The 57,671-nt window shown below is 36.3% G+C and carries 54 protein-coding genes, 1 tRNA gene and 1 pseudogene (1 of these 56 running past the window's edge); 28 read left to right on the forward strand and 28 right to left on the reverse strand.

Annotated elements, in window-relative coordinates:
* The 3 genes and pseudogenes from EGI26_RS05965 to EGI26_RS05975 all read right to left on the reverse strand — a co-directional run.
* Positions 1-671, reverse strand: a pseudogene (locus EGI26_RS05965) (hypothetical protein); the annotation flags it as partial.
* A gap of 140 nt (positions 672-811) precedes the next feature.
* Positions 812-2,275 carry a S41 family peptidase gene (locus EGI26_RS05970; RefSeq protein WP_255077017.1) on the reverse strand — a complete coding sequence of 488 codons (1,464 nt, stop codon included), beginning with the start codon at positions 2,273-2,275 and terminating at the stop codon, positions 812-814.
* Positions 2,276-2,399: 124 nt separating this feature from the next.
* Entirely contained in the window at positions 2,400-3,617 is a 1,218-nt protein-coding gene (locus tag EGI26_RS05975) for a DUF2130 domain-containing protein (protein ID WP_255077018.1), read from the reverse strand.
* 253 nt (positions 3,618-3,870) lie between these two features.
* On the opposite strand from EGI26_RS05975, the gene EGI26_RS05980 reads away from it, so the two are divergent.
* Positions 3,871-4,182, forward strand: coding sequence for a nucleotidyltransferase family protein (locus EGI26_RS05980; protein WP_255077019.1), 312 nt, complete (start codon positions 3,871-3,873; stop codon positions 4,180-4,182).
* A complete protein-coding gene (locus EGI26_RS05985) occupies positions 4,163-4,510 on the forward strand; it encodes a DUF86 domain-containing protein (RefSeq protein ID WP_255077022.1) in 348 nt (115 codons plus the stop codon). The genes EGI26_RS05980 and EGI26_RS05985 overlap by 20 nt, the downstream gene beginning before the upstream one ends.
* Before the next feature lie 46 nt (positions 4,511-4,556).
* Here EGI26_RS05985 and EGI26_RS05990 read toward each other — a convergent pair whose 3' ends face one another.
* The 4 genes from EGI26_RS05990 to EGI26_RS06005 all read right to left on the reverse strand — a co-directional run bounded on the left by EGI26_RS05990 (position 4,557) and on the right by EGI26_RS06005 (position 8,780).
* Complete coding sequence (locus EGI26_RS05990; RefSeq protein ID WP_255077023.1) at positions 4,557-4,757, reverse strand: hypothetical protein; 201 nt, start codon at positions 4,755-4,757, stop codon at positions 4,557-4,559.
* 299 nt (positions 4,758-5,056) lie between these two features.
* Positions 5,057-6,931, reverse strand: coding sequence for a DUF4139 domain-containing protein (locus tag EGI26_RS05995; protein ID WP_255077024.1), 1,875 nt, complete (start codon positions 6,929-6,931; stop codon positions 5,057-5,059).
* 112 nt (positions 6,932-7,043) lie between these two features.
* Positions 7,044-7,892 (reverse strand): fumarylacetoacetate hydrolase family protein, encoded by an 849-nt coding sequence (locus EGI26_RS06000; RefSeq protein WP_255077025.1) that lies wholly within the window; start codon positions 7,890-7,892, stop codon positions 7,044-7,046.
* A 114-nt stretch (positions 7,893-8,006) separates the two neighbouring features.
* Positions 8,007-8,780 (reverse strand): SDR family NAD(P)-dependent oxidoreductase, encoded by a 774-nt coding sequence (locus EGI26_RS06005; protein WP_255077026.1) that lies wholly within the window; start codon positions 8,778-8,780, stop codon positions 8,007-8,009.
* Between the two features lie 141 nt (positions 8,781-8,921).
* Here EGI26_RS06005 and EGI26_RS06010 point away from each other — a divergent pair.
* The 6 genes from EGI26_RS06010 to EGI26_RS06035 all read left to right on the forward strand — a co-directional run bounded on the left by EGI26_RS06010 (position 8,922) and on the right by EGI26_RS06035 (position 14,609).
* Positions 8,922-8,995 (forward strand) — tRNA-His (locus EGI26_RS06010).
* Positions 8,996-9,402: 407 nt separating this feature from the next.
* Complete coding sequence (locus tag EGI26_RS06015) at positions 9,403-10,350, forward strand: alpha-E domain-containing protein (protein WP_255077029.1); 948 nt, start codon at positions 9,403-9,405, stop codon at positions 10,348-10,350.
* A 63-nt stretch (positions 10,351-10,413) separates the two neighbouring features.
* Positions 10,414-11,136 (forward strand): peptidase, encoded by a 723-nt coding sequence (locus tag EGI26_RS06020; protein WP_255077031.1) that lies wholly within the window; start codon positions 10,414-10,416, stop codon positions 11,134-11,136.
* Between the two features lies 1 nt (position 11,137).
* Entirely contained in the window at positions 11,138-11,986 is an 849-nt protein-coding gene (locus tag EGI26_RS06025; protein WP_255077038.1) for a transglutaminase family protein, read from the forward strand.
* Between the two features lie 158 nt (positions 11,987-12,144).
* The gene (gene glmM, locus EGI26_RS06030; RefSeq protein ID WP_255077042.1) at positions 12,145-13,542 is read left to right on the forward strand and encodes a phosphoglucosamine mutase; all 1,398 of its coding nucleotides are present in this window, start codon (positions 12,145-12,147) and stop codon (positions 13,540-13,542) included.
* Positions 13,543-13,634: 92 nt separating this feature from the next.
* Positions 13,635-14,609 (forward strand): glycosyltransferase, encoded by a 975-nt coding sequence (locus tag EGI26_RS06035; RefSeq protein WP_255077043.1) that lies wholly within the window; start codon positions 13,635-13,637, stop codon positions 14,607-14,609.
* A gap of 48 nt (positions 14,610-14,657) precedes the next feature.
* Here the strand turns inward: EGI26_RS06035 and lgt are convergent, their stop codons facing one another.
* Positions 14,658-15,473: a prolipoprotein diacylglyceryl transferase gene (gene lgt, locus EGI26_RS06040; protein WP_255077046.1), complete on the reverse strand. Its 816-nt coding sequence runs from the start codon at positions 15,471-15,473 to the stop codon at positions 14,658-14,660.
* A gap of 228 nt (positions 15,474-15,701) precedes the next feature.
* Between lgt and argC the strand changes: the two genes are divergently transcribed.
* Positions 15,702-16,670 (forward strand): N-acetyl-gamma-glutamyl-phosphate reductase, encoded by a 969-nt coding sequence (argC, locus tag EGI26_RS06045; protein ID WP_255077047.1) that lies wholly within the window; start codon positions 15,702-15,704, stop codon positions 16,668-16,670.
* 11 nt (positions 16,671-16,681) lie between these two features.
* A complete protein-coding gene (locus EGI26_RS06050) occupies positions 16,682-17,803 on the forward strand; it encodes an aspartate aminotransferase family protein (protein WP_255077048.1) in 1,122 nt (373 codons plus the stop codon).
* Positions 17,804-17,824: 21 nt separating this feature from the next.
* Here the strand turns inward: EGI26_RS06050 and EGI26_RS06055 are convergent, their stop codons facing one another.
* Positions 17,825-19,345 carry a BACON domain-containing protein gene (locus EGI26_RS06055; RefSeq protein ID WP_255077050.1) on the reverse strand — a complete coding sequence of 507 codons (1,521 nt, stop codon included), beginning with the start codon at positions 19,343-19,345 and terminating at the stop codon, positions 17,825-17,827.
* A 142-nt stretch (positions 19,346-19,487) separates the two neighbouring features.
* Positions 19,488-20,945, reverse strand: a complete 1,458-nt coding sequence (locus EGI26_RS06060) for an APC family permease (RefSeq protein WP_255077052.1) — start codon at positions 20,943-20,945, stop codon at positions 19,488-19,490.
* Between the two features lie 189 nt (positions 20,946-21,134).
* Here EGI26_RS06060 and EGI26_RS06065 point away from each other — a divergent pair, with 189 nt between their 5' ends.
* The gene (locus EGI26_RS06065; protein ID WP_255077055.1) at positions 21,135-22,319 is read left to right on the forward strand and encodes a PepSY domain-containing protein; all 1,185 of its coding nucleotides are present in this window, start codon (positions 21,135-21,137) and stop codon (positions 22,317-22,319) included.
* A gap of 139 nt (positions 22,320-22,458) precedes the next feature.
* Complete coding sequence (locus EGI26_RS06070; RefSeq protein WP_255077056.1) at positions 22,459-23,022, forward strand: YceI family protein; 564 nt, start codon at positions 22,459-22,461, stop codon at positions 23,020-23,022.
* A 69-nt stretch (positions 23,023-23,091) separates the two neighbouring features.
* Here EGI26_RS06070 and EGI26_RS06075 read toward each other — a convergent pair whose 3' ends face one another.
* From EGI26_RS06075 to EGI26_RS06085, 3 genes are all read right to left on the reverse strand, one after another.
* A complete protein-coding gene (locus tag EGI26_RS06075; RefSeq protein WP_255077058.1) occupies positions 23,092-24,381 on the reverse strand; it encodes an ATP-grasp domain-containing protein in 1,290 nt (429 codons plus the stop codon).
* A 3-nt stretch (positions 24,382-24,384) separates the two neighbouring features.
* Complete coding sequence (locus EGI26_RS06080; protein WP_255077059.1) at positions 24,385-25,095, reverse strand: WbqC family protein; 711 nt, start codon at positions 25,093-25,095, stop codon at positions 24,385-24,387.
* Between the two features lie 108 nt (positions 25,096-25,203).
* Complete coding sequence (locus EGI26_RS06085) at positions 25,204-26,475, reverse strand: DUF349 domain-containing protein (RefSeq protein WP_255077060.1); 1,272 nt, start codon at positions 26,473-26,475, stop codon at positions 25,204-25,206.
* A gap of 143 nt (positions 26,476-26,618) precedes the next feature.
* Here EGI26_RS06085 and ettA point away from each other — a divergent pair, with 143 nt between their 5' ends.
* From ettA to EGI26_RS06105, 4 genes are all read left to right on the forward strand, one after another.
* On the forward strand, positions 26,619-28,283 hold the full coding sequence (ettA, locus tag EGI26_RS06090; RefSeq protein WP_255077062.1) for an energy-dependent translational throttle protein EttA: 1,665 nt from the start codon (positions 26,619-26,621) through the stop codon (positions 28,281-28,283).
* Positions 28,284-28,285: 2 nt separating this feature from the next.
* Positions 28,286-29,107, forward strand: a complete 822-nt coding sequence (locus EGI26_RS06095; protein ID WP_255077064.1) for an aminotransferase class IV — start codon at positions 28,286-28,288, stop codon at positions 29,105-29,107.
* Positions 29,108-29,436: 329 nt separating this feature from the next.
* Positions 29,437-30,630, forward strand: coding sequence for an ATP-binding protein (locus tag EGI26_RS06100; RefSeq protein WP_255077068.1), 1,194 nt, complete (start codon positions 29,437-29,439; stop codon positions 30,628-30,630).
* A gap of 178 nt (positions 30,631-30,808) precedes the next feature.
* Positions 30,809-31,963, forward strand: a complete 1,155-nt coding sequence (locus EGI26_RS06105) for a carboxypeptidase-like regulatory domain-containing protein (RefSeq protein WP_255077070.1) — start codon at positions 30,809-30,811, stop codon at positions 31,961-31,963.
* 245 nt (positions 31,964-32,208) lie between these two features.
* On the opposite strand, the gene fbaA is transcribed toward EGI26_RS06105, so the two are convergent.
* Positions 32,209-33,291, reverse strand: coding sequence for a class II fructose-bisphosphate aldolase (fbaA, locus tag EGI26_RS06110; RefSeq protein ID WP_255077071.1), 1,083 nt, complete (start codon positions 33,289-33,291; stop codon positions 32,209-32,211).
* A 174-nt stretch (positions 33,292-33,465) separates the two neighbouring features.
* Entirely contained in the window at positions 33,466-34,176 is a 711-nt protein-coding gene (locus EGI26_RS06115; RefSeq protein ID WP_255077073.1) for a DNA alkylation repair protein, read from the reverse strand.
* Positions 34,177-34,245: 69 nt separating this feature from the next.
* Between EGI26_RS06115 and EGI26_RS06120 the strand changes: the two genes are divergently transcribed.
* From EGI26_RS06120 to EGI26_RS06135, 4 genes are all read left to right on the forward strand, one after another.
* Positions 34,246-34,782: an NADPH-dependent FMN reductase gene (locus EGI26_RS06120; protein ID WP_255077074.1), complete on the forward strand. Its 537-nt coding sequence runs from the start codon at positions 34,246-34,248 to the stop codon at positions 34,780-34,782.
* 93 nt (positions 34,783-34,875) lie between these two features.
* Positions 34,876-35,664: a DUF1080 domain-containing protein gene (locus EGI26_RS06125; RefSeq protein WP_255077075.1), complete on the forward strand. Its 789-nt coding sequence runs from the start codon at positions 34,876-34,878 to the stop codon at positions 35,662-35,664.
* Positions 35,665-35,713: 49 nt separating this feature from the next.
* The gene (prmC, locus tag EGI26_RS06130) at positions 35,714-36,550 is read left to right on the forward strand and encodes a peptide chain release factor N(5)-glutamine methyltransferase (RefSeq protein ID WP_255077077.1); all 837 of its coding nucleotides are present in this window, start codon (positions 35,714-35,716) and stop codon (positions 36,548-36,550) included.
* 69 nt (positions 36,551-36,619) lie between these two features.
* The gene (locus EGI26_RS06135) at positions 36,620-37,591 is read left to right on the forward strand and encodes a MoxR family ATPase (RefSeq protein ID WP_255049846.1); all 972 of its coding nucleotides are present in this window, start codon (positions 36,620-36,622) and stop codon (positions 37,589-37,591) included.
* Positions 37,592-37,736: 145 nt separating this feature from the next.
* Here EGI26_RS06135 and EGI26_RS06140 read toward each other — a convergent pair whose 3' ends face one another.
* The 7 genes from EGI26_RS06140 to atpA form a co-directional block, all read right to left on the reverse strand.
* On the reverse strand, positions 37,737-38,204 hold the full coding sequence (locus tag EGI26_RS06140; RefSeq protein ID WP_255077078.1) for a hypothetical protein: 468 nt from the start codon (positions 38,202-38,204) through the stop codon (positions 37,737-37,739).
* On the reverse strand, positions 38,204-38,401 hold the full coding sequence (locus tag EGI26_RS06145; protein WP_255077080.1) for a hypothetical protein: 198 nt from the start codon (positions 38,399-38,401) through the stop codon (positions 38,204-38,206). Before EGI26_RS06145 ends, EGI26_RS06140 begins: the two co-directional genes overlap by 1 nt.
* A gap of 46 nt (positions 38,402-38,447) precedes the next feature.
* Positions 38,448-39,431 (reverse strand): porphobilinogen synthase, encoded by a 984-nt coding sequence (hemB, locus tag EGI26_RS06150; RefSeq protein WP_255077082.1) that lies wholly within the window; start codon positions 39,429-39,431, stop codon positions 38,448-38,450.
* A 103-nt stretch (positions 39,432-39,534) separates the two neighbouring features.
* Positions 39,535-40,416 carry an ATP synthase F1 subunit gamma gene (gene atpG, locus EGI26_RS06155; protein ID WP_255077083.1) on the reverse strand — a complete coding sequence of 294 codons (882 nt, stop codon included), beginning with the start codon at positions 40,414-40,416 and terminating at the stop codon, positions 39,535-39,537.
* A gap of 51 nt (positions 40,417-40,467) precedes the next feature.
* A complete protein-coding gene (locus tag EGI26_RS06160; RefSeq protein WP_255077085.1) occupies positions 40,468-40,722 on the reverse strand; it encodes a DUF2442 domain-containing protein in 255 nt (84 codons plus the stop codon).
* The gene (locus EGI26_RS06165; protein WP_255077088.1) at positions 40,719-41,012 is read right to left on the reverse strand and encodes a DUF4160 domain-containing protein; all 294 of its coding nucleotides are present in this window, start codon (positions 41,010-41,012) and stop codon (positions 40,719-40,721) included. Before EGI26_RS06165 ends, EGI26_RS06160 begins: the two co-directional genes overlap by 4 nt.
* 2 nt (positions 41,013-41,014) lie before the next feature.
* On the reverse strand, positions 41,015-42,592 hold the full coding sequence (gene atpA / locus EGI26_RS06170; RefSeq protein ID WP_255077090.1) for a F0F1 ATP synthase subunit alpha: 1,578 nt from the start codon (positions 42,590-42,592) through the stop codon (positions 41,015-41,017).
* Positions 42,593-42,992: 400 nt separating this feature from the next.
* Here atpA and EGI26_RS06175 point away from each other — a divergent pair, with 400 nt between their 5' ends.
* The 6 genes from EGI26_RS06175 to EGI26_RS06200 are packed head-to-tail and all read left to right on the forward strand — an operon-like array spanning position 42,993 to position 47,483.
* Positions 42,993-43,271, forward strand: coding sequence for a PqqD family protein (locus tag EGI26_RS06175; RefSeq protein ID WP_255077091.1), 279 nt, complete (start codon positions 42,993-42,995; stop codon positions 43,269-43,271).
* Positions 43,246-43,677, forward strand: coding sequence for a lasso peptide biosynthesis B2 protein (locus EGI26_RS06180; RefSeq protein WP_255077094.1), 432 nt, complete (start codon positions 43,246-43,248; stop codon positions 43,675-43,677). The genes EGI26_RS06175 and EGI26_RS06180 overlap by 26 nt, the downstream gene beginning before the upstream one ends.
* 39 nt (positions 43,678-43,716) lie before the next feature.
* Positions 43,717-44,673 (forward strand): T9SS type A sorting domain-containing protein, encoded by a 957-nt coding sequence (locus EGI26_RS06185; protein ID WP_255077095.1) that lies wholly within the window; start codon positions 43,717-43,719, stop codon positions 44,671-44,673.
* 39 nt (positions 44,674-44,712) lie between these two features.
* Complete coding sequence (locus EGI26_RS06190; RefSeq protein WP_255077097.1) at positions 44,713-44,850, forward strand: lasso RiPP family leader peptide-containing protein; 138 nt, start codon at positions 44,713-44,715, stop codon at positions 44,848-44,850.
* Between the two features lie 11 nt (positions 44,851-44,861).
* Positions 44,862-46,781 (forward strand): asparagine synthetase B family protein, encoded by a 1,920-nt coding sequence (locus tag EGI26_RS06195; protein ID WP_255077099.1) that lies wholly within the window; start codon positions 44,862-44,864, stop codon positions 46,779-46,781.
* Positions 46,782-46,838: 57 nt separating this feature from the next.
* Positions 46,839-47,483, forward strand: a complete 645-nt coding sequence (locus EGI26_RS06200) for a hypothetical protein (RefSeq protein WP_255077100.1) — start codon at positions 46,839-46,841, stop codon at positions 47,481-47,483.
* A 2-nt stretch (positions 47,484-47,485) separates the two neighbouring features.
* Here the strand turns inward: EGI26_RS06200 and EGI26_RS06205 are convergent, their stop codons facing one another.
* Positions 47,486-50,770, reverse strand: coding sequence for a C25 family cysteine peptidase (locus tag EGI26_RS06205; protein ID WP_255077101.1), 3,285 nt, complete (start codon positions 50,768-50,770; stop codon positions 47,486-47,488).
* A gap of 90 nt (positions 50,771-50,860) precedes the next feature.
* On the opposite strand from EGI26_RS06205, the gene EGI26_RS06210 reads away from it, so the two are divergent.
* On the forward strand, positions 50,861-51,745 hold the full coding sequence (locus tag EGI26_RS06210; protein WP_255077102.1) for a serine kinase: 885 nt from the start codon (positions 50,861-50,863) through the stop codon (positions 51,743-51,745).
* Positions 51,742-52,926 carry a nucleotidyltransferase family protein gene (locus EGI26_RS06215; protein ID WP_255077104.1) on the forward strand — a complete coding sequence of 395 codons (1,185 nt, stop codon included), beginning with the start codon at positions 51,742-51,744 and terminating at the stop codon, positions 52,924-52,926. The genes EGI26_RS06210 and EGI26_RS06215 overlap by 4 nt, the downstream gene beginning before the upstream one ends.
* Before the next feature lie 18 nt (positions 52,927-52,944).
* Here EGI26_RS06215 and EGI26_RS06220 read toward each other — a convergent pair whose 3' ends face one another.
* The 5 genes from EGI26_RS06220 to EGI26_RS06240 form a co-directional block, all read right to left on the reverse strand.
* Positions 52,945-54,147 carry a Gfo/Idh/MocA family protein gene (locus tag EGI26_RS06220; protein WP_255077105.1) on the reverse strand — a complete coding sequence of 401 codons (1,203 nt, stop codon included), beginning with the start codon at positions 54,145-54,147 and terminating at the stop codon, positions 52,945-52,947.
* A 3-nt stretch (positions 54,148-54,150) separates the two neighbouring features.
* Positions 54,151-55,065, reverse strand: a complete 915-nt coding sequence (locus EGI26_RS06225) for a sugar phosphate isomerase/epimerase (protein ID WP_255077106.1) — start codon at positions 55,063-55,065, stop codon at positions 54,151-54,153.
* A 141-nt stretch (positions 55,066-55,206) separates the two neighbouring features.
* On the reverse strand, positions 55,207-56,052 hold the full coding sequence (locus EGI26_RS06230; RefSeq protein WP_255077108.1) for an MBL fold metallo-hydrolase: 846 nt from the start codon (positions 56,050-56,052) through the stop codon (positions 55,207-55,209).
* 165 nt (positions 56,053-56,217) lie between these two features.
* Positions 56,218-57,237, reverse strand: a complete 1,020-nt coding sequence (locus EGI26_RS06235; RefSeq protein WP_255077109.1) for a methionine synthase — start codon at positions 57,235-57,237, stop codon at positions 56,218-56,220.
* 67 nt (positions 57,238-57,304) lie between these two features.
* Positions 57,305-57,671 carry the 3' portion of a sugar isomerase domain-containing protein gene (locus EGI26_RS06240; RefSeq protein WP_255077110.1) on the reverse strand. It continues 434 nt past the right edge of the window, so the window shows 367 of its 801 coding nt (coding positions 435-801); its start codon lies beyond the right edge, outside the window; the stop codon is at positions 57,305-57,307.

The following is a 57,671-nucleotide window of genomic DNA, read 5'->3' on the forward strand; positions in this document are numbered from 1 at the left end:
TGCGTAAATACCTCAAAACCAGAAGGAAGTATTCCATCAAATGTCACAGAATATTTTACAGATTTCTTTCCGCTTTTATTATCGAGCCCCTCTTTAAGTTTGCCAGACATCTCACTCACCATGGTGCTGTCTACCCGAATCAAATTGTACTTTAACTGCTCACTATAAGCATAATAATCTGAAAAAGTAGTGTAGATGAACTCATAGACTTCCTTAAAGTAATGATAGTCAATCTTTGAAAGCCTTTCCGAAATGGAGCTTCTGACTACGGTTTCCCTTTCATCTAAGTCAAACAGTACTTTAAATCCCGAATCGTTAAAAGTATCTTCTAAAGTGCGTTGGCTTAATTTCTCATTGTCTAGAATTCCATAAAGTAATGATAGAATCTTTGAAAGCCTTTCCGAAATGGAGCTTCTGACTACGGTTTCCCTTTCATCTAAGTCAAACAGTACTTTAAATCCCGAATCGTTAAAAGTATCTTCTAAAGTGCGTTGGCTTAATTTCTCATTGTCTAGAATTCCATAAAGTAGTAGATAGAATACCTTTTTGGCATGCAATACTTTAGTATAATAGTCAACATTCGTATTAGAGGATAGGTGGGTTAATAAAGCCTCTGGTATTAACCCTATCAGTTGGCTTACTGATACCTTGTGGTTCTTGAAATTTGTCATTAGATTTTAAGAAAGCGTAGCCAAAGATACAAATTCATAAGTCTAAGACAACGACAAATCATTAATAACAAAAAATGGCCGGAAGATATTTAATCTTCCGACCATGAATACCAAAATAGGAGGCTTTTATTAACAAATCATTATTTCAGTGTATTGAGATATTTTACTGCAAAACCTATCCAATCGGCCTCTGAATCTGGAATTCTAACATCAGGCTTGATACCTATTCCTTCTAATGGGGTCAATGGCAATCTGTAGCTATACCCTAGCGGCAAAGCCAGCCTCCATGCGTAGCAAGGAAGTCCCCAATCACGCACTTCGGTGTAGTCAAAAGCCCCCTTTGAATTGGTTCCCATGATAATGGTTTTGGAGCTTTGTCTGGCTTCCAAACTCAAACTTTCGGCAGAGCTAGCCGTATTTTTATCTACAAGAATCACCACCTTTTTGGGATTAGCAACACTTGTAGGAAAATTAAAAGTCCTATCTGAAGCGGTGATAATTGCTCCTGGATTCATTTGCATTTTCCTAATAATATCTCTCAACTTTGGATCGAGAACCTTGGCATATTGTGGATAATCCTGAATAGCCTTTAATTCATGATTGAGCAATATTTGATTTTCCATTGATGCTCTGATTTTTGATCCTCGCCGAACTATTGGCCCGTTAGCTATGTATGGAAAAATAGCATCAAATACACTTTCATCCCCTCCTGGATTGTTCCTTAAATCGATAATTAAGTTTTTACTTGACCTCAAAAGAGCGTCGTTTTGTTTAACCATCTCACTTACATATAGCTCAACGTTAGCCATTGTGAATGGCGGCAGTTTCAATAATGTATTGTTTGAATCGAGTTTTTCAATTCTATAATCAGGAATTCTATGAATCAAATCATCTTGTGAAGCGAACTCTTTTGGAATAGGACTTAACTTATTGAATTTATAAATGTTCTCCATTACCAAAAGATTCTTTACCACATTGGTTATGGTAATTTCTGGTGTAAAATCAGCATAGTAATAGGTTGTTTTGAATTTAAACTCCGATAATTGTTCTAATACAAATTTCGTTTTACCAATTACCCATAAATTATCTCTTTTGTTCAAAAGAAAACCATAAAACTTATTTGCATTTACGGCGTCCTTTAAGATACCTATTCTGTAAACTTTATCATCACTTTCCCATATACCTTCTACGAAAGAAAGTTTGGCTAAATTTGTTGTCAAATGAGCTTGAAAAGTCTGTTCTGATATAAATTTTTGTGTAGGAATAGCCGCAGCTCTTTTTGCAATTACCTCTTTTGGCTCTTCTACCACAAAAGGAGTTTGGGTATTAATAAACAAATGACCGTCTTTAAAAAACTCTGTCCATTCTTTAAGAATAGTGTAGCATTCTTTGGGATCGGTAACTCCGGCTGACTTTTCCTTAACTTTTTTAGATAAGGCGTCGAAAGCAGGCTTCGTAGTTGCATTTACTTTCAAACTATAAGCAGAATAATTATCTCTTACTTTCTGGTAAATTTCATCGAAGTTTTTCTGACAGTTACAGTCGGTTTGGGCATTGACTTTTACAGACAATAGGACAAGCAATAATATCGTAATTCGTTTCATATTAGAAAAATAGTAATTTGGCTACAAATTTGAAATCCAAATTCATGCCTAAAATGGTTGAAACAATAAATAATTTTATAGAAGTGTAGTTTCAGTAGCCATTTATTCAGGAAAAAACTATTTATCAGTCAGTTTCTGACTCATCACCGTCTCCAAGTTCGAGATATTGAATGGGCGAAATTGCGTTTCCTGCAATTCCTTTTATGCTACCATACATATCTATTGTGTTTCCAATCACTTTTTCAATCTGCATCTCTCGTTCTTTCCAAATTCTTTGCATGGCCCGTTTTTCTTTGTCAAGCTCATTTTTGAGATTAGAAAAACCGTCTACAATGGCTTCCATCTGTTGTTTAAACTGACTGCTGGTCAGAAAATTGTACAAAACACTCATCTTATCCGCTTTATTATCATTCACAGACTTAGCCATCTGTGTTCGTATCAAAATCTCCCTCAAAACAAACACCAAGCTCTTTATTTCATGAAAACCACAGACCCAAACACCTTCTTTTTCCCCAAACCTATCCATTTCTTTAGGCATTGTTTGAGTTACTAAAACTGCTATTTCTGCTCCTGTTTCACGTTGATCAGTCTTCAATTTTTCTATCCAATCACCACCAAAATTCTGTGTGCGTTTGCTTTCAAAAATAATTTTGCCACAAATCTGCCCAAACTCATTGATAACCGTCTGAACTGCGTCCGCACCACGTTGTCCTTTTTTTATTTCCTCTATTTGGTCATACGGAAAAGCCTGCGTTAGCATAGATTCTATGGCCAATTCTTGCACTTCGCCTTGCAGCTGCATGGATCCTTGGTCGGCTTTTCGTTTCATCTCGTTCACGAGATCCATTTGGGCTTTTAGTTTTTGCTCAAAATCCTTCTTGACCAACTCGAACTCGTCGTCCTTTCGCTTTTTGGCGGCTTCTTCTATGTCTTTTGTTTTTTCGAGCATCGTTTTTTCGAGCTGAATCTTCATCAATTCCTGCTGATTTTTCAGTTCTTGCTCTTTTTTCAAAAGCTCTATTTCTTTTTCTCTGCTAAGAATTATCTGTTTTTGTTTCTGCTCATTGTCTTCTTTAAGTGCAGCCAGCATGGCGGCATTTTTCTCGTCAGAACGTTTTTGAGCTTCGGTTTGGGCTATTGCCCACATTTTTTTCTTTTCTTCTTGTTCAAAAACCCGCTTCTCTTCCGCCATTTTAGCTTTCAACTCCTCTATTTTCAAAGCATTTATTTTCTCTTGGGCTTCAATACCTTTCTTGAGTTCTATTTCGAGATGTTTTTGCAAAGCTTCGCCCGCATCAAATTGATGGCCGCAGTTGGGACAAGTAGTAAGGTTTTGTTTCATTGGTTTATTTTTTTAACCGCTTGCTCGCTAAGACGCAAGAAATAGTATTTCTCAAATGTCTTTCGACATCATCATGCATAATTCCGCAGAGTTCTTGAAAAACTAATTTTACAAAAGTAATGAAAATAAAAAACCTGTGGTGGAATGATAAGGAATTTAGCAAGGAAGATGGAATTCAAGATGCGTTTTTGAATAACCAATAAAATTTGAGATATTTGTAGAAGACAAAACGGTTCTTTGGAGAATTAAGTGAATGGACATTTTGAAAAATAATGAGAAGGCTCTTTCAACATTATGTGAAACCCATAATGTGAGTGAATTATATTTTTTCGGATCTGTTCTCACCGATAAATTCAACAAGTCTAGTGATGTTGACATGCTAATTCAATTTGCAGAAGTAGATTTAAAACACTATTTCGAAAATTACATGGACTTGAAAGAAAAATTAGAAGTACTTTTTGAAAGAAAAGTAGATTTGGTTGAAAACCAAGCAGTAAGAAACCCAATTTTTAGAAAAGTACTGGACAGAGAAAAAATATTGGTTTATGAGCGAAAAAGTGCTTAAATGTCTGTACGACATTAAATATGCAATTGAAGAAATAGAAAATTTTCTTTCCATTCAGCCAAAACAATTTGGAGCCTACAAAAAGAATCTTCTTCTAAAACGAGCCATTGAAAGAAACCTTGAAATTGTGGGAGAAGCCATGAGCCGAATTTTAAAAGAAGATTCTGAAATTGCAATTTCAAATGCAAAACGAATTATTGGACTAAGAAATCAAATAATTCACGGATACGATAGTGTTTCTGATGAAAACATTTGGGCGATACTGATAAATCACATGCCAATTCTAAAAAGAGAAATAGAAAGTCTGATAAATCCTATTAACTCTTAAGGAAGTACATCACTAGTATTCAATATGTTAAAAATAATTTTTAATTCTACTTTAGAATTTTCAGCTCGATGATATTATTACCATCCTGATATTCAACATATTTTATATCTACATTTAATCCATTTTTACAAATTGGCCCACCTTGTGAACAAGTTTGATGAAACCCAGAATTGTCTTGGTAATCGTTGTATTCGAATAAAATTGTAGCGATTTTGAAACTCTCCAATCCTTTACCATGGACTGGCATAAAATCTTCAATTTTACCTTTGATTTCTTTGAATTATTTTTTCGAAATTTTATCATTCAATTCATGAAAGTTTTCACATTCACTTTGATATAGTTTATAGGGAATAAAAACACCTGCAATTAGAAATAGAATTCCGAAAAATGCTTCTCTAGAAAACAACTCTTGCTTCATCCTAAAATGATACATTAGAAAGATAAAACCCAAAAAAGCAAAAAATGAAGGTGTCAGCCACGATAACCCCATTTTCGGAATTAGTTTGTAGGCTATATAATATTCTTCCATAATTAATATTCCTTAGATTATTCTTCCTCTACCATAAGATTCTTCGGATACTTAACCGCATAACTTAATTTTAGAATTTTCTCAGATGATTTTTTAAGATTTATATCCCATCTAATAATTCCAGAATCTTTATCTATTTTGCTTTCTGGGGCTTCTTTGTCTGAAATATCTACGTCTTTGTTCGCTGTAATAGGAAACTGATCTTCTACAATTATTCTAATATCTTGATTTTTGGTATTTCTTACTGAAATATCAAAAACATATTGCGACTGAATATTCTGTCCAAATGACTGTTTTTTAGAATATTTCTTTAATTGCTTTCTTTCAACTTTTATACTTTGGTCTCTACCAAGTGAAAGATTCAGCGTATCCTTGTTTGACAAATCCAATGCGGATTTACCTAAAAACGTACCTTCAAAATAAAGGTTTGCTTCTCCATCTATAAAATTAAACTGTTCCCAATCCATAATTTGAGCAGTAAGAAATGCCGCAGGGTCTATTTTTGGAGTTGATTTGTATAAATATTCGACTGGAATTTCTAATTCTTTCAAGTCCAACGTTTTTTCTTTTCCATCAGAATTCAAAGTCAATACATCATTCAATGTAAACTCTAATGATGCTGGTTTTTCTTTTTCTTCAATTAACGAGCGGGTGACTTGTACACCTGCCGACCTACCAGAAACAACAGTAACGGAACCAGTTGCATTCTTTTTAATCGAAGTTCCATATCCAGTTACAACTACTTCTTGCAAAAGTTGAGAATCTTCTTTCAGAATAACATTTATTGGCGAATTATCTGCTTTTATAGATTGTGAAATATATCCTACAAATGAAAATTGCAGCTCATTTCTTAAACCAATTTTATCGCTTGGAATAGTAATTCGGTATGAGCCATTTATATTCGTTGAGGTTCCAAGAGAAGTTCCCTTTAATTGAATCACTGCACCGGGAAGAGGATTGCCCTCTTCATCCTTAACCACTCCCCAAATCTCAGAAAGTTTTTGTGAGGTCTTTATTTCACCAGTATATTGAGAATAATCATTTGGAATACCCCAAATCCACATTTTCAACTCTGGAATGGTCGAATTCTTTTTGGGAAGAGAGTTGCTCAAAGTAACTTTTACGTCTTTCCAATCTTCCCCCGAATATTGATAAACTTTGGCTTTGTATAAAACATTAAGGGGCTTATCCAAGCTCAATGCATTAAAATCGTAAGAAGGCGACCATCCAGCATTTTGAAGAAAGTAAGTGACAATTATCTTTGTTTGACTCTTATTCTGTTTGGCTTTCAGATTTATCACTATCTCAGAAAGCTTATTCTCATTGTTTTGCCCCAAATCATTCAATTTTCGATTGTTTTCTTTTATTTCAATCTCCAAAGAATCTAATTTTCTGTTGGCATTATATTTAGCATTAAGCACCTTCTTCATTTTGGCATCGAAATAATCAACCGTTTTTGTCAAATCCTCTGGTTTCATACCAGAGTAAGTTCCACCTACATTCTGATTGCTCAAGAGCATTTTTTCTTGATAATCCAACAAAGTTTGCTCTATCTTAAGCCTCTTTTTCTCTTCATTTATGGCATTATTGCTTTTAATAATCTTGGCATTCATCTGTACATAATCTTCCTCATTGTTTAGGCTTAATTGATGTGAAAGAGAATTTAAGGAAATGGTAGCATCCATGAATTTAACCTGAATACTGTTTTTATCTAATTCGGGTGAAACACCTTTTATGACTAAATTATTCTCTCCGTTTTTAAGGTCCGCTATAGCTTCTCTGGTAATTTGAGCACCAGATTTGTAAACTGTTACAGAAACTATCTTTGAGGAAATTTTGGTTTGAGAAAAACCAATAAAGGGAATTAAAAGAGCTAGGATTAGTTTTTTCATTTGAATTTATGTTTTGGAAATGCAATTTATGTTTTATTTCGAAATAACAAAAAAGGTATCAAAAGACTTTTAAACCTTTTGATACCTTTATTATTGCAAATCACGATTGATATTACACCCAAGCCACAGCGATCTGCTTCTGCTGCCCAAGTCCTTCAATACCAAGCTTAACCACATCACCAGCTTTAAGGTACATCGGTGGTTTAAAACCTAGTCCCACACCCGCTGGTGTACCAGTAGAAATTACATCGCCTGGGAGCAAAGTCATGAAGTTGGACAAATAACTTACCACCTGTGGTATATTGAATATCAGATCGTTGGTATTCGAATCCTGTATTTTTTTGCCGTTCAATTCTAGCCAAAGATTCAAATTATGTGGGTCATTAACTTCGTCTTTGGTAGCCATAAACGGCCCCAATGGTGCAAAAGTATCACATGATTTTCCCTTCACCCACTGTCCGCCACGCTCCAACTGAAACTCACGCTCAGAGTAATCATTGTGCAAAGCATAACCCGCCACATAGTCCATGGCTGACTCCTCCGTAATGTATGAAGCTTTTTTGCCAATTATAACCGCCAATTCTACTTCCCAGTCAGTTTTTACCGAATTTCTCGGAATTATCACATCGTCATTTGGTCCACAAAGAGCCGTAGTAGCTTTGAAGAAAACCACAGGTTCCTTCGGCACATCCATTCCTGATTCTGCTGCGTGTTTGGCGTAATTTAGTCCAATACATATAATTTTTGAAGGCCTCGCCACGCAAGAGCCCAATCTTTCGCTTTCCGAAACTTCAGGACATTCGTTTGTTTTCAACCATGCCTCTAATCTTTCTAAACCGTTAGTAGCAAAGAATTTCTCGTTGTAATCTTCACCAAAAGCACTCACGTCAAGCCTTTTTCCGTCTGCTGTTAATACGCCAGGTTTTTCGTTTTCAAAAGCTCCAAATCTTATTAATTTCATATTTTTTTGTTTTAAACCGCCAAGTCTCTTTTGCACGAAGAAGTCATTATCTCCATGTTTTCAAAGCTTGGCTTTTTTTGAATAAATGTATAGTTTTCAGCGTTTTGTCCGATGTTAATTGTTTAATTTCACAAATCCCCCATCAATCACATAGTCGTTTCCAGTCACGAAACTGGCTTCATCAGATGCCAAGTAAACCACCAAAGCCGCTATTTCTTCAGGCTTAGCCATACGACCTATCGGCTGAGTTTTTGACAGTTTCTCAAACATTTCTTTTTCTTTTCCTGGGTAATTTTTCTTGATGAAACCATCCACAAAAGGCGTATGCACTCTGGCCGGCGACACGCTATTGCAACGGATATTATCCGCTACATAGTCACGAGCCACCTGCAAAGTCATGCTGTAAATCGCCCCCTTACTCATTGAATAGGCAAATCGGTCTGGAATGCCCACCGTGGCCGCTATCGATGCCATATTGATGATTACACCTCCGTCGTTCTTAATCATAAACGGTATAACAGCATGCATACAATTATACGGGCCTTTGATATTAATACTGTAAATTCTGTCCATATCAGCCTCCTCTGTGGTTTCTACAGTGCCGATGTGTGCTATACCAGCGTTATTGACCAAAATATTTATCGGCTGAATGGCATTAATCTTGGCCATTTTTCTCATCACCACTTCTTGGTTAGACACGTCTACTTTATGACAATATGCCTTTCCCCCACTGGCATTTATAAGATCCGCTTCACGCTCAGCAAGATCAATGTTCAGTTCAAAGATATGCACAGTGGCTCCTTGCTTGGCAAAAGCCCTTGAAATTTCGAGTCCAATACCACTGGCTCCTCCAGTGACTACTGCTACTTTTTTGTGTAGTTTAAACATCTCATTTTTTTGATTTATAGAGAAAACCCAATTTTAGTCAAAAATAAGGCAGTTTTTTGGAAGAAAAAAGTAAATAAAAAAACTCATTCAAAATTTGACAGAATCATTTTTTTGCCTAATTTTGCACTCCAATTCAATACGGAGGTTATAGCTCAGTTGGTTAGAGCACTGGTTTGTGGTGCCGGGGGTCGTGGGTTCGAGCCCCATTAGCCTCCCCGTATTTAGCGAGTCTTTTTAAGACTCGCTTTTTTTATGTCCTTTTCTCAAAAATTACTAGCAAAAATAATTCGTACGTCGCCCCATTAGTCGGGATGCCGCAGCACGGGATGCCGCACCACTCCCCATATTTAGCGAGTCTTTTTAAGACTCGCTTTTTTTATGTCTTTTTTTGAAAATTATTCATGTGAATTAGAATTGTCAGATGAAGTACTCGACTCTTTGATTTATGGAACATGCTTTACTATAAATCTCAAAGAGCTTCTAAAACCTTTCGAGATTCATTCGTTTTTGCGAGAAAAATCAAAAATTGAGATTTTTTGATGAATTTATTTTAATAATTCCTTAACAATTTGCAGGAATTCAATATTTGGGTATATTTGAAATATAATAAAACCAAAGAAAAATGTTAAGTAGAGTTGCTAATTCCATCTATTGGATGAATCGCTACATTGAGCGAGTTGAAAATTACGCTCGTTTTGTAAGTGTCAATATCAATCTTTCTTATGATTTGCCTGGAATGATTTCTGAGCACTGGGGTTTGTTGCTCGAAGCCACACACGACAAAGAAACTTTTGACAAGCTCTATCCAGAAGAAACCGAAGATAAGATAATTTATTTTATAACCTTTGATCCTCAAAACCCAAACTCTATCTATAATATTCTAGGCAATGCCCGTGAAAACGCAAGAACGGTAAAAGAAACTCTCCCAAAAGAAATCTGGGAGCACTTAAATAGTTTCTATTTGAGTTTCAAGCAATTTTCTACAAACAAAAAACTTGACTTTGAGGAACTTCCCAAATTTTATGAAAACATAAAACAGCAGTGCCAGCTCTTTGCAGGCATGATAGACGGCACTTTGCTCAGAGATGAAGCCTATTATTTTGCAAACATGGGTAAGTTTTTAGAAAGAACCGACAAAACCTCTAGGTTTTTGGATATTGGGTATTTCAACTTTAAGTCTGTTTCAGACGTTAAAACCGCCAATCCTCAGGATTTGTTGGTTTGGTCGGCAGTGTTGAAATCGGTAAGTGCTTTTAATATGTATCGCCAACAATATAAAAGCTTAAAACAGGAAAACATCATAGAGTTTTTGATAAAAGACCGTGATTTTCCGAGGGCTATTTGTCATAGCATAAAGAAAGCTGAATACGCCATCTATAGAATTTCAGGAACTAGGCCTCAAGATAGCTATTCAAACAATGCAGAAAAGTCTATCACTCAGCTAAAGCACGAAATTGACTTCACAGAAACTAGCGAAATTATCAAATATGGGCTGCACAAATACTTGAATGACTTTCAGGTAAAAAACAACAATATAGACCAAGAAATATTTAAGGTCTATTTTGCCTAGTTTGGGGAAATAATACAGACCAAATACACTAAATTTGCGTCGAAACAATATTACAACAATAAAATGACTTTTTGTTTAGGAGTAAAAACAGCCCAAGGATTAGTAGCTATTTCAGACAGAAGAATAACCTCAGGAAGTGAGGTTTCGAGCGAAAAAAAGCTCTCGGTTCACCAAGTAAAAAATCATTCATTGTTTATAATGACAGCCGGTTTGAGGTCTGTGAGAGACAAAGCTATCACATATTTTCAGGAAGTTTTAGACAAAGAAGACAATAATTTTGACAAGTTATTTCTGGCAGTAAATGCATTTGGGAATCAATTAAAAAGAGTAGCAGCAGAAGATAAGGAATCTTTAATTAATGCTGGATTGAGATTTAACCTATCGGCAATAGTTGGAGGTCAACTACAAAACGACAAAGAACACAAGTTGTTTCTGCTATACCCCGAAGGTAACTGGATTGAGGTAACAGAAGGTTCTCAGTTTATAATTATAGGCAACTCTGGTTATGGAAAACCTATTTTGCATAGAAACATAAAATATTCAAGTCCGTTTGAAGAAGTTTTAAAATTGGGATTCTTGGCTTTTGACTCAACAAGAGTGAGTGCCAATGATGTAGATTTTCCGATTGATGTGCTAATTTATGAAAAAGACAGCTTCAACATTGTGGAGCATACTTTCGAAAAACATGACTTAGAACACATCTCATATCAGTGGAACGCTCTACTCAACAACTCTGTACAAAAACTACCCATAGACTGGATAGACCCTTTACTTAGAAAAAAATAAGATGATTTTAGAAGTTGAGCATCAACTAAGCTATTCGTACTCTGACTATGTGGGTCTCAACCCACATTATTTTTTCTTAAGCCCTAAACCTACCCCCTACCAGTACCTTATAATTCATGAGCTTGGTATATTGCCTAAGCCTGATTTGCTTAATAAAAATATTGACCAAGAAGGCAATATACAACATGTATGTTTTATAAATCAAAGATTAAAAACCTTTGAAGTAAGTTCAAAATTCAGTATAAAAACTGACAATTTCAAAGGACTTAACTTCGTGTTTTTTCCATTTGAATGTGCCAAAATACCATTTAAGTATCCGCAAAGGATGGAAAAATATGTTGAGTTTATCTTAAATAGTAAAGTAATATCAGATCAAGTAAAGGAATATGCCTTGAGTGTTGCAGAAAAAGCAAATTACAGCACAATTGATTTTTTAATGGAAGTAACCACACAAATACACAAAAACTTTCGTTATATCTCTAGAGAACGGGGAGACGCAGTCTCGGCCGACGAAACCCTAAAAAGCCAGAGTGGTTCCTGCAGAGATTTTTCGGTTTTTATGATAGAAGTGTGTGCTTCAGTAGGTATTCTTGCTAGATTTGTGAGTGGCTATTTGTATGGAAGCGAATTACATCAACATGATTTGCATGCCTGGGTAGAAGTACTTCTCCCTGGTGGTGGGTGGCGAGGATTTGACCCAACTGAGGGACGAGTTGTAGATAAAAATTATATTGCCTTAGCTGCTTCAATAGAATCAGCAGGCCTTAATCCTGTGAGAGGAACTTTTAGGGCTTCAGGGCACATTGACTCAGTACTAAACACACTGGTTACTATTAAAGAAACAAAGTAATACACTAGAACAAGTACATACTTTATTTCAAATTTAATAATAAAAGATGCTGATTACATTGATAAGCAAAACAATAGTAGTTTAAAAAAAATTGCTAAAAATATAAGACTAAAAAACCGAAAACTAATGTTAAATTTGAACCCTAATTTATATTCTACGTGACGTTAATAAAATCTATATCTGGAATTAGAGGTACTATTGGAGGAAAAAGTGGAGAATGTTTAACTCCACTTGATGTTGTGAAATTTACTGCCGCCTTTGCAGCAACAATTCTAAGTAAACCTGAAGTAAACAAAAAAGTTGTGCTTGGTAGAGATGCCCGTCCTTCGGGCAAAATGGTATCAGACTTAGTAACTGCCACTCTTACAGGCATGGGTATTGATGTGGTAGATTTAGGCCTTTCCACCACTCCTACTGTAGAAATGGCTGTGCCACTGGAAAATGCTGGTGGAGGAATAATACTAACAGCAAGTCACAATCCTATACAGTGGAATGCCTTAAAGCTGCTAAATGAGAAGGGAGAATTCATCTCCGGCTCTGATGGTGAAAAACTACTTGAAATTGCCAAAAATGAAGATTTTACCTTCGCAGAAGTCAAACAACTTGGTAAATACGAAATCAACGATACCTATCTTCAAAAACATATAGATGCTATACTGAAGCTATCTTCTGTAAACGCAGAAGCTATTAAAAGTGCCAACTTCAAAATAGTTGTAGATGCAGTAAACTCTTCTGGAGGTTTTGCTGTGCCTCTTTTATTAAAAGCCTTAGGCGTTGAAGAAATCAAGGAACTGAACTGTGAACCAACAGGGATATTTGCTCATAATCCTGAGCCACTTCCTGAAAACCTCAGAGAAATTTCTGGTGAAATGAAAAAAGGTGACTATGACCTAGGCATTGTGGTTGACCCTGACGTTGACAGATTAGCTTTGATATGTGAAGACGGTGAACCATTTGGCGAAGAATATACCTTGGTAGCGGTAGCTGATTATATTTTAAGCATTAACAAAAAGCAAAAAAATACGACCGTTTCCAATTTATCCTCTACAATGGCACTTAAAGACGTAACCGAAAAACATGGAGGCGAGTATTTTTCGGCCTCTGTGGGTGAGGTAAACGTGGTGGAAAAAATGAAAGAAATGGGCTCTATAATAGGTGGTGAAGGCAATGGAGGAATTATCTTCCCAGAACTTCATTATGGAAGAGATGCTCTAGTTGGCATCGCACTGTTCCTTACCCATTTGGCCAAATTCAATAAACCCGTTGGTTTTTTAAGAAAAAAATACCCGAATTATTTCATTGCCAAAAAGAAAATTGAGCTTGATCAAGGCACCAATGTTGATTTGATTTTGGAAAAAATTCAAAAAAAATACACTAAGTATAATCTGGATACAAGAGATGGCGTAAAAATCCATTTCGATAAAGAATGGGTACATTTGAGAAAATCTAATACTGAGCCCATAATAAGAATTTATGCAGAGAGTGAATTTGAGACTAAGGCAGACAACCTTGCAGATAAAATAATTCAAGACATAAAAGAATTGATGACTGCCTAATTTTTATAAAAAATTAGTAATGTTTTCAATAAAATATTAAGTTTACAAAGAAGCAGGAAATTAACCTTCCTGTTTCTTTCTTTTAAGAAAGAATGCAAAACCAAAAGCCATTGGTAAGTGTACATTTACTCACTTACAATCACGCCAAATTCATTACTCAGTCGATAGAAAGTGTTGTAAATCAAAAGACTAACTTCTCTTTCGAAATTATCATTGGCGACGACCACTCAACCGATGGTACCAGCCAGATTGTTGACCAATACGCTGCAGAATACCCTGAGCTCATAAAAGTAGTAAGAGGCAAAACTAACGGTGGTCCGCAACCGAACTCTATACGAATACTCGAAAACTCACAAGGCAAATACATGGCGGCCCTTGAGGGTGACGACTATTGGATAGACCCCTTAAAACTCCAGAAACAGACAGATTTTATGGAGCAAAATCCAGACTTTGCCATTTGTTTCACCAATACACGAGTGGAGTTTTTTGAAAATAACGAAGAACCTTATTTGTTAAATTCAACTATAGAAAAGGACGTTTTTGAGCTTAAAGACCTAATAGCTGAAACAGAAGTATGGTTTATGGGTACGGCTACACTTTTTTATACGATGTCTTCCATTTTTCCGGTGCAACCGTGGTTTCATAAAACCAAAAGTGGTGACATTCCAATGATTATGTTGGCCGCAAGACACGGAAAAATTAAATATTTACCAGACGTAACCGCCGCCTACAGAAGACATTCTGCGGGGGCAAGCAATACCGATCACAAAGACGACGCCAAGTTTTTGGAAAATAGAATAATGATGTACACCAATCTCGATAAAGATACAGGATACAAATTTCATGATAAGTTCAAACGAAACTTGGGCGGCTGGTACTATTTATTGCTAAATTCAAAGCAATACCAGAGTTTGTATTTCAAAAAATTGAGAATTGCAGCCAAATACATTTCTTTGATGTATCCAAATATACCTCAACTAAAACTAGTACTTAGAGACCATTTGATTCCACAATGGGTAATGGAAGTGACTAGAAAAATTAGGAGAGCTTTGGGTATGATAAATTAAGAAGAAACTCATTAACAAAAAGGACCATCTAATTATTCGTTACAATAATCATGCAATCGGCTTCTCTTTCAGAGCTCTCACCATCACAAGAATACCAAAAAGAATGACCGGAATACTTAGAATTTGACCCATGTTTAAAGCCATCGTATCTTCAAATTTCTCTTGATTTTCTTTCAAAAACTCGTAGAAAAATCTCAATCCAAATATCCAAACGAAGAAAATACCAGTCAATAAACCTCTTGGTGTTTTCGCCTTCCAACGTTCATACAAAAAGAATAATATCACAAAAAGCACCAAACAACTTATAGATTCATATAACTGTGCTGGATGACGTGGAACTTGCTCAAATTCAAAATTTTGCTTAAATAACACTCCCCAAGGCTTATCAGTGGCTTTTCCTACTATTTCGGAATTCATAAAATTACCAAATCTAATAAAAGCCCCTCCCAATGCACTCACGATTACCATACGGTCGGTCAGCCACAAATAATCATAACTTGGGTTTCTTTTCTTAAAGATTATCAACCCTATCAATACACCGAAAGCAGCACCATGGCTTGCCAAGCCAGAATAAGGTGGAACGAGCATATCCCATAAAAAAGCCAATGGATTGTCCATAAAATGGCCGCCTTCATAAAACACATAATGACCGATCCTAGCACCTAAAACGATAGATAGAATCATGGTAAGCAGCAACTTATCCAAATCCTTTTCATCTCTGTTTTCGAATTTAAAAACTCGAGCAATTATCTGAAAGCCAATAAGAAATCCCATGGCAAACAAAAGACCATACCAACGAATTTCGAAAGTTCCTATTTTAACAATAGTTGGCGACACGTCCCACACTATTTGGTTGATTAACATCTTTAGATTTTATGATTTTGAAAAAGTAAAATTAACCTATATCATCAAAACAAACTAAAATTATTAAATTTCTTAACAAGATTTAATTATTTTTGCAACGATAAGAAGCAAAATTGAGAATACTCCATTTCATATCGCCCTTTCGAAGACCGATTCGAAACACCCTCCGATGAGATTTACCTCATCCGAAATATTCTTTTTTATCATTTTTTCAAAAAACTTATTTTAATGAACTCCATAAAAATTGGAATCATAGGTGGAGCTGGCTACACTGGCGGCGAACTACTAAGAATACTAATCAATCATCCATCAGCGGAATTGGTATTTGTCAATTCTCAGAGCCAAGCTGGCAAGCCAGTTTATAGCACGCACACCGATTTACTGGGCGAAACTGAGTTACTTTTCACCGATAAATTGCCATTTGAGTCGGTTGATGTAATATTCCTTTGTTCAGGACATGGACAATCGGCCAAGTTTTTGGCTGAGAACAATGTACCTAATTCAGTTAAAATAATAGACCTAAGTACCGACTACCGAGACGAAACAAACGGTTTTGTATATGGTTTGCCAGAACTGAATCGTGAGAGAATAAAAACTTCAAATAAAATAGCCAATCCAGGTTGCTTTGCTACTTCTATTCAGTTAGCCTTGCTTCCATTAGCGGCAAATGGCTTATTAAATTCTGAGATACATGTAAGTGCAGTAACGGGCTCTACTGGTGCAGGACAGTCGCTTAGTCCTTCCACGCACTTTAGCTGGAGGAGCAGCAATATATCTATCTATAAGGCATTTACGCATCAACACTTGGCTGAAATTGGCCAAAGTTTAAAGCAGCTTCAAACCGGATTTGAAAAAGAGATAAACTTCATTCCTTACCGAGGAAATTTTACACGAGGTATTATGGCAAATGTGTATTTGGACTTTGATGGAACTTTAGAAAATGCTGTTGCTGTTTTTGAAAAATATTATGCCGAGCATCCTTTTTGTACCATTTCAAAAAGCCCAATAGACATCAAGCAAGTTGTAAATACCAATAAGTGCATTTTGGAAATACAAAAACACGGCAATAAGCTTTTGATAACTTCAATTATCGATAACTTGGTAAAAGGAGCATCAGGTCAAGCGGTACAAAACATGAACCTCGCCTTTGGATTGGCAGAAACGACTGGGTTAAATTTAAAAAGTGTAGGATTCTAAAATCAAGAAAAATGAAATTATTTGACGTATATCCAATAAACAATATAGAACCCGTAAAAGCTCTTGGAAGCACCATTTGGGACGAAAAAGGTCAGGAATATTTAGATTTGTATGGTGGTCATGCGGTGATATCTATCGGTCATTCGCATCCACATTATGTAAAAAAGCTTACAAAACAGATAAAAAACCTCGGTTTTTACTCCAATTCAGTGAAAATTCCACTGCAAGATGATCTTGCTGATAAACTAGGGAAACTTTCTGGGCTAAAAGACTACAGCTTATTTTTAGCAAATTCTGGAGCCGAAGCCAACGAAAATGCCCTTAAACTGGCTTCCTTTCACACGGGTAGAACGAAAATTGTAGCTTTTACGAAGAGCTTTCATGGTAGAACTTCGGCTGCTGTTGCAGTAACTGACAACCCTTCCATAAAAGCCCCAATAAATTTTGCTGACCATGTAGTTTTTGTTCCTTTCAATGATGTTGAAGCCACAAAAAAAGCCATTGACAACACAACATGTGCTGTAATAGTGGAGGGAATTCAAGGTGTGGGTGGAATTCAGGTAGCTACCGAAGAATTCATGAAAGCCATCAGAACTTCTTGTGATAAAACTGGGGCAATATTTATTCATGATTCTGTACAGTGTGGATATGGTCGTTCTGGAAAGTTTTTTACTTTCCAGCATTACAAAGTAAAACCTGACATTGTCTGCATGGCCAAAGGTATGGGCAATGGTTTTCCTATTGGCGGAATTTTGATTTCACCAAAATTCCAGGCCAAACACGGTCTTTTGGGAACAACTTTTGGGGGAAATCACTTGGCCTGTGCTGCCGCAATAGCTGTTTTAGATGTAATCAAGAAAGAAAAACTGGTTGAAAATGCCGCTGAAGTGGGCACTTACCTTTTGACGGAATTGAGAAAATTTAAAAATATCAAAGAAATAAGAGGAAAGGGACTAATGATAGGCATAGAACTCAGTGAACCCGTTGGAGAAATCAGGAATAAAATGCTGTTTGAAGATCACATTTTTACTGGTGTGGCTGGCTCAAATACCATCCGATTACTTCCAAGCTTAGCCATTACAAAAGCCGAGGCCGACAGGTTTTTAGATACTTTAAAGAAATATATAAAGTAACAAAAGAGGCTTCGGCCTCTTTTATTTTGCTCTTACTCTACCTTGAGCATACTTGTTCACAAAACCACAACCGATATTTACATTGGCAAAACTACTCGCATTGGTTGCCGAAAACTTATTGCCATTTATAGATAACGTCTGATTTGGAATCAATTGAAAACAGTTAGAAGCCGTAATTGTATTGTTCTTAAATCCATCTATTACCTCCAAATGTGTTTGATGACTAAATTTCTTCTTGGCAAAATTTGAATTAAGGAAACTGATTATACTGTTGTTGCTCGATACATTCACATCGATATAACAATAATCTCCTAAAAACTCGCAGTCTTGAATATTCACTTTTTTGGTATCAACAAATTTCAAACTAAAGAAATAAATATCTCTAAAACTTAGATTTTTCAAGGCTGATTCGATATTAGACTTCAAATCCAAAATTCCGATGACACAATTATCAAAAAACACATGGTGGATATTGGGCAATGCCGTGCCGAATGAAGACACAGACACATTCTCAAAATTGATTCCTACTTTGGCGTTTTTGATTAAAACGTAAGAAGTTTCGATGTCATACTGTGACACTATACCGCCCCAATCACTATCTGTTGTTGAAGATTCCGCTGATCTAAGTTCTATGATTTTAGACGGATCTCCATTGGCAATCAGTTTACCCAAAACATTTATCACCAATAAACTAGATAGTTTTTTTACTTTTATAATTGTTCCTGGCTTCAAAGTTAGTGTAAGCCCTTTTGGTATATTAATATCTCCATTAAGATTAATATTCCCTGTCCATGTTTCGTTTTTACTGAGTGTATGTCCTTCTATAGTGCCCGTGATGGTGTCATCGTAAGTACCAGATATTGTGACCACACTTGGTTTGCCCACAACGCCCAATACTTTAGGTGTAATAGTAACCTTGGCTTCAAAAGGGCCAGCTGAAAGTGAAGTTGGATCTACACTGACTGATAATGAATCATTTGTGATAATAGAGCCGCTCGTTTTATTGATTTTAACCCACGGCTTATCAGAAACGACCTCGTAAGTCATTTTTTCTAAGCCAATTTTTTTGAAATTTATTTGGGTACTTACTGCTTTTTTTATAGTGCCTAATGCTATGCTGGCAACAGTAGTTTGCAAGAGAGTCGGAGCAAACTTCCCTTTTATCTCTACCAAGTAATCGGGTGCATCTACATCATTAATTGAAGATTTTACGGTTAAAATAGCAGAATTGTCACCCTCCACTAAGTCTTTTGAAAGCAAATCTACATGAAACTTTAATGTATCAGCCAGAAAGCTTAATGAGCCAGTTTGGTTATCAAGCACCAACCAACTTTTGTTCGAAGAAACCGAATATTTTATTTGACCAATACCGTCCTTTCTCAGTTTTATATAAGACTTAGATGTTGAACTTATATTTCCCAAATCTACTTGATTTTTAGAAACGGCTAGCTTGGGATTAGGAATCGGAAGGGGCTCTGCAACAGGGTCTTTACAAGCCAGAACGAGTATTAAAAGACAAAAAGAAAAACCGAAAATTTTCAAGATCAATAAGTTTAAATTCAAAATTAGATCATATTTTCTAAAAAATTAAGAAAACCATATTTCCCAATAAGTTTTTTAATAAAAAAAACATCAGAAAATATGGTTGTCATAAATGCCCAATTCTTATATCAAGAATCAATTCTTATTCTTCAGATGGCTTATTTATTCTACTGAAAATATAATATATTGGAATACCAATAGCTACAATAAACAATCCAGGAATGGTAAACTGAGGCTTTTCGATGAACAAAATAATCACCAATGAAAGGGAAAGGAATACATACAATGCTGGTAAAAGTGGGAAAAGTGGAGCTTTTACTGGTCTTTCGATTGAAGGTTCTTTTTTACGCAAAATAAAAATCCCAAGAATAGTAAATGCATAAAACAAGATAACTACACCCATCAGATAATCGAGCAAATCACCATACTTACCCGTAAAACACAAGAAAGAAGCCCAAAAACATTGCCACCAAAGTGCATTTTGCGGCACGCCATTGGCGTTGAGTTTACCAAAACTCTTAAAAAATAAACCATCTTTTGCCATTGTATAATATACTCTTGAGCCAGAAAGTATAAGGCCATTATTGCACCCAAAAGTAGAAATCATAATTAAGATAGCCACAAATATTGCAAATTTTGCTCCACCAATAATGATGGCTGTTGCGGCTGCAACTCTATCTTCAGACGCAAATTGAATTCCTCTTGCCATCACATCTACTCCATTGGGATCACCCTTGAGTGGCAAAATACTCAAATAAGAAAGATTCATTAGGAAATATAAAACCGTAACTAATATAGTTCCAATGGCCATTCCACGAGGAATGGTTTTCTTAGGGTTCACCACTTCGTCACCAGCAAACGTGAGCCCATTCCAAGCATCTGATGAAAAAAGCGTACCTACCTGTGTTACACCCAAAGCCACTATAACCCCCAATAAAGAAAGGTTCGTTACATTCAGTATGCCATCTACAGACTCTGATTTACTAGCCGTAAACATATCACCAAAGTTTAAAGATATCACATCGGCATTGGCTCCAAGAGCAAATCCAAGAACTATCAATAAACCAATGGCCACCAATTTTGTAGAGCTAAAAATATTTTGAATTATTTTACCATAATTTACGCCATTGGTGTTGGCCCATGTTAAAAGTATAATACTCGAAATAGCCAGTACCCTCTGAGGAGTAATTTTAAACGAGGTATCACCCAATCCAAGCCAAACATCAGTGTCGTTGATTATAGATGGAAACAATACTCCGGTATATTTAGCGAAAGCAACAGCCACCGCTGCTATAGTGCCTGTTTGAATAACCGCAAAAAAAGACCAGCCATATAAGAACGCCAACAATCTGCCGTAAGCTTTTTGCAAATAGACATACTGCCCACCAGCCTGTGGATACATGGATGTGAGTTCGCCATAGCACAAAGCCCCTGTCATAGTAAGCAAGCCAGCCAACAACCACGAACACAAAAGCCAGCCAGCTGAGCCCGTTTGACGAGCTACGTCGGCACTCACTACAAAAATCCCCGAACCGATCATCGATCCTGAAACCAACATTACGGCATCAAATAGCTTAATTTCTCTTTTAAATCCAGACATATTATTTATATAAGTTTTTAGGGTTAATTTTTTTTAGAATGTTGAAAATAACTTTACAAAGAAAGTAAAAAAAACACATAAATAATTGTAAAGTTTTTTTGCAAATAAAAAGCTCTGCAACACACTGTTGGCTAGATTTTTGCTAATATTTTAGGTTGAATATCGAGTGTAAAAAAATAAATACTAAAAATGAAAAACCTAAAATTAGTTTATGGTTTGGGGGCTTTTATATTGGCCGCCAACCTCATGTCTTGTGAGCAAGACCAACTAGCATCTGCAGATTATTCAAAACAAGAAAATGCTGTTTCTGTGGAACCAGGAGAAGTAAAACTTAAACTTGTTGACTTACCTAGTCCAGTTAAATCGTACTTAGAAACTAATTACAACGGTTTTGTTTTTTTAGAAGCAAAAAAAACAACTACTACCGCAGGTGTAAACATATTTACAGTAAAGTTTCTATTGAAATTTGTACCCTATGAAATTAAGCTTGATGCAGAAGCTAAAGTATTATCCATAAAAAAAGCCGGAACTCCTGAATACATAGTAAAAGAAGGTGAATTACTCGAAACTATAAGCACCTATCTTAAAGCCAATTACATAGGATATAAGTTTATTTCTGCTAAAAAATATGAGAATGACAAAAAAATATACTTTGAAGTAAAGATAAAGAATAGTACTGGAGGTACTGTTGAGTTAAAATTTGATGCCAATGGAAAGATTCTTATTACAAATACCAATGGCCAAACTGTGGCAATATTAAAAGAATCAGACCTATTGCCTAGTATAACTACATATTTAAAATCGAAGTACACCACATACACATTGATTTCTGCCAAAAAAATCTCTAAAAATGGCATTATTTCGTTTGAACTTAAAATCAAGACAGGCAACAATACTTTCGAAATGAAGTTCAACGCAAATGGTTTAATCACTGAAAGTTCAGATCAAAGTCTAAAAAGTTCTCCATTGACATCCACTTCAATACCTACCCAGATTCTTGAGTACTTAAAAACTAACTATGCCGGTTATGTGTTTGTGTCTGGAGAAAAAGCTGAAAAAGCTACTGGGACATTTATTAATATCAAAATAAAACAAAACAGTATCACTTATGAACTAAGATTTGACGGCAGTGGAATGTTTCTAAGTGTTTCAGGAAGCAATAAAACTTCAGAAGTAAAAATTACCTTAGCCGACTTACCTTCACCGGCTAGTACTTATCTCAAGGCAACCTTCCCTCAATTTGTGTTTTTATCTGGCAAAAAAGTTACTAAAAATGAATCTATCACTTATGTGATAAAACTTAAGTCGGGACAAAAAGAATATACTATAACTTTCGACTCAAGTGGCAAAATGTTATCAAATAAACGATCTTGAGAAGACAAAAAATACTTTATTTAATAGGAGTCGAGTTTATCTCGACTCTTTTTTTTGTAAAAAAAACTGTTCGTAGTGAACCATTTGAATTTAATATATGTATATACATTAATTGTTAAAACTTAAAACAAATTCTAAAATGAAAAAAGTACTTTTATCATTAACCGCTGGCTTACTTTCGTTGGCGACGTTCGCACAAACTTGGTCTTTAGACAAAGCTCATTCAAATGTTGGGTTCACTATCACTCACATGATGATTTCTGACGTGGATGGAAGCTTCAAATCTTACGATGCAAAGTTGACATCTTCTAAAGTTGATTTCTCTGATGCCGTATTCGAATTCTCAGCAGAAGTTGGAAGCATCAACACAAGCAACGATATGAGAGATGGACACCTAAAAAGCCCTGATTTCTTTGATGCAGCTAAGTATTCAGCAGTGACTTTCAAAAGCACTAAAATCAAAAAAGGAAAAGGTCAGAATTATACGATTTCTGGAAACTTAACCATGCACGGTGTAACAAAACCATTGGTGTTAGCTGCAGTAATCAAAGGACCTGTAGAAAACCCAAGAAGCAAAAAACAAATGATGGGAATCACAGCTTCAGGAAAAGTAAATCGTGTTGCCTTTGGAGTAGGAACTTCTGGTGCAACGTTGAGCGATGATGTAACCATCAAAGTATCAGGAGAGTTTACAAAAGACTGATATACATACATCAACAAACAAAAAAGGTGAGCGAACGCTCACCTTTTTTATACGCTCTCGACCAAAACACTATTCTTTCCAGTCTATCAAAGTGGGCAATGCGTCCACATCAAAAACTGGTATATTCAAATGCTTTTTCACTGCAAGCCTTTCACCATAAGCATTATCTATAAATATCACACGCTCGGTTTCTTGTATAAATTTATACTTCTCTTCTTCCATTTTTAGGTGAATAATCTCATCAAAAATTCCTTTATGAATAGCGAGAATGTCCAAAGTTTGTAAAATATCAGACTTGTGCTTTGTTATCAATTTTATAACTCTTCCCTTTGTTTTTTGATGATACAAAAACATCATTACGTTGGCATTTACTTTATCGTTTTTGGTAATGGTATCATCAAAATCAATATAAATAGTATCGTATTCAAAGTAAGCAATATATCTACTCAAAAGTGCTCTTTCTCCTTCTAGCACATAATCGTTCGAGAAAACTTGTACATCAAAATCCAGATAATCATACACCATCAGCATCGGGAAATTCACACCTAAACCTCTGAAAACATTCATGTTTCCTGCTATTTTATTGGAGGCTTCAAGGAGTTTATATCTTCCTTTTGAGTCACGTTTGAGCTGAAAATACCACGATCCTCTGATACCAATCTGGTCAGAAACTATCTTTCCTATAGCTTTTATTTCATCGGTAGCCTCCACTGTCATACTATTTACGCATACACCGTCAAATACCCTTTTTCTTATTCTTGGCCCTACAAATTGTAGGTTTCCATGGCGGTCTGTAAAACAATCAATCGTTAGTTCTTCACCAGGCAAAAACTCTGTAATAACATAATTTTCAGGATCTTTAAGTTCATCATATTGCTTTCGTTCATGAAGGATAAAAGCACCCTTACTACCCTGGCCCTCGTCAAGTTTTATATAAACTGGATAATTTAGAACCTCAGAAATAGAATGAAAAACAGTAGGGCAAAAATCAAAATCTTTGAATAAATCATAAATTTTCTTTTTGCTTCTGCAAATTTCGGCCTGTTTGAGGCCTGGAACAGCAATTTTCGTATTTATCTTATCTGCATTCTTGGCCATAAACACCAATACAGTATCGTGTGTGGGCAATATTAGGTCAATAGACTCATTTGCGATAAGCTCATTTAACTTTTCAATAAAATTTGGCTCAGAAATATTCGGAAATCCGCCATGATAATTCTCATAAACCATCCTTCCGTGGTCTTCTCTACCCGAAGCACCCACTAGCCGCATATTCATTACATCTTTTAGAGCAATATGTATCTCAAGTGCACTCTCTGCACCACAAGGAAACACCAAAACATTGGTTTTCTTATTCATAAATCAATTTCTAATTACATCAAATTCACCTAGCCAACCTTTGATTTTCTCGATGTCGTTAAACATTAGTAAGTCCAAAATAGACAGCCAAGGCACAAAACTATTATTAAACTGTGGATAAACTATTGACCTAGCCTTAATAAAACTCAAATCTAAACCGTTGTTTTCAAATATATTTCTCTCATAAAGCTCCAAACCGCCAATGGGATTAATATAGTGAGTAGCCCCAACAGCCCCACACAAAGCCATTACTTTAGCTTCACCTTTAAGAGAGTGATCCATAGCGACTTGTGACGACACCACAAAAGGAGTCTGAATATCGAGCATCTTACAAACGGTTTTCAGCGAATTGAGTATAAAATCGAAAAGATTACGCTCTTCGAAATTGTAGATTCCTTCTATTTTCGGAAAAACAGACTCAAAAAACGGTGCTTTGCGGTAGTTCTCTTTGAACTTCCTTAACGTTTTTTCTCTTTCAGTCGGCCATGTGTCACTCAATGAACGCTGATTTACATCCAAATAATCCGAGTCTTTCTTTAATGGAAGCGTAAAATAATCGTCAGAGCCATTTTGTAGAAACCTGTTTCTATGAAACCAGCCTTTTTTTGAAAATTGTATATTGTCATAAACAATGAACTCATCTACAGCGTTAATCAACTGAAAATAACCAATGTATGGCAAAAAATACGGTTGCATAATGGCAACTTTCTTCATATTTCTTTTCCTAATTTAATTCAATCGAGTAAAATATTGTCACAAAAAACAAAAAAGTGATAGAATTGAAAAAATCAAAACTATCACTTTCAAAATATATTCTAAAAATTATAGAGCAGCAACTTTCTGTCTTAATTCTTCCAAAATCACCTCTTTCATCAAGAGCTTCCTTTTTTGAGTTTTAAGGTTCGACTGCATCATCTGATCCATTTCATAGCCTTGGCTCTGGCCGTCATAGCTATGTATCAAGTCTTCCAAGTCGGTCCTTGCACGTTTTACAATGTTCTCCATCTCTCTGTACTTGGTGAGGTCTTTTTGCTTGTCGCTCAGGAAGTTGAAAGTAGGATATTTACGGGCAATTACTTTGAACAAATAACTTAATTCGAATATCTTATCACAAGCAGCTCTAAACCTCTCAGCTACATTTCTATCTGCCAAATGAGCAGGTACTCTTATTGTTTTCCACTCATTCAAGAGATACTTGGCCCTGTTTGTAGCCGAAATCATATCTTCCGATTCTGCAAGTTTTTCAACCTCCTTCACCATCTTCATTTGAGCTTCAATTCTTGGGTCAACTCTACGTTTTGGCACAATACCTTTCGACCTACAATATCTATCATAGAAAAGCGAAGTAGGTTTTTTGAAGTTTTTATAAAGAACTTTCAACACCTTAGGAGGAATATCACCAATGATTTTCCACTCTGTCTGCATGTTTTTAAGATCCAAAAACGCCTCATCCCAATCGGTTCGACTTTGTAACTCCTCTCCTTTTCTGATAAGTTCGTTGTATTTGTAGATTCGCTCGTCGATAATACGATTTTGCTCTTCAAAAAACACTTTCCGAGCTTGGTAAAAAGTATCCAAAATAGACTTGAAGTCCTCTTCTATTTTGTCATTCAATTCCTTTTCTACAGGCCCAGTCCTAATCCATTTTGTCCTGATTTCTTGAAGAATATCGGCGGTATCTTTCCAATCATCGCTGTGTTCATAAGGTCTAGCTTCTTCAATAAGTGCTCGTTTAATTTCGAGATTAGATGACTGATTTTCACCAATCAATGAAGTAAGGCTTCCTTCTAAAACATCAAGTTTTTCGAGTAATGGAATAAAATTGCCGATGCCATCAAAATTCAATAACCTCTTGCGAAGCTGAATGAGTTTGGTAAGGTAAGAACCTTTGTTTTGGGCTTCCTCGATTTCGGATTCGAGCTGATTCACCTTAGATACGGCTATGTCGTATCGATTAATGAAGTACTGAAAAGCTTCCTCTTCTGTTCTTTTTACTTCTCCAATTTGTCGGTCGGGCATACCCATATACCCTTTTAAAAATACCTTACTATCAAGGATGTAAGCGTATTCGTTTTCTAATGTAACGCCTTTCATAATTTAAGGAGTGGCTACTTTTTGTTTGTAAAAATGGTTTTAAAAATGTAAAAATCGCTGTTTTTTTGCATATTACAAAGTAAGGTAACGATATTTGTACAAAAAAATAATATAACGGTTTTAATATTTACTAAAATTTTGATATGAGCGAACAAATAATCTTTTCGATGGCTGGCGTAAGCAAGATTATTCCACCCCAAAGACAAGTTTTGAAAAACATATATCTTTCGTTTTTTTACGGTGCCAAAATTGGTGTTTTAGGTCTAAATGGCTCAGGAAAGTCTACCCTTTTGAGGGTTATTGCTGGTATTGATAAAAACATCAACGGCGAGGTAGTTTTTTCGCCCGGTTATTCCGTGGGAATGCTCGAACAAGAACCCCAATTGGACCCCAACAAAACAGTTAAGGAAATTGTGGAAGAAGGAGTTCAAGAAATTGTGAATTTACTCAAAGAATTTGACGAAATAAACGAAGCTTTTGCCAACCCAGACGCAGATTTTGACAAGCTAATGGAACGCCAAGGCGATGTACAGGAAAAGCTTGATGCAGCAGATGCTTGGGAGCTTGACAGCCGACTTGAAAGAGCCATGGACGCACTTCGTTGTCCGCCGAGCGAAGCTAAAATCAGTACTCTTTCGGGAGGTGAAAAAAGACGGGTGGCTTTGTGTAGATTACTATTGCAACAACCTGACGTACTGCTACTTGACGAACCTACCAACCACTTAGATGCAGAATCGGTTTTGTGGCTTGAACAATATCTTAACCAGTACAAAGGAACAGTAATAGCCGTAACCCACGATAGGTATTTCCTAGATAATGTGGCGGGTTGGATTTTAGAACTTGACCGTGGAGAGGGTATTCCTTGGAAAGGAAATTATTCGTCGTGGCTGGAGCAAAAACAAAACCGTTTGGCTCAAGAAGAAAAGTCGCAATCGAAGAGACAAAAATCTTTGGAGCGTGAGCTTGAATGGGTAAAAATGAGCCCGAAAGGAAGGTCTGCAAAAGGAAAGGCAAGATTGAATGCCTATGATAATTTGCTCAACCAAGACGTAAAAGAAAAAGAAGAAAAACTGGAGTTATTTATACCACCGGGACCAAGACTGGGCAATAAAGTAATTGAAGCGACAGGCATAAAAATGGGCTTTGAGGATAGATTACTTTACGAAAATCTGAACTTCTCATTGCCCCCTGCTGGAATTGTGGGAATAATTGGGCCAAATGGTGCGGGTAAAACAACACTTTTCAAACTCATTACCGGGCAGTTAAAACCACTGGAAGGCACTTTTGACGTGGGTGAGACAGTGAAAATAGCTTACGTAGATCAGGAGCATGATAAACTTGACCCGAATAAATCTGTTTATGAGCTCATCTCGGAAGGAAACGACTGGATAATGTTGGGCAACAAACAGGTAAATGCACGAGCTTATGTGAGTAAGTTTAACTTTGGTGGTTCAGACCAAGAAAAGAAAATTGGCGTTCTTTCAGGAGGTGAAAGAAACCGAGTTCATTTGGCGATGATGCTCAAAGAAGGTGGCAATTTACTGCTCCTTGATGAACCAACCAACGACTTGGACATCAACACCTTAAGAGCCCTGGAAGAAGCCCTAGAAAACTTTGCTGGTTGTGCCGTAGTCATCTCTCACGATAGGTGGTTTTTGGACAGAATCGCTACGCACATTTTGGCTTTTGAAGGTGATTCTAACGTGGTTTGGTTTGAAGGAAACTTCTCAGAATATGAAGAAAACCACCGCAAACGCATGGGCAACGACCTCACTCCTAAAAGAATTAAGTACCGTAAACTTCAATAACAATGCACCACTGTTGGTTTAATGGAAAAATAACCGAGGCAAACGCTACCCAAATAAACATCAACGACCTTGGTCTTATGAGAGGCTATGGGCTTTTTGATTATTTCAGAACTTATAACCAAAAACCATTTCAGTGGGATTGGTATTGGGAGCGTTACGAACGCTCGGCAAAATTGCTAAAAATTCCGAATCCGATTACCAAAGAAGAAGCAAATGAAGTGGTTCTTTCCTTGATAAAATTGCACGGCGATGGTGAAGTAGCGATAAGATTTTTGTTGACCGGAGGATATACTTTTGACTCTGTGACTTCTGCAAAACCCAATCTGATGATTATTTCAGAATCCTTACATTTTTCGTCTCCAAAAGACTATGAAACTGGCATAAAAGTAATGTCTTACGATTTCGTTCGTGACTTACCAACCATAAAAAGCATTGACTATAAGCACTATATGATTCTGCAAAGCGAGCTAAAAGCCCAAAGTGCAGCCGATGTATTATTTCACAAAAACGGTGAAATAAGTGAATTGAGCCGAAGCAATGTTTTTATTGTAAACGGAAATAAACTCATTACGCCCGACAAAAATATTTTGGAAGGAATTACCCGAAGAACCGTCTTAGAATTGGCCAAAAACGACTTTGAAATAGAACTTCGTTCAGTTGGTTTTCAAGAAACGCTGGATGCTGAGGAAGTATTTACTACAAGTACAACCAAGCGTGTTTTGCCCATCTCTAAAATCGACGAAAACATCATTGGTAATGGTGCCATTGGACCAAAGACGCAATTTTTGTTAGATAAAATCAATACTTTGGTAGAGAATTGGTGATGTCTCGCTAATAGCAACAAGCCGCATAGTCCCTGACGGAGACTCTGCTAAAACAAACGCCATTGTCAATTCATAGTCTCCCTTCAGGGGGCTTTGAATTGCACCACAATCTTCGACTTTCAATTGCAAACCACATTGTCCCAAACGGATACTTTGCTGTAACAAATGCTTTTCTATTGGCAAATATCATCATTTTGTACTTTGTAAAATACACTTTTATAGACAAAATGTATTTTACAAAATACATTTTATGTATATTTTTGTATTTTCAATAATACACTTTGGAATACTTTTTGTACTTTTGAAAATACAATATTGTAAAATCTAGAATGCAAGAGCTATTTGAAAGTCAAAATAGGGTATTAGAAAAGGTAAATTTGGACTTTAAACGTTCACTTTACGACACACTTCCGTGGGACGAAAGAGCCATTATGCTTATGGGTGCGAGAGGTACAGGCAAAAGCACGATTTTTCTGCAACATCTGAAAGAAAACTTCCAAGCTGATGAAGCCTTGTACATAACTTTAGACGATATTTATTTCAAACAACACACTTTGGTGGAGACCACCCGAACTTTCTTGCAAAACGGGGGAAAGTTGTTGCTGATGGACGAAGTACACAAATACCCCGATTGGAGCAGAGAAATAAAGAATATCTATGATTTGATGCCCAATTTGAAAATGCTGTTTACGGGCTCATCGATTTTGGAATTACAAAAATCCAATACAGATTTGAGTAGACGCGTACTGAACTATTACTTGCCTGAGCTTTCGTTTAGAGAATTTTTGGGAATAAAATATGGGTTAATTCTATCCAAATATACGCTTGAAGAGATTCTAAAAAATCATGTAGAAATAGCAAAAGACTTAAAAAACAAACTCGAAAACCCTTTGATCTTTTTTAAAGAGTATTTAAAATCTGGAGCTTATCCGTTTTTTAAAGAAACAAACTTGGTGGATATCCGACTAAAACAAACCGTGAATCTAATCATAGACACGGATATACCCAATGCCATACCTGTAGAGTTTTCGACTTTGAGCCAGTTGAAAAAACTACTGTACATTATAGCTCAAAGTGTGCCTTTTAAGCCAAATATCACCAAACTAGCGGAACAAGTAGGCACGACAAGGCCAAAACTGTATGAAATGCTAAAAATGCTGGAAGCGGCCAAACTGATATATGGTCTATACCACAGCAGCACCAATATTACGATTTTGAACAAACCCGAGAAAATATTCCTGCACAATACCAATTTGCTTTATGTATTCTCAGAAAATCAGCCAGAAATGGGAACCATTAGAGAGACGTTTTTTATAAATATGCTCGAAAGTGCTGGCCACAAGGTAAATTATACCGAAAAAGGAGATTTCACCATCAACAACAAATGGACGTTTGAAGTGGGCGGAAGAAACAAAACCCAAAAACAAATCTCAGGCATTTCAAATGCTTTTTTGGCTATGGACGAAATAGAATATGGCTATGGAAATAGTATTCCTTTGTGGTTGCTGGGGTTTATGTATTAGAAGAGACTCCGAGTATGTAGCTATACTCAGAATTATTACTTAAATATGGATTATTATAAGGAAGTCAGTGGCAAATACTCTTTCAAGACGAAAAAAGTATATCAATTAAAAATAGTAGTAATTTTGAGACATCCCTCATACAAACCACTATTCTAAATTGAACTAATTCTAAATTTATATGAGAAATTTTGGCTTCCTATTTATTTTTTATGCAGTTTTTTTCATTGATACAATGGCAATTTCTCAAAATAAAATTTCGGGGATTGTGATTGATGAAACTACAAAAAGACCCATAATTGGAGTAAAGATTTTAGAAAACGAATCAAACATTCAAACTTTTACTAACGAGGAAGGTGAATTTGAAATAACACTTAACACTCCGTTCAAAGCATTGACAATTACTCATGTCGAATATGAGAGAATGATTAAGACAAGCACCAAAGATTTACAAATTATTCCATTAGTACTACTAGCAAAAAAATATGGATTAGAATTGCAAAATGAAAATTCCCTTGCCATTCTTACTTCCATAAAAAAAAACAAACAAAACGAGTTACCAAAAGATTACTTCTTAGCAGGATATTATAAGCAAGTTGCTGAGACTTCGAATTTGAAAAGTTTGGAAGAATGTACATTCACATTAAATTGGAATAATAAATGGGGAGCTTTGGGCTGGATACCTAAACATATTCGATTTGTGAACAGAAATAAAGAAAAGGCACTTGAAGGATCAGGATTTATTACTAATTTAACATTATATCTAAATGCTCTTGACATTTTGTCATTACCCCAAAGGGATAATAACTTAAGAGATATCTATAACATTGAAACAAGTCACTTTCTGAATTATGGCAAAGAAGACGAAATTATTGTACTCAAATGCGAAGAAAATAGAAGTTCGCAGCTTAAACAAACAATGCTTTTTAATGGCGAATTCTATATCTCTACAAAAAACAACCAAGTAAAACGAATTGTTGGCGAATATAAAAACGCAAAGACAAAGGATTACTTTGAAGTATTTCTAGATTGTCATTTTGAAACAAATAGAGATAGTAATAATACTTTGTCTTATCAATTTTTAACTGAAACAAAAGAAGGTATAAAAAAGTATAAATCTGTTAATTATTTGTATCTCCAGGAAGAAAATAATAAAACATTAAATGTAAATGACATTCAAAAATTAAAATACAATGTTCTAAGTAAACCTCCTTTGATGCCTTATAATCAAAGTTATTGGAAATCTATTAACATCATAAAAAGGGCAAAATCAGAAATAGATTTTATAAAAAATTGTGAAGAAAATGGTTCTTTTATATCAAAAGGAAAGTTGTAAATAAACAAAAACTTCCTTAATAAACCACAACTCACCTCCTAGACCCCACAAAGTCATAAACATACGCCTTTGACCATAAATATTAGCTATATAATATCTCTCACAAAACTAAATAATCAAGCACAAAAAAATCCCCATCATCTTAGAAAATCTAAAATGATGGGGAAATATAAATTTTCACCAAACAAGTCCTAAATACACCAAAGAAAACAAACCTTTGCGTCCAGCGACCTTGCGGTAAAAAATTAATACAATCCTTCGCAACGATTGATACAATCTAGGTCTTCGAAAGCAACTTTCAATCTTGCTATCATAGACTCCTCGCCTTTACGCAACCACACACGTGGGTCATAATATTTTTTGTTTGGAGAGTCAGCACCGTCTGGGCTACCCAACTGCGACTGAAGATATCCTTCTTTCTCTTTGTAATATTTCAAGATTCCCTCCCAAGTGCTCCATTGCATGTCGGTATCGATGTTCATTTTCACAGCACCGTATTCTATTGCCTCTCTGATTTCGGCACGGCTAGAGCCTGAACCACCATGGAATACAAAATTAACTGGCAATTCACCCGTTCCGTATTTCTCGATGATATAATCTTGAGAGTTTTTCAAAATGATCGGTTGCAACGAAACATTACCTGGCTTATAAACACCATGAACATTTCCAAATGCCGCCGCAATAGTGAAGTTTGGAGAAATTTTGCCCAATTCTTCGTAAGCATAAGCTACTTCTGAAGGTTGTGTATAAAGTTTTGAGCTATCAACGTCAGAATTATCAACGCCATCTTCTTCGCCACCAGTTACGCCTAATTCAATTTCCAAAGTCATGCCCATTTTAGACATTCTTTCTAAATATTTAGCACAAATCTCGATGTTTTCTTCGATTGGCTCTTCTGAAAGGTCAATCATGTGCGAGCTAAACAATGGGCTACCAGTAGCCGCAAAATGTTTTTCACTAGCATCCAAAAGTCCGTCTATCCAAGGCAATAATTTCTTTGCACAGTGGTCAGTGTGTAACACAACCGGCACGCCATAATGCTCAGCCATTTGGTGAATATGCAATGCTCCTGAAATAGAACCCGCAATGGCAGCTTTTTGACCTTCGTTAGAAAGGCTTTTTCCTGCATAAAATATACCTCCACCATTCGAAAACTGAATGATAACTGGAGAATTTACGGCTTTGGCCGTTTCTAATACTGCATTGATAGAGTTAGTTCCTACAACATTCACCGCAGGAAGGGCATAATTATTTTCGTTGGCATGACGCAACAATTGGTTGAGTGCTTCGCCTGTAACTACGCCCGGTTTGATCAAAGATTGGCTCATAAATAAATTTTTAGAATTAAATTAAGTTTTTCTTGTATTTTCGACTGCTGAAGAATGTAATTAGCTAAGTAATGACACAAAAGTACAAAATATATACTTTATCCTACCAAAAAAATCCAAGATTCTACGATTTGAAACTTATAACTTTTCCTAAAATCACATCCTTCAAAAGCACTATTTTAGACTTAAAAAGTATTTTCTTTCGTGTTCTTCCATTTTTTCAATAGTATATCTCAAAGCTGTTCTTGGTATTACTTTGATGTGTTTTTCTAAAAACCCTTCAACTTCCTGACTTCCCCCTTTACTCCAAACTTCTCGCAGCATCCAGCCCACCGCTTTGTGAATTAAATCATGTTTGTGATTGAGTAGCATTTCGGCCAATTTAAAAGTCAGAGCAAAATCACCTTGTCGAATATAATAATGTGTCGAAATAATGGCAATTCGCTCTGACCAAAGATGGCCAGTTTTGGCTAAATTTTCTAAAACAGAATTATCTTTTGTTTCAAAATAATATGGCCCGAGAATATACATGGAAGAACAATCCACCAAATCCCAGTTGTTTATATAAGAAATATTTCGAAGATAGAGATTTACGAAATCTGCTTTCTCATCAAGTTTCTTCAATTTCTTGTATTTCAAAACAAGCAGTGTTAATGCCGTAAATCTTACCTCATGTATTTCGTCTTTTAACAACATTTCTATATCATGCAAGTTTACCAGATCTCTATAATGTTTACATACCTGATGCACTTCGGGATTGGTCAAACCAATAAAAACATCCCCTTCGGCATATTCGCCTTTACCATTTTTAAAATACTTGGCTTTGGAGATTGCCTTCTCTGGATTTGAAAGAAAAAGTAAGTCGTTTTTAACAGATTGATACATAAAATAAGTATTTTAGAACTCTTTAAGGTATTTTTTGTTGAAATAGTAACCGTAAAAATCTGAATTTAAATGTCAAAAACCAAAATAGGAATAATAGTAGGAACGAACAGAAAAGATTCAAGAACCGAAGAAATAGCTATTTATTATTCCAAAAAAATCAAAGAGGCCGGATTTGAAACCAGTTTTATTAATCTGATAGACTTGCCCCACGACTTTGCATTTTCTGCACTTTATGACAATGGTGGCAAGAACCCTGAATTTCAAAAAATACAAGCCAAAATAGATGAGTGTCAAAAACTTGTTTTTATCTTACCAGAATACAATGGCTCTTATCCAGGAGTTTTAAAAACTTTTGTGGATGGATTGAGACACCCAGACAGTTTGGCTTTTAAAAAAGTAGCTTTAGTGGGTGTTTCTTCAGGTGTTTTGGGGAATGCCGTTGGACTTGGGCATTTCGACAATGTTTTGAGCTATCTCAACGCCAACGTAATGGGCCTAAGAATAAAACTAGGAAACATTAATCAGCACTTTTCAGATGGAGTTTTCACCAATCCTATCTACCAGAATTTTACCGAAAAACAGATTAAAAATTTCCTTGAATTTTAGTTTCGTCTATTTCTTTTGGCTTAGCATCAATTAATATTTAGAATAATAAAATTTTATTCTAAATTTGAAATCCAATAACCTTATTTTACAAAAATGAAAAAACAAAACCTTATTCCTGTCCTTTGTCTTTCGCTTATCACGACATTTGCAATAGGTCAAAATAAATATCCAAATACGCCACCAGAAGTATCTCCAATGCCTATGAAGCCAGAGATGACCGAGATTTGGGACCCTGAAGTGCGTGTAGTTACACCAGCCAAAAAACTAGGCGATGCTCCTTCGGATGCTATCATACTTTTTGACGGTAAAAATCTTGACCAATGGGTGAGCCAAAAAGATATTACAAAACCAGCACCTTGGAAAATAGTAGACAATGACCACATGGAAGTGGTACCTCAAAGTGGTGGAATTCAAACAAAATTGAAGTTTGGAGATTGTCAAATTCATATTGAGTTTAGTGCTCCTGATGAAGTTCAGGATGTAGGTCAAGGTCGTGGGAACAGCGGATTATTTTTGCAAAACAGATACGAGTTGCAGATTTTGGACAATTTTAACAACAGAACTTATGCAAATGGTCAGGCTGGAAGTATATACAAAGACGTTCCGCCATTGGTAAACGCCATGCGTAGCCCATTGGAATGGAATTCTTATGATGTTATTTATACAGCAGTGAGGTACAAAGCCGACGGCAGAGTAGATGCTCCTGCAAGAATCACGGTATTGCACAATGGCGTTTTGGTACAAAACAATACCACGATTGCGGGTTTAACCAACTATATTGGCTTACACATGTACCCTGCCGCTCATGGCGACGATGTGATTTCACTTCAAGACCACGGCAATAAAACACAATTCAGAAATATCTGGATTAGGAAATTGTAATTTTAAAACTCAAAATATGTAAGGGAGAGCTGACACTCTCCCTTTTTTTATGATGCTTGACCTCAAATCCGAATATAAACGCTGTTGCGAACAGGTAAAAGCTTATGAACCCTCAGAAGCTAAAGAGATAGTCTTTATAGTTTTCAATGAACTTCTGGGCGTTACCAAAAATGACTTAATTACTTCAACATCAATCTCTGAAGAGCAATTATCTGGAGTTGATAACATCATAAAACGTATCAATAATTTTGAGCCTATTCAGTATATTTTGGGCAAGACATGGTTTTGTGAGCATAGTTTTTTTGTAAACGAAAACGTGCTTATTCCTCGACCAGAAACCGAGGAATTGGTTCAGCGAGCCATCAGCCTAACACCCAAAACTGTATTAGATTTAGGAACTGGAAGCGGTTGTATTGCTATCAGTACGGCATTGGGTTTAAAAAATGCCGAGGTTTTTGCTATTGATATTTCTGAAAATGCACTAGATATTGCAAAAAGAAATAATGAAAATCTGAAAGCAAATGTAAACATCCAAGAAGCCGATATATTAAATTTTGAAAGTCCATTTGGTGAACAGAAATTTGACTTGATTGTCAGCAATCCACCGTACGTAAAAGAGAATGAGATGCCCGATATGCGGGAGAATGTCTTGAACTTCGAGCCGCATTTGGCACTTTTTGTAAGTAATGATGACCCATTGATTTTTTACAAAAAAATTGCAGAAATAGGGAAAGTTTATTTAGAAGATGAAGGCCATGTTTTGGTAGAAATTAATAGTTATTTAGGCAAAGAAACTTGTGAAGCATTTACAGATTCTGGATATTCTGAGGTAGAATTAATTCAAGATTTCTTCGGGAAAGACCGTATGGTTCTGGCAAAAAAATGAGCGTTTTTCAATTCAAATTCGCCCAATTAAATATATTTAGCTAAATTCACATCTTTGAAAACCTCTTCCATGAATAAAATAGATTCTTTATATAAAAAAATAGATGATGTACTTGCCGAAGTTCACAAAGTGGTCATCGGGCAAGAATATCTTATCAATAGATTGCTGATTGGTTTGTTTACGGACGGTCATATTTTGCTTGAAGGTGTCCCAGGATTGGCCAAAACCAAAACAGTGAACACACTCGCAAAAGTATTGGACTTAGGCTTTAGAAGAGTACAATTCACACCCGACTTATTGCCTTCGGATTTGGTCGGAACGATGATATACAACCAAAAATCAGGTGATTTTGAAGTAAAAAAAGGACCAATATTCGCAAACCTTATTCTGGCCGATGAAGTAAACCGTGCCCCAGCTAAGGTGCAATCTGCTTTGTTAGAAGCCATGGCAGAGAAACAGATTACCATTGGTGAGGAATCATTTCAGTTAGATCCTCCATTCTTGGTAATGGCCACCCAAAACCCTGTGGAGCAGGAAGGTACTTATCCCCTACCCGAAGCCCAAGTGGATAGATTTATGATGAAGGTCTATGTTGATTATCTCGATAAAAAGTCGGAATTGGAGATGATTCGTAAGATAGCCAACATGGATTTTAAAGAAAATGTTAAGTCGGTTTTGGGAAAAAACGATATTCTCGAAATCAAGAAAATCATCAACGGCATCACGATTTCGGATATGTTGGAACGCTACATTGTCGAGTTGGTTTTTGCCACACGAAATCCTGAAGATTATGGCCTGAAAGAAGAAGCGAGATATATTCAATACGGTGTTTCACCAAGGGCAGGAATAGCGATTCACAAAGCTGCAAAAGCCTTAGCTTTCTTTGACAAACGCGATTATGTGCTACCCGAAGACATCAAAGCCGTAGTAAGCGATGTATTCAACCACCGCATCATTCTCAACTACGAAGCCGAAGCCGACGGTATCAATACCCGTCAGATTGTTGAGGCAATTTTGAAGAAAGTTGCTATTGGGGGATGAGGGAATTGACGATTGATTCGATTTTAGATTGATTCGATTGGCGATTTTAGATTGATGGTATATTTCAGGCTTTCGAATATAATTTATCGACACAGAAGGCCTTGAATTAATAGACTGGCAGACAATTTCATTAAATAACAATCTTTCAAGAATCCTTTTTTCCCGACAATTGGTCTATGTCATTCAAATCACGGCTTCGTCCAGCAGCCTTTTTTGCTTCAATTAAATGATGAAATTGAATACTTCGAACACCAAATCCTTCTTGTTCAAAAACTTTGGATTCTTTATATGAATGGTCAAATTCCAATCCTTTTACAACCGTCAACAATTCAATTGAAACTGGAGGACGACCAAAAGTAAAAACATCGAAGTCTTTGGTATTAAGAAACTTGTCTAATGTGAGATCGAACATTGGCATCCCAAAAATACCAAATGCTGAGGTTAATTTTTTGAAATTAGCTTCTGTAGGTTTAATCCATAGGTCTAAGTCACCAGTTGTCCTTGCATAGCCATGCAATATAACTGAGTAGCCACCAACCAAAAGATACTCAACTTCCGCCTGGTTAAGAGCTTTAATAAAATCTTGAAAATCTTCATTAAATATGTTTCCCATCAGCTATTCTTTCGCATGGAGAAAACGGTCCTATCCATTCGTGGAGGATTGTTAATATCAAAATTATAAACAATTGAATTCAAATAAAATGATGCTTCCAGTCTTTCTTTGACAGTGCTCGACTGCCAGAAATCTTTAATTCTTTGCTCATTGTCTTCAAATTTACCAGCCCAAGATGCGTTTCTATCCAACTTCATGGTTAATTGAATTTTATCAAATATACAAATAAAAATTGATTCAGAATTACGATTCATTCAACAAAACCGCCACTTCCTTAGCGAAATAACTTAAAATAATATCTGCTCCTGCTCGCTTCATACTTAGGAGCATTTCCATCATGGCTTTGTCGCCGCCTATCCAGCCATTTTGAGCGGCTGCTTTTATCATGGCATATTCTCCTGAAACGTTGTAGGCCGATATTGGAATATTGAAGTTTTCTTTTAATGCTTTTATTACATCCAAATAGCTAAATGCGGGTTTTACCATCATAATGTCTGCTCCTTCGGCAAAGTCCAATTCTGCTTCTAATAAGGCTTCCTTGATATTGGCTGGATTCATTTGATAGGTTTTCTTGTCTCCGAATTTCGGAGCAGATTCCAAGGCATCTCTGAATGGCCCATAAAATGCACTGGCATATTTGGCCGTGTAAGCCATAATACTCACGTCTGTAAAACCTTCTGCGTCCAATCCTTTTCTAATGGCTCCTATACGACCGTCCATCATGTCTGATGGCCCAATAATGTCAGCACCAGCTTTGGCTTGGGCGATGGACATTTTTACCAAAATCTCGACGGTTTCATCGTTGATTATCTTTCCATTTTCTACTATTCCGTCGTGACCATCAGAACTATAGGGATCTAAAGCCACATCGGTCATGATGACTAAGTCTGGGAATTTAGATTTGATTTCGGAGAGAGCTTTAAGATATAAGGTATCAGAGACTAGACTCTCTGAGCCATATTTATCCTTTTTGCTTTCTGGATAATTTGGGAAAAGGCAGATAGATTTTATTCCAAGAGATTGGACTTCTTTCAATTCTTCCAATAGCGTATCCAAAGTAAATCGGAAAATACCGGGCATGGATTTGATTTCCACTTTTGTGTTGGTACCCTCTTGTACAAACATGGGGAAGATAAAATCATTTACCGAAAGGGTGTTTTCCTGAACCATTGCTCTGATAGCACCAGTGGCTCTGTTTCTTCTTGGACGTCTATTTAGAATTTGCATTTCTTTTGAATTTTGACAAAGGTACAATGTGAACGTCACCCATAAAAAAAACGTCTCGAAAATAATCCGAGACGTTCAATTTTGAATATTGGTTTGAATACTATCAAGCTCCTTTCAAAGCTTCCGCTCCACCAACAATCTCCAAAATCTCTTTGGTGATGGCTGCTTGACGTGAACGGTTATATTCTATCTTAAGTGCTTTTAAAAGCTCACCTCCGTTTTCTGTTGCTTTGTCCATGGCTGTCATTCTAGCTCCATGCTCTGAGGCGTTGGAATCTAAAACAGCTTTGAAAACTGACAACTTTATGGCTTTTGGTATCAACTCAAGAATGATTTCTTCCTCAGAAGGCTCAAAGATATAATCAGTGTTCGAAGTTTTCTCTTCTGTTTCTTCGCTTACCAAAGGAAGGATTTTCTCCGTTCTGATAATTTGAGTCGCAACGTTTTTGAATTCATTGTAAACCAAAACCACTTCGTCATAAGTTCCTTCAGCAAAAGCAGCCATTACTTTTTCAGCAGCCTCTTTGGCAGTATCAAAACTTAATCTTTGGAAAATATCCGTAAACTCGTTGTCTACTTTTATACCTCTTCTTGCAAAAGCCTCACTACCTTTTTTACCCAAAGACAACACCGAAATATTGCCTTTTTCGAGTTGAACAGGGTAGTTTTCGTTGATAAAAGCAACTGCAGCTTTAATCACGTTGGTATTGAAAGCTCCACAAAGACCTCTGTCTGATGTCACCATCACTATAAGGACGTTTTTCACTTCTCTTACCTGCGTGTATGGGCTAGATGCTCCCACCTCCGTGCCTTGAGAAACCTGAGCAATAAGCTCGTTGAGTTTCTTGGCATAAGGTCTCATCTGAATGATTCTATCCTGAGCTCTTCTCAACTTCGCCGCCGCCACCATCTTCATGGCTTTGGTGATTTGCATGGTAGAGTTTACCGAGGTTATTCTATTTCTTACTTCTTTTAATGAAGCCATTTCGATATACGATTAATCTTTATGACGATTTATTCGATTTTACTTTAATAACTAAACTGAAATTTTTCCTTTGTAAAGTTGAGAAACTGGAAATATCAAATCCCAATTCTCGCCCCAAACTACATTTCCACTTTCAATTTTAAATTTTTGGAAATTTTCTATTTCCTTATATTTATTGAATTGAGGATGAGAATGCTTTTTAAGAAAACTTTCAAAATCCACTATTTTGGAACTCCCATCATTGAAATTTACTTTCAACAAATAAGAACCTTGATAATCTGCACTTATAACATCAACTGTCTTCATATCTTTTTAGAAATTTTTTCTAATTTAATTTCTGTTTTATATACAAAAAAGTCAACCCACTTTTTTACAATTTCCTTCGCATAAACATTGACGAAGTCTTGTGCATTTTTCAAATCAGCCTGTTCCAAATGGTCTCTTCCTCTGACTTTCCGCTTTTTTATTTCTTTTACCTCTTGATTTTCTATGATAATCTCAAACACCGTTTCTTTGCCTGCATGAACATGAATAGGTTCGTGTTCGTTGGAATAAAAGAAAAACGCAATGTTCAGATATTCATATATCTTTGGCATTATTAAGCGTACTTCTTAGCCAAGTCTTTTCCGAAAGATATAATATAATCTGTATCTTCCTTCTCCATTTTACCTTTCGAAAGATTTTCGATGATAGCTGGCTTGGTTGATTTCAAGATAGTCAAGAATTCAGTTTCATATTCTTTCACTCTTGTAACAGGCACTAAGTCCATGATACCGTTGATAGATCCGAAAATGATGGCTACTTGGTCACCTACTGGGCTTGGCTGATATTGTCCTTGCTTCAAAATCTCTTGGTTACGACGACCACGCTCAATTACCAATTTGGTAGCGGCATCAAGGTCAGAACCGAATTTAGAGAAAGCTTCTAGTTCACGGAACTGTGCTTGGTCAAGCTTAAGTGTACCTGCCACTTTTTTCATTGACTTGATTTGAGCATTACCACCCACACGCGATACCGAGATACCCACGTTGATAGCAGGACGAATACCTGCGTTAAACAAGTTAGACTCCAAGAATATCTGTCCGTCAGTAATAGAGATTACGTTGGTAGGAATATATGCCGACACGTCACCAGCTTGTGTTTCGATGATTGGAAGGGCTGTTAACGAACCGCCACCTTTAACTTTTCCAACCAATGAAGGCGGAAGGTCGTTCATCGCCTGAGCGATTTTGTCTGACTGGTTGATTTTGGCGGCACGCTCCAACAATCTTGAGTGAAGATAGAAAACGTCTCCTGGATAAGCCTCACGACCTGGTGGACGACGAAGCAATAGAGAAACTTCACGATAAGCAACGGCTTGTTTAGACAAGTCATCATATATAACAAGGGCTGGACGACCAGTATCTCTAAAATACTCACCAATAGCTGCACCAGTAAATGGAGCAAAAAACTGCATTGGAGAAGGATCAGAAGCTCCAGCGTTTACGATTACCGTATAATCCATGGCTCCGTAACGTCTCAAAGTTTGCTCAACTGCCTTAACAGTAGAGTTTTTCTGACCACAAGCTACATATATACAATAAACTGGCTCTCCTTTGTCGAAGAATTCTTTTTGGTTGATGATAGTATCAATACAAACGGCAGTTTTACCAGTTTGACGGTCACCGATAACCAACTCACGCTGACCACGACCGATTGGAATCATCGCATCCACCGCCTTGATACCTGTTTGAAGAGGCTCAGTTACTGGCTGACGATAGATAACACCTGGTGCTTTTCTTTCCAATGGCATCTCGAAAAGTTCACCTGTGATAGGTCCGTTACCATCGATTGGCTCTGCAAGGGTATTTACAACACGTCCGATGATGCCTTCACCTACTTTTACAGAGGCAATTTCACCCGTACGTTTTGCTATTGCACCTTCTTTGATACCCGCTGAGTCACCTAATAATACGGCTCCAACGTTGTCTTCTTCAAGGTTAAGTGCAAGTCCTTTCAGACCGTTTTCGAATACGATCAACTCTCCTTGTTGTACTTTTGAAAGTCCATAAATACGAGCAACTCCGTCACCTATTTGGAGTACTGTACCTACTTCTTCTAATTCTGCTTCGGTTTTTGCACCCGCCAATTGCTCACGCAAAATTGCCGAAACTTCATCTGGTCTAACTGATGCCATGCTCATTATGCTTATTAATTTTATTCTATTTAAAAACGCCTTTCTGAAGAAAAGTCTTCAAAGAGGGTGATTTTTCGGGTGCAAAATAACGAGAAAAATTTCATAATTCCGATAAAAACCTAAAAAAAAGTATAAAAAGGTAGGATTATTTTGGGATTGTGAAAGCACTTGAAAAAGTTAAAATACTGAAAACAAAAATTATTTCATCAAAAAATAAATTAATCGCGGAAAACAGGTACTCCAATTATTTTCGTACTTTTGTTATTTAGAATTAGAACAAATAAATTCCACGTATACCTCTAAACTCTGCTTTCATATAAAAACGTTATCTAAAACAAAGGTTTTAGTGTGACTTATTATTATTTTATCTGTCTTAAAATTTATAAATTTTGTTTATTATATGGTTGATTCATTGGCCAGGTTTCGTACTACAAACCATCAAGTTTCTTCTAATTTGTCTGGTTCTACGGTTATTCTTAATCATAGAGATGGATTTTATTATGAACTTAATGAGGTTGGAACAGCCATCTGGGAACAATTGAAATTAAATGGAACTACCATTATTGAATTAAAGAAATTGATTCTAAATGAATTTGATGTGGATGACCAGATTGTTGAGTCCGATATAAACAGAATACTAAGCGAACTTCTGAATGAAAAATTGGTGGAAGTCATTTAAAACATTTTGGAGACTTTCAAGGTTAAATAAAGTCGATTCTTTAAAAATCGCAATTTATTTGACTTTTTTTTGGTTTACTCTAAAAATGGTACCGTTTAATAAGTTTATTCGACTTTATAATTACATACTTCGAAATCATAAATCTACAAATTATAACATCAGCAGGGTTCAAGAAATTACTCAAACCATAAAGACAGTTTCTAGATATCTTGTTTTTGATTCTACTTGTTTAACGCAAGCCCTCACAGCAAAATTAATTTTACGTTCTATTCCTGATTTGGTTTTAACTATCGGTGTTTCTTTAGTGAACGGATTTGAAGCACACGCTTGGATTGAAAAAGACAGAATGTATATAATTGGAGATACTCCCTCCTCACACTTTACACCTATTTGGTGTATAGAATAAAATTTAGCGAATTACCTTATAAATTAAATGTTAATGATTATGAAAAAATGCATACTATTACTATTGTCTTGGATGTATAGTTATATCGCTTATTCTCAAGCTTGTGTAGGTACCGGAACAGCAAATATCACTTTTGTGTCTTCGTCAGGAGAAACATGTAATTACAACATAGCGATGTCTGTTACCACCACTCAAAATGCAGCAAAGGCCGCAAGATTTTCTATATTAAATGCAAGTCCAGTAATATCTCCTGTTTGTAAAATAAATTCGACCACGATAATAAATTGTGCAACAGCGACGGGGTTGTCAAACCTTGGAGACGGCTTTGTTATTACACATACTTTTTCAAATGTGACTTTTCCATGTGGAACTCAACCTCAAGTTAGCATAGAGGGCACAACCAACAATGCTACTTCTAATGGATTTAACTGTACCGCAATTACGACTACTTCCAGTAATGCAAATCCTGTAAAAATAAGTTACTTTAAAGGTTTATCTCAAGAGAATCAAATATCACTAAATTGGGAAACTGAAACTGAAACTAGCTTTAGCCATTTTGTGGTACAAAGAAGCGGGAATGCCCAAGAGTTTGGAGATCTTCAAATCATAAAAGCAAAGGGTGAATCCACTGAAAAAACTACTTATCAGTTCATTGATCAAAATCCATTCCCTGGAATGAATTACTACCGTCTTCGCCAATTGGACAACGATGGAAGCATTTCTTACTCTAAAATCATAGATATTAACGCCGAAGGAGGAGCTTCTGAGACATTGATTTACCCAAATCCGGGCTCAGGAAGCTTTAATATCAAAAGCAACGAGACAATTCTTGAATCCGAAGCCTATAATTCAAGTGGAAAAAGTGTAGCTGTAAAACTTGAAAAAAGTGGAGATAAATATCAGCTAGACTTTCTCCAAAAGCCCGAGAGCGGCCTATACTTCCTCAAAGTAAGAACGCTTAAAGGAATGGTAAAATACAGAATTGCCATATATTAATAATTGTTTGTCAGCAAATACTACTTACTTACCCAAAAAATGAAAAATTCAAAAGTAACTAACGATAATATTAAAAAGAAATACACGAGCCCGCAATTAAAAAAACATGGGTCAGTAGCAAAACTCACTCTGAAGGGTGGCTCAACGCCTGATTTTGCAAATGGTTACACTCCATAAAATTTATCTAATTGTCATTTTGCATAGAAAAAAGCAAATCCAAAAAAAATACCAGTAGGAATGATGATTTAATCTACAATTCCGATGGTATTTATGCTTGGAGTTCTAACAGAGATTTATATCATCATTCAGAAAAGGGCTGGATATGCATAGGAAATGGCTATCTCTCTAATTATGAAGAACTGAGCTCCGAATTCATTTTAGAAAATAAGATGAATATATCAGAGCTAGTCCTTTCAGGCTTTAAGGTTTACGGCATAAATTTCTTTGACAAACTAGATGGAGGTTTTTCTTTTGGAATCGTTGACATAGTCAATAAAAAGGTTCTAGGGTTTAGAGACCATTTCGGTAACAACAGCCTCTTTTTTAAGAAAACAAAACAAGGTTTTATACTTAGCGACGACATCCTTGATATAGTTTCAACCAGTGTTCCCGAAATTAACTACAACGCTCTTCAAAATTATTTCAATTTTGAGGAATCTAATTCTTCATATAGTTCTGAGACATTTTACAAAGACATATTTAGAGCATTGCCGGGTCATTGGGTATCTTGCGAAAACGAAAAAGTCTCTCAACATTTTTATTGGCAACCCTCCTTACATAAATATATAGAACTAAAACCAAGTGAGCAAGCAAAAATATTCCAAGAAAAGCTGATACATGCGGTAGAGAAGAATATTAATCCAAAAGAAAAAATCTGCACCAACCTTAGCGGCGGTCTTGACTCCTCCACTATTTCAAGCATAGCTAAAATGCAGAATAATGAAGTAAATTCATTGTACTTCTCTACTGGGCATACATCCACTGATGAACGTTTTTATGCGAATGTAGTCGTGAACAAATGGAATCTTCATCATCATGAGGTTCAGTCTACAGAAGACCCACTATCACTTTCTAAGCGTCTGATAGAGATTTGCAAAACGCCCGACATGTTGTTTATGCCAGGAACTTCCTTTTTTTTGCTTGGTCAAAAAGTCAAAGAACTGGGCTGTACTAAAATACTCACTGGCGACGGAGGAGATGCCATAGTAGCTTACGGAACAGAATATATGCAAGACCTCTATAACCAAAAAGAATGGCAAACACTAAAACAGAGCATAGCAAGTTATGTTAAAAACAGAGACCTCGGCTTTTATTTTGCCGGCTGGCCAGACCTATCAAACGCAACAAAAATCAAGGTTTATACCGACTACTTCTTTGGAAACAGAATTCTTGCTTATTTAAAGAAAAGAGAATTAAAAAAAGCACTAGATGGTTTTCAGGTTGCAGTTAGAAATTTTAAATTCAGTAAAAATTATATACCTAGAAAAGCCCTAACGGCTTTAAAAACAAAGTTTTTTGCAAAAAAAATAGATTTTCAACTTTTGAAGAACAAATATGACAGCACTCAGGTCATCAGGTTTGATGTTGAAAATCTCCCAAAAACATTTAGCCCGTTCGAAAAAGAGCATTTTGGATATAGTTTCAGCAATCTGAATGTAGCCGTCATTGAACAACAGAATGCCATAATGCGAAGCTTGGGTGTAGAAGCCTTCCATCCATTTTTAGACAAAAACCTCATTGAAGTTTCTGTGGCAGTGAACTCAGCCACAAGATTTGATAATGGTTTTGGGAGAGGCATCCTGCGGCACGCAACGGTGGATATTTTACCTGAAGAAGTGAGGTTAAGAACAACAAAAGTTGAGTTTTCGGAATACCTATATTCTTATTTTGAAAACCTTTGGAACGAAGCTAGATCAGAAATAGGAACGCAGCACAGAGTATGGGAGTTTATAGAAATGGCCGAATTCAACAAGCTGATTCTTTATATTTTTGATAAGGGTATTTCATATCAAAAAAAAACAAAATATATTTGGCTAGCCAATCGTACCGTTCAATTAGCTCTTTGGCTTGATTTCTTCGATGGCATTCATGCTCAACATACTAAATAAACTGGACCATTGATTCGATTAAAGCTATCCATCCTCTTTTTGGGACTATTTCTTTTCATGAGGTGCGAAAAGGAACCAAACCCACAAGTGTCAGATTATCAATATTTTCCCATCGCCGTCGGACAATATCAAATTTATGAAGTTACGGATATAAATTATACTATTTCTAGTGACCCTATTTACTCAAAATATTTTCTTAAAGAACAAATAAGCGAAAGCTACGAAAATCAAGCATCAGAAAAAATATATAAAATTGAAAGATTCAAGAGACAAACCAATGCACAATCTTGGAAAATTGACTCTGTTTGGACTACTCAGATATTGACAAACAAGGTGGTTCGAACAGAAAACAATGTTGACATCATAAAATTATTCTTCCCGATACAAACAGCTCAATTTTGGAATAAAAACGAACTCAACAGCTTTGAAGTACAAAAAATAAGCTACCAAGACAAAGGCAAAGATTTTAAAATTGATGGCAAAGTATATCTAAATACGGTGTCAGTTATGATAAAAAATGACTCTTCATTATTGTCAAAAAATAAAAATTTCGAAGTTTATGCCCCTTTGTTTGGCATGATATATCAAGAGAATACCAATTTGGCTTATTGTCAAACTACTCCAGCCTGCGTAGGCAAAGGACTAATAGAATACGGCAGAGAACAGAAAGTAAAGCTTGTTGAAATGGGGCTGGAAAAGTAGAACTATTTGACAATTATTTTTCCATCAAACTCTTCCAGCCTATCATCTGGCCATTCAATGACTGCCTTATAGGTATATAATCCAGCAGAAAACTGGCCTTTCCAATTAAAAAAAACTTCGTTTTTACCAACCTTAGGACTAAATATTACTTCGTCTACCAGCTTAGCGTGTATATCATAGAGTCTCGCAACTCCTGATTTGGGGTTTGATTTATTAATAATTTTAAACTCCAAATTACAAAAATCATCTGCCGGATTAGGATAAACACTCAGGGTACTTGGCAGAAATTCTTCTGAGACCAAGAAAGTTATATTGTACCCATTCCCGGCCGAATTTTGCTTTGCATCATGTCCTACAACCAACAATTTGTATTTTCCCTTTGACAAATTGGGCAAATTATAATTAGCCTCCACGGTGTTGGGAGATTTCTGAACAAAATCGACATATTTAGAAGGGATCTGTTGATACTTGCATGTTTCACAGCTTTGGATGAATAATGCAATCACAGAAGTATCTTTAGACGAAATAGGATTATCGTCGGTCAGAAGCATCCTTAGAGTTGCGTTTGCTGCAACATAATCAGACTCTCTAAGTTTTTTATCATCAAAATACACCGCCAGAATTGGATTTAATTCATCAGGAATAGCATCACTCGGATAAATAGAATATGGATTAGCTGCTGACCAATCTACAGTTAGTTCCTTCTCATTATTTTGTTCATTGTTTTCTTCCACTTGGTTATCGAAATCAAGACGCACCACAATAGACTGCTGGCTTTGGTCTTTTTTGATGGCAAAATAAGCGGTGTCTCGATAGGCAATACTATTTATTCTAAAATTCCTATCCTCATTTTTGCTTGGTCCTCTCGATTTAACCGAAACGTTTATCGAGCCGTTTTTTTGGTATTTCCCAAAGTTTGAGGCAATCACACCAACCAACACTGAATCATTCTGTGCAATAGAAGAGCTTTGATTCTTTGATTTCAAAAAGATTTTTTCTATGTTATAATCAGGTTTCTTCAGAGAAAATACTTTTATAGCGGGATCGCCCTGAAGTATGAGTTGATGAATATTAGACAACATTAGCAAATCGGCTCCTTCTGATTTGAGTTTGATATTAACCGCTTGCTGTATTTTTCCAATTGACTCCCCCAATGTTTGTGTATCTTCAAAAAGCTTTTCGTACAGATTATTGATATAGCGATTGGTAGGAAAATCATAACTCCAAAATGAGTTTGCAAAAACTGCAATTGCTCCTTTGTTGGGCGTAATGAGCCAGTCCGTGGTGAGCAAGTCGTATCTATTAAAAACATTGCCTACGCCACATCCGTTAAAATACATCAAGGGATATTTTCCTTTATTTTGTAATTTTCCATTGGGATTTGAAGCATAACCAATGTTTAAATCAGTAGCTGTTGAAGACGAATGCCCAAAAAAAGTAATCAAACCAACACCTTTGTTTACCGCTTCCGAAATATCGACGTTTTCAATATTGTTGTCTGTCTTTTTCGAAAAGACTCCTACGTTACCGGCCATATAGCCATTATAAATTTTTGGCTCAATACCTTTCAGTATATCTTTAAAGTAACTTATTTCTGATTTAGACCCTCCACCACTTAAATGCAGAACGTCTTTCTTCCAAAGCAAATCTTCGGTGTTGGATTCATATTCTTTTACCTTCTGCAGATAATTGAGTACTTCCTGATTTGAAACAACATTTAGTCGGCCAGTAGCAACAGCCTGAACGTCCAAATCGAAACCATCTAAACCTGCTGTAAGTAAAACATCTGAACCGGGGTAACCCATAGTTGGGACCAAATCGAGAGCTGCATCTGTCTTTAAAGCATCAGGAAAGCTTTTTCCTCTTCCAACCAGAAAAAGATAAGATATTTTTTGCCCCTTTGACAATTGAAAATCAACAAATCTTCGAATGGCTAATGGAGTTCGTTCGCCAAAAGAAAACCTCAAATACAAATCTTGAATATCTATAAGATTGGTTTTGAAAGCCCCACCTGCAGTAGATGCTCTATAATTGGCAAATTCTCTGGCCGATTCTAAAAGAGACGAATGTGTAATGATGAGAAAATCAGAAGTTTTTTTATAATCCAAATTAACGCTGACTTTCTGAATATCAATCGGCTTTTTGATTTCAGAGCTTACTAATACGGCTTTCGAGGAAAAACTATTCTCGGTAACAAAATTCAGGTTTCTTCCCTCAACAAAGCTATTTATCTTTCTAAAATTATACCTATCAAACAGCTCATAAACTTGAGCATCGGCCGGTGCATTCAAAACCGACACATGGCGTTCAGTTGTAGAATAAGACCTTAAATAAAATAATTTGCTCTTCAAATTGCTCATCTCAAAACTTTGAGGATAGCTTACTTTATGATAGGTTATAGAGTACCATTCTATTTTATCTTTTTTGTTTGACTGTGACTTTAACAGTATTTGTCCATCTCCCGAAATCTCATTTGTCGCTATTTCTGTAATTATTTTTAAGGGAGCAAATCCAAAATAATCTATTTTGCCGATATTTCGAGCTTGGCCTTGGTTGTTTTGAAGACCAATATTAACGTCGTGTACTGTTTCTGTACGGCCATTAAAAAGACATTCCAATATGGGAAGTTTGTCGTTTTGCGGAAGATAATTTATCAATTGTATCGGAAATTTGGCCAAAGAGTCTCCTACTATGATTTTGCTCGTCCAGCCCTCTCCTTGCTCAAAATAACTCTGCATAACAAAAGGCGGGAAACCGATACTGTTATTAAAAGAGTATTGCTCATTAAAAGCCTTTATTTGCTGCTCCGTATGAAAAAGCTCAATAATTGAAGATTTAAAAGATAGGTTTTTTAGTTCTTTAGTTCGCAAAGGGGAATTTCCCAATGTTAAAAAATAAGCGGTTTTGTCTGAATACAGGCTTTGATAGACGTTCATTCGAGAGCTTTCAGGTCTGTAGAGTAGCGAATCTTGCTCCCCATTATTTCCTTCTCCATAAAACTCGATATAGTCTTGTGCATTGAAAACCCCATCTGCTTCACCAGCAATCCAAACTGGCACTTCACGCCCATGATGAAACAATTGAATTCTTTTTACATCTACTACATCAACTGGAAATGCTATACGTTTCAAATCTTCGTAAGAAATCCTATATATACCTTTTTCGGCGATGGTAATTTTGTATAAATCTTGGTCATCAGAAATCCATTCATTACCAAACTTCCTTTGTGCTTCGGTCGAAAAAAACACGAAAACCAAAAGAAGCATGAACAAGATTTTTTGAGCCATGTATTTAAAAGATTTTTTTTACTTAGGAACACTAAATTATGGATATAAATCGAGATATTTACACGCAAACCTCAATAAAATCGCCTTTTGATGCTCTTTCAAGCTTACAATTTAACTATTGATTCTGATTTTGACTTAGAACTTCCTATGGCCTCAAAACGAGTTAAGGATTTTTGTTTCAAACCTGAAGAAATACCCTCAGCAAAGGGATTCAAAACAAATGTTTTTCGAAAGGGACTGCAAGCAAACATAATTATTGAAAACGAGCAATTGATTTTAGATTGGCCAACGATAGGCAAATTTAAAGCCTCAAAAGGAGAAATATTAGAGTTTCAAAAAAACACAAACGACGACGATGTATTTAGATTATTTGCCACCAGTGAGGCCTTAGGGTTGATTCTGCAACAAAGAGGCTACTTCTTGCTACATGGCAGTGCCGTAAAAGTTGGAGAAAAGGCCATCGTATTTATCGGAGTACCAGGAGCTGGGAAGTCCACGACCATTGCTGCATTTGCCAAGGCCGGCTATACAATTTTAAGCGACGATATGACAGCCATTACATTTGACAACTCAGGCAGAGCAGCGGTTTTACCAGGTATTCCTCAAATAAAAATCTGGGAAGAAAGTGCTAGAAACCTAGATTTTGATCCATCTAACCTAGAACCCGCCTATGAGGGCCATCAAAAATATATATTTCGACAAAGCGAGAACTCCTTTCCTGATACAGCAATTGATCTAGACCAAATAGTTGTTTTGCAAAAACCTTACTCAAAAAAAAATCATGAAATAAGATTGCTTGATGTTCCAATTGAACTAATAAAGTATTATCCTTTACCGCAGCAGATTTTGCGAGGGGCACATCTAGAACGACACTTTACGGATTCGTTAAAGATAGCAGCACAAGTTACGGTGAAGAGAGTAAACAGACCGCTTAATTATGAGAAACTTCGAGACTTCGTTAAGACATTTGGATGAAAAAAAGCATTGAGTTAGACCTATTAATTGAATCGGTAAAAGTAAGTCTTCTAGGACATCCGACAAATACAATCGAAGCCCTTCTTAAAAAAGAAATTGACTGGCATAGACTTGAAAAACTAGCTATTTTTCATGCAATTAGGCCTGTACTTTCGGATACTTTTCAACGGATAGGTTTTGAAAATTCACTAAGTAAAGAACTCAAAACGCGTACCCTTACCCAATCCATCTTCAATTTAGCTACAAATCAGGAGCTAGAAAGACTGCTCGACCTGCTCCGCAAGCAAGGTATTGATGTTCTCCCCTACAAAGGCGTCCTTTTTATTTCAGAACTTTACAAAAATCAGCAACTAAGAGAAACCCATGACTTGGACCTATTGGTTCAGCCCGAAAATGCTAAAAAAGCCTTAGAAATATTACTAGAAGATGGTTACACTCTTGATATAAAAAACCCAGAAAAACATGATAATGAGAAAATTATAAATTCCATATTTGAAAATCCAGGATTTATGGAGGTAGGGCTTGATAAAAAAACAAAATTGGGTGTAGATATTCATATTGATTTTCACTGGCATATCAAAGAAGAGGCCCACGACTTTAAAGTCAATTTCAATGAGTTTTTTTCAGATGAAGAAACTGCAATCAACAAGGCCCATAAAAAGACCTTTGTTTCTCCTAAAACACTCTTTACCATGCTTCTTATACACCATGGCGGACGTGAGTGTTGGACTAGACTAAAACATTTCTGTGATTTGATTGAATTCTTAAAAACCACCAATTTGAACAAGCATGAATTAAATCAAATAGCTATAGAATTAGGAATGAAGCGTTTTTTTGAGACCGGAATGGAACTATATGAAAACGAATTTCGAAATATACAAACCCTCAATACTGAGCTAAGCACCGTCAAACAGGACATTATAAAATATTGGGAAATAGGTAAACTCTGGCTTAGATTAGACCACAGAGTTAGATTCACTTCTATATATTTTAAACTTTTGGACGAAAAAAAATCTTTTCGTAACTTCCTTGCGAGCAACTATAGATACTTTTCAAACCCTAATCTTATCGAAAACCCTCGGTTAATCACCTTTCCAAACAATTACCCATTTTTAAATTTTATCTCCAAAATAATTACATTCATTTGGAAAAAAACCATTAAGAATATTCTTAAGGTTTAATTTGTAAAAAAACATTAACTATTTAGTATCCAATTTAACTTTTTCGAGTATTTGATTACTTAGCTTATTTTTTAAAATCACTTTTTTGTCTCCGTTAGGCAAAAGTTCTTCTTTTATAAGCCAATGGTCTGCATCATACTCGGTATAAACAGATGGCTTCGTAAGTCCAGTTTGTCCTCTCCATTCCGGCAATTTAACAGGCTCCCAAATTTTGGTTTTTGCTGATTTATAAGCTGCATCAATAATGGCATTTACCACATAACCATCATAAAATGTCTCTTGCGGTTGAGTACCTTTTTCATATGCCTCAAACATATCAATAAACATACTCGTATAACCCAACTCGTGGGCTTCATCGCCAACCGGGAACTGCCATCCAGAAGAACTTTCTGCTTTTTCTACCAAATACCCATCCGTATTTCCGCTTGTAAACATCTCAAAACCAGTCCTTAGCCAAGAATTCACCCAAATTGTCCCTTCGGTTCCCATCACTTCATCTCGCAAGTCCATACCTCCACGAAAAGTCCAGGAAACTTCAAATTGGCCTATGGCTCCGTTTTCATATTTAACCAAACCAATGGCGTGATCTTCTGCATCAATGGGTTTTACTTGTGTGTCTGCCCAACACATTACTTCAATTGGCAAAATGTCTTTTCCTATAAAATTTCGTGAGATTTCGATACAATGACAGCCCATATCCACGATGGCACCTCCACCTGCTTTTTCCATATCCCAAAACCAATCAGAATGCGGACCTGGGTGTGTTTCTCGAGATTTTGCCCACAAAACCCTTCCAATGGCTCCGGCCTTTACACTTGCCAGTGATTTTGAGAATTTTGGGGTGTAACAAAGGTCTTCTAAATATCCAGCAAAAATTCCAGCCTCCTCACATGCTTGGGTCATACGAAGTGCCTCTTCTGCTGTTCTACCCAAGGGCTTGGTACACAATACCGCTTTTTTGTGCTTTACGCAAAGATGCACTGCCTCTTCATGCACATAATTTGGAAGGGCTATAATCACCATTTCGGTCTCCGGATGGGCAATGGCGGCCTCCATGTCGGTAAAAAAATGGGGAACATTATAGTCTTTGGCAAAACGAACGGCAGTTTCTTCTCTTCGTGCATAAATCACTTTGACTTCGTCTTTTCCGCGGCGACCAATGAGTGATTCGGCATAGAAACGGCCAATGAAGCCGCCTCCCAAAATGCATAATTTTATCATAATTTAAGGCTTTAAAACAAGTTTAAATGTATCTCTAATTTCTTTCAAATCAATAGTATGGGCCTCAAAAGCATTCATGGTATTCGGTGAATTTTTTTCGAGACATTGCTCTATAACTAAATGCGGCTTCAGATTTTTCTTTAATAATTCTAAAGCAAATTTTTTAAAATCGATATCGCCATCAGAAGTGAAAACTTCCTGCCAAATTCCATTTTTTGATTGTCGAATGTGAAGCTCAATAATGCGGTCTCCATACATTTTTAGCACATCAAAAACCGCCAATTGAGAGTTTTGAGAACCTCTATAAACCCAATGTACATCCATACAGAAATATAGATTCTCGGGTGAAGTGTTTTGTAACATGTGATGAAACTCTCTTGCTCCAGCCTTCAATTCTACGTCGTGGGTATGGTAGGCAAGCTTTAAGCCATTCATTTTTAATGATTTTCCTATTTTCTCTAATGCTTTAGCTTGGAGTGTTAATTGCTCATCCGATTTTAGTTTGTCGCTTCCCCAAGCTATGGGATTTGGGTTGGTTACTATGATTTTGGTGCCATAGTTTTTCACAACTTCCGCAATTTCAAGAATAGTTTTAATTGACTTTTCTACTTGTTCTTCTTCATGCAAAACACTGCCAATATAAACTGAGGGCATTTTAATATGGTATTTTTTCAAAACGGCAATCAGTTTAGTGGCTTCTTCGGCACTTCCCAAACTGGGCTCATAGGCTTGAAGACCAGTCTTCACATACGCTGCCATATCAGCATCAAGATTTTCGCCCCAAACTTTTGATTCTCTGCTATAAAAAGTACCCCAATTGTAGGAATTGCTACTAATTGGGAAAGTCTCTTTTACAGATTCAAACTTTTGAATCATTCCCAAAACTGGTACAGCGGCTATGAAATTTCTTCGTTTCATGGTCTATTATTTGAACACAGATGACACTGATTGGACAGATAAACACTGGTTTTTAAATACTTATTAATTGAGACTCTACACGTTTTCATATTATCCTTATGGTACTGTCTTTTCGATTGAAATTTTAGAATAAACTATTTCCTATGAAGTCTTTATAAATTCAAATCCTTCTCCAAGTTCTAGAATTTTATAGGGAGTTCCAATTTTTTCACAGGCAATTTTAAAGTTTTCAGGGTCTTCAGTATTAAACTCAAACAAGTGATAATGATGAGGTATAACACATTTGATATCAGCCACTTTACTTAAATCAGCTGCTTCTTGAAAACTTAAATTTCCTGCTACTTTTCTCTCGGGCTTGTTTCCATTTATGGGTAAAAACGCCAAATCCAAATGGTAACTTTTGAGGTTTTTCTCCAAACCTTCATACCATAGCGTATCACCTGAATGGTAAACCACAAAATCTCCAAATTTAACAATATAGCTCATAAATTTGCACTGACCTTTTTCGTCTCTTTCTACAGAATTATGTGCCGCAGGTAGTCCAATTATTTCGAAATGCCCTATTTTAATGCTCCTGTTTTCATCTAATCCAATAGGAAAATCAAACTCACATGTCAATCTATCTGTTACAAAATCTCTATTTGCTTCCGGAATAATGAATTTTGCGTATTCATTATTTTCAAATATCGAATTCAAAGTTTCAGCATCTAAATGATCCGTATGGTTATGACTAGAAGTAAGCACATTTATATTTTCTAAAAGTGAAGGATTCACCACCAATTCGCTCATTCTTGTGTGCGGTTTTTCTGTATTTTGGTATTTTACAGAAAGTGAATCCGACAAATAAGGGTCGAAAAGAACAGTTTCACCTCTAAATTTAAGTAAAAAACCGCTCTGTCCAAGCCACCAAACTTTGAAGGTGGATTCGGAGGTAAAAGATTGAATATCGTTAATTAGTTGTTCGTTTTTCTGTTTCGGTTTTATCATTGTCTATACATTTATACCGCTAAGACGCAAGGCCGCGAGGTTTTTTCTCGCAAAGACGCTAAGACGCAAAGTTTTTTTTTTATCGCCAAGTGGCTATGACGCAAAGGTTTTGCCTATATTTCAAAATTCCAACAAAACTCCCCCTTCGGGGGTTGGGGGGCTTTTTCAACGCAATTCTGCCGCAGCTTTACACATGCTTTCAATTTTTAACTTTGATGCCCATCGGGCAGTTTGTGACAGTCCGCAATCTGGAGCCACTGCCAATTTTTCTGCAGGCACATATTTCAGGCACTTCTGAATTCGCTCTTTTACATCTTCTACCGTTTCGATGTAATAACTTTTTACATCAATTACACCCACAGCCACATCCATTTTTTCGGCAAACCGTTCTAAAAGATGTACTTCTGCAAAATTCAAAACGCACATTTCGGTATGTAACTCGTCAACAGTCATATCCAAGAAATCAGGCAACATGGGTGCAATGGTTTTCTTTCCAATCGAACGCCCTTTGAAATTCCCAAAACACAAATGTGTGCCGATTCTGGTTTTATCCAAAATGCCTTTAACTGTCCGATTAAAAATATCCACAAATCGTTTTGTATCTTCTTTGTAAGCATAGCAAGACATAGATGGCTCGTCAATACAAATTTCTTGAGCTCCTGCTTCAACCAATTTTTCTAATTCCAAAGCCACCAAAGGCATCAAAGCCTCAGTAATTTCCCAACGGTCTTTGTAAATTTCGCCTGGCAACATTCTACCTGATAAAGTGTATGGACCAGGAATTGAAGCCTTCAATATTTTGCCTTCGGGAGCTAGTCTTTTCAGACGATTGTATTCTTCAACTACGCCAAGCCCTTTTGGAGCACTTAGCTTTTCGACAATCGTATGTTTTCCTCTTTGGTCGTGTGCAGGTGGACCATACTTACGTGTTTCTTCATGATTGGCTTGAATTCCTTTTATGAAACCATAAAACGAAAGGTTGAAATCTAGCCGCGTTTGTTCACCATCAGTAATAACATCCAATCCTCCTGCGACCTGATCGTGAATGGCATTTACCACTGCATCCTCAATCATTTCGTTGACATCGGCTGGGCCAAATTTATCAAGATTTTGAGAGGCAAATTCTAGCCAACTTGGAAATGGCCATGAGCCTACTACGGTTGTTTTTATAGGTATTGGTTGCATAATTATTTCTATTTTATTTACCACAAAGTGCACAAGGTTTTACACAAAGTACACTGCATATTTAATTCTATTCTTTCGACACATAACTTTCTATACCCACAGATCTATACATTTTCGAAATGCGGTGGGCATGTTCATCATAAGCACTTTGGAATAGTTCAGCTGCTTTTTCTGCTCCAACAAGGGCTCCGGCTGTCAATACTTTTGGAGGACGGCCAGCCTGAGTTAAAAGATTAGCTACTTCAGCTTTGATAGAATTGATGAGCATACAAGAACCCACTGTAGAACCTGGTGCCACCGGTGTTTCTAAGTTCTCAATTTTTATCATGGCATCGCCCAATGGTGCTCCCGAATCTAAAACCACATCACAAAAATCCTGTAATTTCTTACCATCTTTCCGTTTTGATGTACTGGCTTCAGAATGCAGTTTGGTA

This window comes from Lacihabitans sp. CCS-44 (assembly GCF_024343735.1).
Classification (GTDB): domain Bacteria; phylum Bacteroidota; class Bacteroidia; order Cytophagales; family Spirosomataceae; genus Leadbetterella.

Bases quoted from the DNA above. Each gene is read 5' to 3' on its own strand.
- EGI26_RS05995 (WP_255077024.1), bottom strand. From the start codon at position 6,931: ATGAAAAAACTAATCCTAGCTCTTTTAATTCCCTTTATTGGTTTTTCT.
- EGI26_RS06180 (WP_255077094.1), top strand. From the start codon at position 43,246: ATGAAAAATTGGTGGAAGTCATTTAAAACATTTTGGAGACTTTCAAGG.
- EGI26_RS06190 (WP_255077097.1), top strand. From the start codon at position 44,713: ATGAAAAATTCAAAAGTAACTAACGATAATATTAAAAAGAAATACACG.
- EGI26_RS05985 (WP_255077022.1), top strand. From the start codon at position 4,163: ATGAGCGAAAAAGTGCTTAAATGTCTGTACGACATTAAATATGCAATT.
- EGI26_RS06000 (WP_255077025.1), bottom strand. From the start codon at position 7,892: ATGAAATTAATAAGATTTGGAGCTTTTGAAAACGAAAAACCTGGCGTA.
- EGI26_RS06210 (WP_255077102.1), top strand. From the start codon at position 50,861: ATGCTCTTTCAAGCTTACAATTTAACTATTGATTCTGATTTTGACTTA.
- EGI26_RS06105 (WP_255077070.1), top strand. From the start codon at position 30,809: ATGAGAAATTTTGGCTTCCTATTTATTTTTTATGCAGTTTTTTTCATT.
- EGI26_RS06125 (WP_255077075.1), top strand. From the start codon at position 34,876: ATGAAAAAACAAAACCTTATTCCTGTCCTTTGTCTTTCGCTTATCACG.
- fbaA (WP_255077071.1), bottom strand. From the start codon at position 33,291: ATGAGCCAATCTTTGATCAAACCGGGCGTAGTTACAGGCGAAGCACTC.
- EGI26_RS06095 (WP_255077064.1), top strand. From the start codon at position 28,286: ATGCACCACTGTTGGTTTAATGGAAAAATAACCGAGGCAAACGCTACC.
- EGI26_RS06185 (WP_255077095.1), top strand. From the start codon at position 43,717: ATGAAAAAATGCATACTATTACTATTGTCTTGGATGTATAGTTATATC.
- EGI26_RS06220 (WP_255077105.1), bottom strand. From the start codon at position 54,147: ATGATAAAATTATGCATTTTGGGAGGCGGCTTCATTGGCCGTTTCTAT.
- EGI26_RS05990 (WP_255077023.1), bottom strand. From the start codon at position 4,757: ATGCCAGTCCATGGTAAAGGATTGGAGAGTTTCAAAATCGCTACAATT.
- EGI26_RS06025 (WP_255077038.1), top strand. From the start codon at position 11,138: ATGATTTTAGAAGTTGAGCATCAACTAAGCTATTCGTACTCTGACTAT.
- EGI26_RS06115 (WP_255077073.1), bottom strand. From the start codon at position 34,176: ATGTATCAATCTGTTAAAAACGACTTACTTTTTCTTTCAAATCCAGAG.
- EGI26_RS05975 (WP_255077018.1), bottom strand. From the start codon at position 3,617: ATGAAACAAAACCTTACTACTTGTCCCAACTGCGGCCATCAATTTGAT.
- EGI26_RS06165 (WP_255077088.1), bottom strand. From the start codon at position 41,012: ATGCCAAAGATATATGAATATCTGAACATTGCGTTTTTCTTTTATTCC.
- EGI26_RS06135 (WP_255049846.1), top strand. From the start codon at position 36,620: ATGAATAAAATAGATTCTTTATATAAAAAAATAGATGATGTACTTGCC.
- EGI26_RS06205 (WP_255077101.1), bottom strand. From the start codon at position 50,770: ATGGCTCAAAAAATCTTGTTCATGCTTCTTTTGGTTTTCGTGTTTTTT.
- prmC (WP_255077077.1), top strand. From the start codon at position 35,714: ATGATGCTTGACCTCAAATCCGAATATAAACGCTGTTGCGAACAGGTA.
- EGI26_RS06175 (WP_255077091.1), top strand. From the start codon at position 42,993: ATGGTTGATTCATTGGCCAGGTTTCGTACTACAAACCATCAAGTTTCT.
- atpG (WP_255077083.1), bottom strand. From the start codon at position 40,416: ATGGCTTCATTAAAAGAAGTAAGAAATAGAATAACCTCGGTAAACTCT.
- EGI26_RS06075 (WP_255077058.1), bottom strand. From the start codon at position 24,381: ATGAATAAGAAAACCAATGTTTTGGTGTTTCCTTGTGGTGCAGAGAGT.
- EGI26_RS06215 (WP_255077104.1), top strand. From the start codon at position 51,742: ATGAAAAAAAGCATTGAGTTAGACCTATTAATTGAATCGGTAAAAGTA.
- EGI26_RS06200 (WP_255077100.1), top strand. From the start codon at position 46,839: ATGAGGTGCGAAAAGGAACCAAACCCACAAGTGTCAGATTATCAATAT.
- EGI26_RS06015 (WP_255077029.1), top strand. From the start codon at position 9,403: ATGTTAAGTAGAGTTGCTAATTCCATCTATTGGATGAATCGCTACATT.
- EGI26_RS05980 (WP_255077019.1), top strand. From the start codon at position 3,871: ATGGACATTTTGAAAAATAATGAGAAGGCTCTTTCAACATTATGTGAA.
- EGI26_RS06085 (WP_255077060.1), bottom strand. From the start codon at position 26,475: ATGAAAGGCGTTACATTAGAAAACGAATACGCTTACATCCTTGATAGT.
- EGI26_RS06120 (WP_255077074.1), top strand. From the start codon at position 34,246: ATGTCAAAAACCAAAATAGGAATAATAGTAGGAACGAACAGAAAAGAT.
- EGI26_RS06140 (WP_255077078.1), bottom strand. From the start codon at position 38,204: ATGGGAAACATATTTAATGAAGATTTTCAAGATTTTATTAAAGCTCTT.
- EGI26_RS06060 (WP_255077052.1), bottom strand. From the start codon at position 20,945: ATGTCTGGATTTAAAAGAGAAATTAAGCTATTTGATGCCGTAATGTTG.
- EGI26_RS05970 (WP_255077017.1), bottom strand. From the start codon at position 2,275: ATGAAACGAATTACGATATTATTGCTTGTCCTATTGTCTGTAAAAGTC.
- EGI26_RS06070 (WP_255077056.1), top strand. From the start codon at position 22,459: ATGAAAAAAGTACTTTTATCATTAACCGCTGGCTTACTTTCGTTGGCG.
- EGI26_RS06050 (WP_255077048.1), top strand. From the start codon at position 16,682: ATGAAATTATTTGACGTATATCCAATAAACAATATAGAACCCGTAAAA.
- EGI26_RS06225 (WP_255077106.1), bottom strand. From the start codon at position 55,065: ATGAAACGAAGAAATTTCATAGCCGCTGTACCAGTTTTGGGAATGATT.
- argC (WP_255077047.1), top strand. From the start codon at position 15,702: ATGAACTCCATAAAAATTGGAATCATAGGTGGAGCTGGCTACACTGGC.
- EGI26_RS06235 (WP_255077109.1), bottom strand. From the start codon at position 57,237: ATGCAACCAATACCTATAAAAACAACCGTAGTAGGCTCATGGCCATTT.
- EGI26_RS06145 (WP_255077080.1), bottom strand. From the start codon at position 38,401: ATGAAGTTGGATAGAAACGCATCTTGGGCTGGTAAATTTGAAGACAAT.
- atpA (WP_255077090.1), bottom strand. From the start codon at position 42,592: ATGGCATCAGTTAGACCAGATGAAGTTTCGGCAATTTTGCGTGAGCAA.
- EGI26_RS06100 (WP_255077068.1), top strand. From the start codon at position 29,437: ATGCAAGAGCTATTTGAAAGTCAAAATAGGGTATTAGAAAAGGTAAAT.
- EGI26_RS06160 (WP_255077085.1), bottom strand. From the start codon at position 40,722: ATGAAGACAGTTGATGTTATAAGTGCAGATTATCAAGGTTCTTATTTG.
- EGI26_RS06230 (WP_255077108.1), bottom strand. From the start codon at position 56,052: ATGATAAAACCGAAACAGAAAAACGAACAACTAATTAACGATATTCAA.
- EGI26_RS06020 (WP_255077031.1), top strand. From the start codon at position 10,414: ATGACTTTTTGTTTAGGAGTAAAAACAGCCCAAGGATTAGTAGCTATT.
- lgt (WP_255077046.1), bottom strand. From the start codon at position 15,473: ATGTTAATCAACCAAATAGTGTGGGACGTGTCGCCAACTATTGTTAAA.
- EGI26_RS06005 (WP_255077026.1), bottom strand. From the start codon at position 8,780: ATGTTTAAACTACACAAAAAAGTAGCAGTAGTCACTGGAGGAGCCAGT.
- hemB (WP_255077082.1), bottom strand. From the start codon at position 39,431: ATGCAAATTCTAAATAGACGTCCAAGAAGAAACAGAGCCACTGGTGCT.
- EGI26_RS06035 (WP_255077043.1), top strand. From the start codon at position 13,635: ATGCAAAACCAAAAGCCATTGGTAAGTGTACATTTACTCACTTACAAT.
- EGI26_RS06065 (WP_255077055.1), top strand. From the start codon at position 21,135: ATGAAAAACCTAAAATTAGTTTATGGTTTGGGGGCTTTTATATTGGCC.
- EGI26_RS06080 (WP_255077059.1), bottom strand. From the start codon at position 25,095: ATGAAGAAAGTTGCCATTATGCAACCGTATTTTTTGCCATACATTGGT.
- ettA (WP_255077062.1), top strand. From the start codon at position 26,619: ATGAGCGAACAAATAATCTTTTCGATGGCTGGCGTAAGCAAGATTATT.